We start from the raw sequence: 52,361 nt of genomic DNA, 5'->3' as shown, positions 1-52,361 counted from the left end.
TTTGTTGCCGTTGACCTGGGGATGAACCTGTTCGGGCCGCAACATCCAGACATCAACACCGGCACGGCGATAGAGTTCCAGTGGCAACGGCTGCAGAACCGGCACGGCGACAGAATCAAAGGGATTGAAGTGAGACTGAATCATGGACACCCAAGCTGGGTATTGAAACGCATTGGGAAACTGCGCAAGGCAAGAACCACTAGGAGGCTGTCCGACAATACTCAACCTACTGCGAGCCACCTGAGTTTGGTTATTTCTTGTTCTCTTTATTGTTGAATAGAACCACTATTCGCCTCAAAAGAGCTCAAAAACTAACTCAAATCGGTCTTTCCCTCGCTACGACCGGCCAAGCCCGACAGGCTGCTAGTGTAGTGTTGCACTCTTGGTGGTGCTTTAGAACGCGCTCATTTTTTCGCCAGCCAAGGCGTGAGGCAGAGTCATAGTGGGGCTACGGCGACAACGAACAACGCAGGATGGCGGAAAAAGGGGCCGTTATAAGCTTCATATAGCGTGAAACACTACACTAGCTAATCTGGTCCATACTAAGCCGGGTCGGCAGCATCTTTCCGACGCCCCCTATATTGGACAAGCCCATAAATATGGATGGTTTTTATGCAACTTAAATCAACACTGCTGCAATCAAGCCTGCTTTGTGTCGCACTGCTGGCACCACTGAGCGCCACCCTCGCGCAGGCCGAAACGCCCACCGCCTCAACCGAAGGCGCACGCGTCTATATTATTTCGCCCGCCAATGGTGACACTGTGCCCACGACCTTTACGGTGCGTTTTGGTCTCAGTGGCATGGGCGTGGCACCGGCCGGTATCGACAAGCCAGGCACGGGTCACCATCACCTGCTGATTGACCGCACCGAGATACCACCGGCCGGTATGACAATGGATGGTACTGTGCAGCATTTTGGCGGTGGCCAGACCGAAGTGGAACTCAGCCTGGAGCCCGGTGAGCACAGCCTGCAGCTGCTACTCGGTGACATGAAACACGTTCCCCATGAGCCCGCAGTGCTGTCGGAGAAGATCACCATTCAGGTGAAATGATTCCGTGCTGACACAGCTGAGTCATTACCAGCCGATCAGCATGCGGCTGTGCCGCGGCCAGAGGCGCCGCACCAGCCTGGCCACAGCGTAGCTACCCGCCGTCGCCAGCACCAGTGACAGCAGGCTCGCGGCCAGGTTAACCAGAGCTCCTGGATGCATGGCCTTGAGCCCTGGCAACAGCAGGTTATGTACCTGTGTCAGCACCATGGGGTGGATAAAAAAGAGCGCAAAACTGGCGGCAGACACCTGCAACAGCCAGGGGTTTTCCGGTCGCGTCGTCAGCCAGCTGGCAAACTCCAGCAACACTATGCACAAAAAGAGTTTTTGCCAGAACATCAGGTCGACACCGTTAAAAGTCAGCGCCGCCTTGTGATAATTGGCCAGGTGCGGGAATACCAGCGTCTGCAGAACAACAAACAGCGAGACGCCCAGCAGAGACACCGCAAAAATCAGCCGATGATGCCTGTTGAGCACAGCGAAGTGCATCGAATACAGGATACCGGCCAGGTAATAGGGCGTGAAATAAACCAGTGACTGCAGCACATTGGCATTGCCCAAAGGCCGGTGCACGAGCATTGCAATGAGCGCAAATTCCAGCAGCAAGAGCAGGCGCGCCACCAGGCTGGCGCGGATAAAGAGCATGTACAGTGGTGACAGCGCGAACAGCATCATAACAAAGGGGATGTACCAGTGCGGGTATAGAATATAGCCATCGTTGACCTGCCAGTAGATATTCTCGACAAACTTCGCCACCGTCATGCCTGGCTTGCCAAGCCAGACCTGCATCATTGGCAGTAACGCCACCAGCGAAATCACGAGAAACGGATAGAGCACGTTCTGCACTTTCTTGCGCATAAAATCGCCGTACTCAAAGCGACGATAAAATACGCTGTGAAAGAAAAAGCCCGAGATAAACACGAACACGGCCGTGCCGCCGGCGAACAGATTCTGCAGCGCAAGCGGCAGCGTTCTGTCGACATTTACGACCGCATGCCCGAGAATGATCACCAGAATGGCAATACCGCGCAGGTAGTCGAACTCCAGATAACGCTGTTTCAAGCTTGTACCTTTCCTTGCGCCCAAAACGGCGCTTAGCAACCTGTCGGACTTAGCACTGATCTACTGCGGATGATTCGAAATCCGGCTACCCGGTCACGGCTAAAATACCAGAGACGAAACTCTGGCGTGGGGGATTATCAACCCGCAAAGTACGACAGCAGACAAACGACTGCCGGGCGGGCTCAGTTCGGATAATCGTCAAACTCTGGCAGCGTTTCTGTCGATGCGTCCCAGGCGGCCCGACTGGCGCAGAAGATATGCGCTTCGGGTGGTATTCCCGGCTCATCATCCAGCGACCCCGCCGGTACCAGCACGTAGCGTCCGTCGTCACTCACATGGGGCACCGGTGCGCCACAGGTACGACAGAAACTGCGCGCAAAGCGCTCAGCCTCATTCAGCCTGAAGTGCTGCACCTGCTCAGTTCCATCCAGCCACTGCAGCTGATCCGGCTTGCAGAACAGATTGCTGGCATGGGATGAACCTGTAGCATGGCGGCAGCGGCTGCAATGACACATTAAAAAGCGCCTGAACGGGCCATCGATACGATACTGCACGGCGCCGCACAGGCAGCGCCTCTGCTTGACGAAGCTCATAATGAATCCTCGCGGAATGCGCCTGAATGCGGCCTGAAAGATCCGTTTGCATCAGACATCTGTGGCAGAAATAACAGCTACCCAGGGCAGCGCAAAATCAGTCGCAGGGCACCGTCCTGTTCTGGGCCCATTGCCGCAGCTGTGCCACGGGTTCAGCCATCAATACCGACAACGGCCGGGTCTGCGCCAGTTCCTGCAGCAACACTTGCGTGTCCAACATACCGGCCTTGGCATGGGCGGCATAATAAGCCGAGACCACGGCCTGTTCAATCTCGGCGCCCGAAAAGCCGTCACTGCGCTGTACCAGGGCATCCAGGTCGAATTCGCCGGGCTCCGCACCGTGGCGGCGCAAGTGAATACGCAGCGTTTCGGCCCGCGCCTGGTCTCCTGGCAGGTCGACAAAGAACACCTCGTCAAAACGCCCCTTGCGCACCAACTCCGGTGGCAGCGCCTTTATGTCATTGGCCGTCGCTACCAGAAAGACCGCACCACGCTGCTCCGACATCCAGGTCAGCAGAGTGCCGAGAATACGCCGCGAGGTGCCCTGATCCCCCTCCCCGGCGGCCAGACCCTTTTCGATCTCGTCGATCCAGAGTACGCAGGGCGCCATCACCTCGGCGGTGGCCAATGCCTCACGCAAATTGCGCTCCGACTCACCGATATATTTGTCGTAAAGCGCGCCGGCATCAAAGCGCAGCAAGGGCACACCCCAACTGCCTGCGACCGAGCGGGCCGCCAGGCTCTTGCCACAACCCTGTACGCCCAACAGCAATACACCGCGGGGGCGCTGTCCGCCAGGTGCACCCACCTCGCCCAGAAAAAACGACCGCCTTGTCGCCAGCCACTGTTTCAGGCGCGAAAATCCCGCCACCTGATCAGGGTGCACGCTGTCATATTCAAACTGCAATACACCGTCGCTGCCAAGCAAGCGATATTTGGCCTCGGTGACCTGGGGCAGATCAGATGCGGTGATGGCGCCGTCATCCGCCATCGCATTACGGGCCAGTCGGCGCACGTCGATACGGGGCAATCCCCTCATATTGCGTACCAGCAATGCCAGCGCCTGGGGGCTGGTTTTCACCTGAGTACCGTTTTGCTGGCTCCACAGACGCGCCTCCTGACGCACTATATCTTCCAGCTCAGCGGCGTCAGGTAACGCCAGCCGCACCCGGGCGCTGAACTTTTCCAGCTCCGCCGGCATGCTGACCTCATGACTTACCAGCACCAGGGTATGGCGCTCATCCAGGGCAATGTCCTTCAGCAGGCGTATATGCAGCGGATCATCAAGAAAGGGGTGCATATCAGCCAGCATATAGACTCCTGGCTCGCGCACCGCGCGTATATGTCCCAGCGCATCCACCGGCTGCGCATGCAGCCGCTGCGCCGGCATCTCAATATCCAGACGTGCCAGCCCCTCCGTCAGGCTCCATTTGAACAGCGGCCGACGCTCATGACGTACCAGATCGCATAGCAGCTGCTGCACCCCTTTTTCATCGTGACTGCTGATGGCAATAAACGCGATGCGCGAGCGCAGCAGCGCGGCTATGTCCTGCAGTTCAGAATGGGAATTCATAGATAGAGGGCTCCAGCGGCTTTATTCAGGCGGGCCATGTCGTGCAGGCCATGTCAGCGCGATTATTTTAAACGCGAGTTTTCTGACCAGAGCGGCGCCTTCAGTGCCGGCCCCTGATAGGCCCGCACCGGCAGGAAGCGCCGATCCGCATTCCAGTCATCAAGTGCGGCACGAATGGTTTTTTCTTCAGATGCGAACTAAAAAGCGCCAACAGCTTTACCACTCTGGAATCACTCTCATCCTCGACCACTCCTGGTGCTATTGTAACCGGGCAATTTCAGCCCGCTTATTTTAAACGAGAGTTTTCAGACCAGGGCGGCGCTTTCAATGGGGCACCCTGATAGGCCCGCACCGGCAGGAAGCGCCGATCCGCATTCCAGTCATCAAGTGCGGCACGAATAGTTTTTTCTTCAGATGCGACAAAGTTCCACCACAGTTTAACCGGCTCGGCAAAGGGCCTGCCACCCAACAGAACGCAACGCGCACCCGGTGAGAGCGACAGCGACAGACCGCTGCGCCCACCGCCGAGGAAGCAGAAGTCTCCTGCCTGCAACGGTTCCGCTGAACAGGCCTCCCCCTGTAACGTCACAGCACCCGTCAGCACACAGAGGCCATGATCGAACACAGGATCCAGCGTCTGGTCCAGTTCACCACCAGCATCACTTAAAAACTCAACCGCCAGCAGCGGCGAATAGGTGCGCGCCGGAGAAATCAGATGATCCAGAGATCCCATAATCACGCAGCCCTGCACGCCATTGCGCTCAAATCTTGGCAGGTCACTCAGATGTTCAAAAGCAGGCTCGCAACACTCGGCGCTTTGCGGCAGCGCCACCCAGAACTGTACCCCGAACAAGGGATCCTGGCTGTCCGGCGGGCTTTCCTCGGAATGGGCAATACCGGCGCCGGCGGTCATCAGATTCAGCTGGCCTGGTTCAATGCGCTGTTCATACCCCAGGCTGTCCTTGTGCAGCACCGCTCCGCTTGCCAGCCAGGTTACCGTCTGCAAGCCGATATGGGGATGGGGCCCCACGTTCAGCCCAGTGCCGGGGGCAAAGGTCACAGGCCCCACCAGATCCAGAAAACACCAGGGCCCCACCATGCGCAGCGCCCGCTGCGGCAATAAACGGTTCACCACCAGCCCGGCCCCCAGATCGCTGCTACGCCCCAGCAGTCGCGTCATCTGCGCCGGCGCCACCGCGCCGTAGGCATCCACCACCATGCTCACCTCCTGTGCAAACCCTGGCAGACATCAAGGACCGCCGGCCTGCTATGATTCATAGGGATTTAACAAACCCTAAGCATAGAAGCCGGTCGCCCTGGGCGCCCTGCCCACAGAAGGCCAATATGAAAAAGAATTCCCGACTGACCTGGTGGATACCGGCACTGCTGTACCTGGCCGGCTGCAGTTCCCAGCCGCCCTCCGATCTTGGATTGCACGATGGCCGGCTCGCGCCCTGCCCCGGTACACCCAATTGCGTGGGCAGCGAATATCCCGATAGTGCAGAGTGGATTGCACCGCTGAACTTTTCAGACCCCGCGCCCCAGGCTTGGGCGCGGCTGCAAGCGCGCGTTCAGGCACAGGGCGGGCAGATTGAAAGCGTCAGTGATATCTATATGTGGGCGACCTATCGCAGTAAGCTGCTGCGCTTTATCGATGATGTAGAGTTTCGCCTGGATGCCGAACAGCAACAGATTCAGCTGCGTTCGGCCTCGCGCCTGGGCTACTCGGATCTGGGCGTCAACCGCAAACGCATCGAGACCCTGCGAACAGCCTTCGCCACTGACTAGCCCAGGCACGGCTCACCACATCAGGTTCGGCAGCCAGAGCACGATCTGCGGCAGGGCCATCAGCAACAGGGTGAACAGCAGCATGATGCCAGCATAGGGCAAAGCGCCCCACATCACATCGGCAATTGGGCCGCTGTCCTTGCGCACGCTCTGCACCACAAACAGGTTCATGCCCACCGGCGGTGTGATCATGCCCAGCTCGCACATCAGCACCACGAAAACGCCGAACCAGACCGGATCTATGCCCAACGCCACTATTATCGGGTAGACCACCGGGATTGTTACCACCTGCATGGACAGCACATCCATGAACATGCCCAGCAGCAGATAAAACAGCATCAGAATCAGCAGCAAACTGATCTGGGACAGGCCGAAGCCACTGACCCAGTGCGTCAGGTCATCAATGACCCCGGTAATGCTGACCGTCAAATTTAGTATAAAAGCCGCCGTGATGATCAGCATGATCATGCCGGTAATTCGCGCCGTCTGCATGAAGCAGGCTTCCAGAAAAGCGCCACTCAGGCGGCCGGCACGCCAGGTGAGCAGGAGCGCGGCCACCACACCCAGCGCTGCAGACTCAGTGGCCGTGGCAATGCCGAAGTAAATGCTGCCCATGACAATGCCAAAGATAATCAGTGGCGGCACCAGGTCCACCGAGGCACTGATCTTTTGGGCCAGCGGCAGGCTGGCTTCACGCAAGCCACCCTGGTGACGATTGCTCCAGAAGATATAGGCCATGAATGCCAGGCTCAGCAGCAGCCCAGGCAGCAGACCCGCCATAAACAGCTTGCCGATGGAGTTATTGGTCATGGAGCCGTACACCAGCAGATTGACGCTCGGCGGAATCAGAATCCCCAGGGTACCTCCAGCCGCCAGACTCCCCAGCGCCTGACGCATGGGGTAACCACGATCCTGCAACGGCGGCAATGCCACTGTGCCTATAGTGGCGGCGGTCGCCACGGATGAGCCTGAGGTGGCCGAAAACAGTGCACAGCAACCAATATTCGTATGCAGCAGGCCACCGGGCAGACGCCCGAGCCAGGCGGCCATCGCCTGATACATCCTATCGGCGATGCCGCTGCGCAACATCAGTTCTCCCAGCAGAATAAACAGCGGAATGGCCGTCAGAATATTCTCGTTCTGCACACTCCAGATCACAGCACCGGCGGACTGAATAAAGGGCCAGCCGAACACCAGCGCACCGGAGATACCGCCCACCGCCACCATGCTCACAGCAATGGGCATACCTAGCAGAATCAGCCCCAGCATCAGACCAAAGGCAACGAACACCAGCATTACGGTCATAAAACCACCTCGGATACTTTTGACGCGGTTTTTGTCGAAGCGGGCTCCAGGACCTGTGAGCCGTTGCGCCGGGCCAGGTCAGCCAGCTCCTGCTGCAACTCCTCATCCAGCCCCCGGGGACTGAACTGGCAGGTGAATTCAGCCCCCCGCCCTCCCAATAGCAACCACAGCGCCCGCCCCGCCAACGTCAGGGCACAGAGCGCAAACAGCAGCAAGCCTGCAAACCAGGCTGACTGCGGATAAATCAGCGGCGTAGCCCAGGGTGTCTGGGCCCGGCTGCCATAATCCAGAGTTTCGAAAATCACGATCCAGGCCATCCAGCACAGCACCACGGCCAATGCGGCCAGCAGCAGCGCCGACAGCAGATTCAGGGCCGCACGCCCACCCGCAGGCAAGCGGCGGTGAATCAGATCAATGCGAATATGATTACGATCCAGTAACGCCAGGGTAAAGGCGATGGTCGAACCGATCGCCAGGGCATAACCACCCAGTTCATCGACACCCTGCAGCGAGGTGCTGAACAGTTTTCGCAGCAGAGTTTCCAGCGTAATCATCACCGACAACCCTACAAAGATCGCGCCGAACAGCAATGCGGCCACGCGTTCCGTGTTCTTCATCCTTCACTCTCCCAGCGATATCCGGCTGCAGCCGGGGTGGCGTTAGTGCATCAACGCCACCCCGGCTGCTAACCGCCTGCGATTAAAGCCCGACCCTGGCACCGAGCGCTGCACGCCAGTCACTGGAGCATTCAGGGTTGGACTGATCACAAATTTCAGCCCAGGTTGGATAGGAAATGGCCTTAACCGCATCCTTCACCAAAGCAATGTCCGCGGCCGTTACCGGCACTTCGACCAGATCAAACTTGTTGTTGTACAGGCAAGGCTCCTGACCGACATTGCAGCGCTTGGCATCTTCAAACAGCTCTTCGGAGTACTGCCAGATATCATCGGTAAGAGTGCTGAACGCCTGCTCCAGCGTGCCCTGCTGTTCGGCGTTGAGCTTGCTCCAGCTGTTCAGGTTGACGCCATAGCCATTGATCGCCATCTGGAAGCCCAGCGGCAAGACATGGGTTGTCACTTCAGGCCAGCCGGCTGAGTTGGCCGAACTAGGGCCCGTAATGGCGCAGTCCACGACACCCAGCGCCAGGCTCTGGTGTACCTCGCCAAAACTCAACGGCACCGGAATACCGCCTACCGAATCGATCACCGCCGCCAGGTTCTGGTCATAGACCCGCACCTTCAATCCCTTGATATCACTCAACTGAGTAATAGGTGCATTGCAGAACAGCACCTGGGGACCAAAGGGCCAGATGCCCAGCAATTTGGTATTGAAGCGCTCCTGCAAGCGCGCATCCACCACGGGGCCATACGCCTTGGTAGTGGCAAGCCCTGCTTCATAAGTCGGATTCAGACCCACCAGGTCGAGCCCGAGAATGGTCGGTTCGTCCCGCGATACCTGAGAAAATCGCAGTGAAACTATGTCAAACAAGCCGGACTTGAGCGTACGCAGCTCTTCCACATCCTTGATACCGGTGGTATCGAGGGGCTTGAAATTCACCTCCAGAGGCAGCCCGGTACTCTGGGCGAGGTTTTCAAAAAACGGCTTTTCCTTTTCCTGCTGAATCAACCCGGTTGCCCCCGGCTGTCCCAGCACCTTGAGCTCAATGGTTTCGCTCGCCCACACTGGTGTAGTAGCGAGGCCAACGGCCAAAGCCGCGCTGATAACTGTCTTTTTCATAGTCAGGTCCCCTGCATGCGTAAAAGTACTGCCATCCGTGCGACAGCAACTCTGTTGACGCAGCCCAGCTGCACCTGTGCCGGTCTGCGTGACTGCCAGGGAACAGAGCAAAGCCCATACCAATTATGAATAATGAATTACGATCAATATTAACTTATTGTTTTAAATGAATTTAATACCTTCACACACTGGCGTGATAGCAAACGAGGACTTGGAGCCCTGTTAGGGCCGCACCATGATTGTGCATTTGCAGAACACAAAGGTGCAGGTGTAGCATGCTGGCCGCTACGTCGGATCGGCGCCGCGCTCGCACAGGGAACAGGTGCCTTAACAGTGGCCGACAGATTGTCTCTGTTGCTATCTGTACCCCCTGACCTGTGATTGGCAGCCGGGTTCGATAGCCTGCAGGCGGCCGTTGCCGCACAACAATAAAAACCCTTTCAGTGGGCGAGGATCGCAATGCACTGGTTCTATCTGATAATTGCCATAGTTGCCGAGGTTATAGGTACTTCGGCGCTCAAGGCCGCCGACGGTTTCACTCGACCAGGCCCTTCGGCGCTGGTCGTCGTCGCCTACGGCATATCGTTTCTGTGCCTGTCCCTAACGCTGCGAACCCTTCCGGTAGGTATTGCCTATGCGGTCTGGTCCGGTGTGGGGGTTGTACTGGTCACCATTGTTGCCTGGTTCCTGTATCAGCAGCGCCTCGACTGGCCCGCGGTACTGGGTATAGGCCTGATTCTGTCGGGCGTGATGGTGCTGAACCTGTTTTCCAATATGTCCGGCCACTAAGCCGCTGAATAATCTGGTAATCTTGGCAGCAATCAGCATCTGACAAAGGCTGCTCAATGCCACTGACATCCAGACAACTCACCCTGTGCTGCCTGCTCGCCGCCTCGCTTCTGGCCGGCTGCAGCAGCTCGCCGCCCCGCAAACCCGATAATCTTTGTGCCATTTTTGAAGAAAAAACTGACTGGTATGCCGCCGCGCTGGATATGAACAAGCGCTGGGGCACGCCGGTGCATGTGCCCATGGCCATCATGTATCAGGAATCCGGTTTTCGACATGATGCCCGCCCCCCAATGCGCTGGTTCCTCGGCTTGATTCCCTACGGCCGGGCCAGCTCCGCCTATGGCTACAGCCAGGCCAAGACCACGACCTGGAGCGACTATCAACGGGAATCTGACAATGGCTGGTCGTCCCGGGATAATTTCGCCGATGCCATCGACTTTGTCGGCTGGTATACCCATAAGACCCAGTCACAAACCGGTGTTTCCAAGTGGGATGCACGCAACCAGTATCTGGCCTACCACGAGGGCTGGGGCGGGTACCGCAGTGGCAGCTACAACCGCAAAGCCTGGCTGATCGGCGTCGCCAACAAGGTCGACCAACGCTCAAAACGCTATGCCAGCCAGTACAGTCAATGCAAAGACAACCTCAGCACCGGCGGCTGGTTCTGGTAATCCAGACTCGGCTGCCCCAGCCCGATGTTTGTTCTTCTGCCTTCGCAGTAATCCCGTTATATACAGGGCCTGGTTAACGCCTTCCGACCGACGGCCGCTGATTACCCTTTTGTTCGCCTTCTCCCTGTTTTCCCTCTAGTTCATCTACCCGCTCTGCTCTTTCGACCCGGCTGAGCCCGTTCATGGGGCAGCCGCGTTGCTTCAACACGACAAAAATCAAAATTAATATAACGATTAATCAAAAATATTAAATTGAAGAATCTATATATGCATTTATGTTCTAAAAACCTGCATTATTTATTGCTATTTTATTTATATAAATCAATGACTTACAAATACCATTAAAAACCAATAAGACAACCTGTAAATTAATTTAAAAATCCTTTAATAACAATAACTTAAAGACATTATATCAGCGCCTTAAACTTGCGATAAATCATCTATCTATATATACTTATCACTAATCTATAAATGATTAATCAAATAGGAATTAAGAGAATGCAGGAAAGAGAGATAAAACTTCTTTTCAAGGCTGGAGTATTCGATTCCTGCCAGGCCATTCCGGTATCGATGGCACGGGGCTGGACGCTCAAATTTGTCGCCAAGGACAATGAGGTGGTGACGCTGGATCTGCAGCGCAGCAAGTCAGAGCGTGAATTCAAGAGCCTGGATGGCGCAGCGGCCGTGGCCCGGCGCATCGGTTTTGAATGGCTGAATGTGCAGATTGGGGATTTGAAGTGGCGTGAAAAGATGTAGTCAGCGGCATTGCACCGCCGACTATTGTCGCCTAAAACCTGAAAATACTGTGGAGTCGCCCTGGTTCAACGCCAACAGAGGGCCCTACAGAGCGCCAGAATCGCGCAATAGCGCCACCAGCTGGTCCGCTATAGCGGCGTAGCCCGCTGCATTGGGGTGGATCTGATCGGACTTGAGCGCAGGATCGGACAGGGCGTCAGCTATGGCGTCAGGCAGATATACCAGGCCGTATTCATCTGCCAGATCGGCGTAGAAACCCGCAGTTCTCACCAGTAATGTAGGTTTGGGCACCCCCAGCAAGACCACCTGCGTACCCTGCGCCTGGGCTAGCTCGATCATGCCGGCCAGCTGGCTACGGATAAGCTCCTCAGACTGCCCGCGCAACAGGTTGTTACCGCCATGACACAGCAACACCAGTGCCGGAGACTCTGCCTGCAGCAATGACTGCAACCGTACCAGCCCATCTTCGGCAAGCTCCCCCGGTACACCTGCGTTACGCAGATCCCAGCCCGTCGCCTCGGCCACCCGCGCAGGATAGCTTTGATCGGTCTGAGCGCCAGTACCAAAGGTCAGGCTATCGCCAAAGGCCAGCACCCGGGTGCCGGGGGCAAAGTACGGCAACTCCGGCTCCCGACTGCAGCCCGCCAGCAATACGCCAAGGCACAGCAGCCAAAAAACGCCCCGTGCCGGTCGGCGCAGCCAGCGCGCTGCACCTGATGTAGCGCGCAGCAAGGACCTCATGCGGCTGTCTCTTCCAGCCGCCCTCTGGCGATCTCTGCCTCGGTCGCGGCGCGCACAGCGACTATCTCAATTTCGAAATCCAGGGTGCGACCAGCATAAGGATGATTACTGTCGACGGTGACGCCTTCCTCGTCGATATCCACTACTGTGGCCAGCTCCAGCGTGCCTTCGTCATCTTCCAGCTGACAGCTAAAGCCGATGCCGAAATCCTCCAGCCCCTCAAAGAAGGAAGGTTCCAGGGTGCGCACCTTGTCATCGTCATAGAGACCGTAGCCCAGCTGGGGCGCGACCTTCACCCGCAGGGTCTCGCCTGCCTGGTGCCCCGCCATGGCCTGCTCCAGCCCGACAATGATGTTGGCGCGACCATGCAGATACGGCAGAGCATCGCCATCACGGGTATCCACTTCCAGCACACCCTCGTCGTCGAACAGGCGGTAATGGAAGCTGACAACGGTATTTTCGGCCACTTTCATGGGTTTATTCCTTTTCAGACAAATGCTGTGTTAACCAGGCGCCCAGCTGCTGCAGCTCGGGCAGGCAGACCTCATGGGCCATGGGGTAGTCGTGCCATTGCGGTGCCAGGCCAAGGCCCTGCAGCGCTTCACGCGCGCGCAGACCTAGCTGCAGCGGCACCACATCGTCCTGATTGCCATGACAGATCAGAATCGGCAGCTCAGCGTTAGCGGCATTCATTTCGGCCGCCATGCGGTCGGCCGTGGCCAGGTAGGTTGATAGCGCTGCCACACCGCCAAGCTTTCGCGGATAGCGCAGTGCTGTGTGATAGGCCACGGCGCCGCCCTGGGAAAATCCGAACAGGAAAATGCGCTCACTCGGCACGCCGCTGGCGATCTCACGCTCGATCAGATCCCCGATTTGCTGCGCCGAAACATCCAGCGAAGCCTGATCAATCTTGCGGTCGATTTTCATTTCCAGAATGTCGTACCAGGCCGGCATGCGCATGCCGCCATTTACCGTGACTGGGCGCACCGGTGCATTGGGAAACACGAAGCGCACGCCGGCATCGGCGGGCAATTCGAGATAGGGCACCACGGGCACAAAGTCTCCGCCATCGGCACCAAGGCCATGCAGCCAGATAACGCAGGCCCTTACCGGGCCTTCAGGTTCGCGGGTTTGACAGGGTAAATAAGTCGTCATGGTCAATCCTCAGGGCTGAAGTCGTTCGATTATCCAGGCATTGTCCTGCAAGCGGTAACGCATACGGTCATGCAGCCGGCTTTCGCGACCCTGCCAAAACTCAAAGGCCAGGGGCTGGAGGCGATAACCGCCCCACTGTGCGGGCTTGGGCACCTGCTCGTCTGCGTGCTGAGCGCGCAAGGCCTCGACCCGCTGCTCCAGCGTCGCCCGGCTGTCGACCACCGCGCTCTGCTGCGACGCCGCAGCACTGAGGCGACTGCCCAGCGGGCGCGCGGCAAAATAACTCTGGGCCGACGCATCCGGCAGGCGTTCAACCACACCACAGATACGCACCTGGCGCTCCAGCAGCGGCCAGTAGAACATCAGCTCTGCCTGCGGATTCTCGGCCAGATCCTGCCCCTTGTGGCTGCGGTAATCGCTATACCAGCAAAAACCTTCGGCATCAAAATGCTTCAGCAGCACAATGCGTGCCGCCGGCATGCCGGTGGCATCAGCCGTCGCCAGAGTCATGGAGGTTGCATCCGTGGGCATCAGCACACGAATTTCGCTCAGCCAGCGCCCAAACTGTTCCACCGGATCGGCCGCAAGATCCGCCTTATCCAGCGCCTGGGCCTGATACTCGCGCCGCAACGCCTTGTAGTCACCTGTATTGTCGGTCATGTAAATCCCCTGTGTCGCGCCCGCTTGCCGGCAGGCGCAGGCCTGATAATGACAAGCGCAGCACTATAGCGGATCAGGCTCAAGGCACAAGGGCTCAGGCCGGGCCATAGATGATGCAAAGCCGTAGCGCAAAGACCACAGCTGCCATAATTTAGTGCCATCCTGTGCAGAAGGGGCGCTGGGCAGCGCAGGGGAATCTGGCATACTGGAGCCTTTGGTGCTGTCGGGCCTATGATGCGCGACAACGTCCATCGACCTTACGGAGACACAGACCCATACCATGGAAAACATGATCGCCTGCCACGACTGCGATCTGCTGCTGATCCGGCCAGAGGTGCCGCCCGGCAGCCTGGCGCTGTGCCCGCGCTGCGGCTCCACCCTGATTTCCCGCAGTATCAACAGTATTGAACGCACCCTGGCCCTGGCTGTCGCCGGGCTGATACTGTTCGTGCCGGCCAATCTGTATCCACTGCTGACACTGGAAGCCGTGGGCATGCGCCAGAGCCAGACGGTGTTTTCCAGCGCCATGTCGCTCTACAAGGATGGCCTCTGGCTGGTGGCACTGCTGATTCTGCTGTTTGTTATGCTGGTGCCGCTGATCAAGCTGCTGCTGCTGCTCTACGTCAGCGCCTCGCTGCACGGACGCCGCTACTGGCGCGGTACAGCACTGGCACTGCGCAGCTACCAGCATCTGGACGAATGGGGCATGCTGGAGGTCTACCTGCTCGGCATTGCAGTGTCGGCGGTCAAGCTGGTTGATGTTGCCGCCATTGAACCCGGCCTTGGTCTCTACAGCCTGGTAGCACTTATTCTGGTGACACTGCTCAGCTCCACCATGCTTAACAAGGATCTGTTCTGGCATCTGATTGGCGCACGCCAGTCACACCCGCAGCTCGATTACAGCCAGCATGAGGCAACCGATGCAGCCCCCATCTGCTGTCACGACTGCAGCCTGTTGTGCCCCCCTGCGCTGGAAGGCACCCCCTGCCCGCGCTGTCACGCCAAACTGCATGCCCGTACCCCAAACTCCCTAAGCTGGACCTGGGCCTTGCTGGCATCGGCCCTGTTTCTGCTGTTACCGGCCAATCTGCTACCGATCATGACCATCCGCACCCTGGGCCGCGGCGACCCTAGCACTATTATCGAGGGTGTGATCGAGCTGACCCAGCACGGCCTGTTCTGGATCGCCCTGGTGGTACTGGTTGCCAGCGTGGTGATTCCCGTCGGCAAGCTGATCGGCATGCTCATTCTGCTGCTCAGCGTGCAGCGCGGCTGGACCACCAATCTGCGCCAGAAAATGCTCATGTTCCGTTTCGTGGAATGGGTGGGGCGCTGGTCTATGCTGGACATCTTTGTCGTCGGCATCCTGGTGGCGCTGGTGCAGCTGGGCAACCTGACCCATATCATCGGTAACCACGGTGCCACGGCCTTTGCGGCGGTGGTCATCTGCACCATGATGGCGGCGCAGAAATTTGATACCCGACTTATCTGGGATCGCCATCTGGAAAATGCAGCCCGCAATGAAAGCCCGTCCACAACCGACGTTTGCGAGCCACCGCGATCATGATACAAAGCCGACACCACACTAAGCCTGACACCGACACCCTTATTGAGGCTGTACAATGACCGACGCTACACCCCCCACGCCAGCCCTTGTTCGTCGCCACCGCGGCCCATCGGCCGTGTGGATACTGCCATTGCTGGCGGCGCTGATCGCAGGCTGGCTGGTCTACAAGAGCTACCGCGAGGCCGGCATTCAAATAGAAGTGGTGTTCGACTCGGCCGAAGGGCTCGAAATCAACAAGACCAAACTGCTGTACAAGGGTCTGCCCGGCGGCACCCTGAAATCCCTGCGCCTGAACGAAGATCTCAAGACAGTAACTGCCATGATAGAAGTCGCACCCGAGGCTGAGCAGCTGCTGCGCGAGGGTACCGAGTTCTGGCTGGTCAAACCCCAGGTTTCGCTATCCGGTGTACGCGGCCTGGAGACCCTGCTGTCAGGCTACTACATCGGCATCAAGCCAGGCGAAGGCGTGCCGACGCGCTATTTCAGCGCCCGCAGCGATCTGCCACCGCCGGACAAGAACGATGATGGCCTCTATATCACCCTGTTCGCCGACAGTGCCGAATCCATCAACCGCGGTTCCCGCGTCTACTACCGCCACATCGATGTCGGCGAGGTGGTGGACTACCGGTTATCAGGCGAGGCCGACGACATCCAGCTGGATGTCTATATAGAGCCGCGCTACACCTATCTGGTGAAGAAAAACTCCCGATTCTGGAACGCCAGCGGCATCCAGATAAAAGCGGATCTGCCCAAGGTGGATATTCGCATTGGCTCCCTGGCAGCCATCATTGCCGGCGGCATTCACTTTAGCAACGAAGACTACGAATCCCCCCAGGCCAGCAGCGGCGATCAGTTCAAACTCTATTCCGACTTTGAAGCGGCCGAGAATGGCATAGAAGTGGAGCTACTATTCCCCGGCACCACCGCCATCAGCGAAAACACCGACGTGATGAGCCAGGGCATCCGCATCGGTCGTATCCGCAGCCTGCAATTGAGCGACGATTTCAGCCAGATGCGTGTGCAGATGCTGATCGACCCCCGCGCCCGCAACCTGCTGCGCAGCGGCTCCCGCTTCTGGCTCGAGCGCCCCGAACTGACACTGGATAGCCTGGGCGACTGGCGCAAACTGGTGAAAGGCAGCTATATCAACCTGGAGCCCGGTACCGGCAGCGAGCAATTCAGATTTACCGCACTGGCTTCAGCCCCCCTGCGGGCAACAGTGCAGGGAGGCCTGGCAGTGGAGCTGACCACCGACCAGCTGGGCTCCATATCCCGAGGCTCGCCGATCCTGTTTCGCCAGCTACCGGTGGGGGAAGTGGTCGGCTATGAACTCATCGACAAAGGCCAGCAGGTGCTGATCCACGGCGTTATCCGTGAGCAGTATCGCGACCTGGTGGCGAGCCACAGCCGCTTCTGGAACAGCAGCGGCGTTCGCTTTGCCGCGGGACTAGAGGGCGTTAAAGTGCAAACTGAGTCGCTACACACCCTGATCAATGGCGGCATCAGCTTCTTTACGCCCGATGTGCGTGAAGCCCGCGCCGCCGAGACCAGTCAGCGCTTCACACTGTATAGCGATTTCGATGCCGCCTCAGGCCAGGGCAAACTGCTCTACGCCGAGCGGGCCGACAAGCTTAAGGTGAAACTGGAAGCCCAGAGCCTGGGCTCCATCGCCGTAGGGTCCCCGGTGCTGTACCGGCAGCTGACTGTCGGGCACGTCAACCACTACCGCCTATTGCCTGCAGCCGACAGCGTTGAAATCGAGCTATTGATCGACAAGCCCTACCGCGGGCTGATTACCACCGCCTCGCGCTTCTGGAACGCCAGCGGTGTGTCGGCGGACTTTAATCTGCAGCAGGGCCTGAGAGTTAAAACCGACTCCCTAGCCAGTCTGGTCACCGGCGGCATTGCCTTTGAGACGCCGGAGGGCGGCGACGCCCTTGGCGCCAGCCCGCGTTTCCAGCTGTATCCCGACCATGCGCGCAGTGTCGAGCAGGGACTGGAAATACGCATTCTGTTCCCGCCCGACCGCGAGCTGCAGGCCGGTGCTCCCATCCGCTACCGCGGTCTCCAGGTGGGGCGTATCGAACAGGTACGACTGTACGATACCCAGGGCACCATTGATGCCACCGCAGTGCTGTTCAGCGAAGGACACTTTCTGGCCCGCAAGGGCAGTCGTTTCTGGATTGAGCAGCCAGAAGTGCGTCTATCCGCCATCAGAAACCCGGCGGATATCCTCTTCGGCAACCATGTTGAAGTCAGTCCCGGCGCCACTGATGCCGACCCGAACCAGTATTTCGTCGCCTCCGCCAGCGCACCACAAGGCGCCCGCGGCTACGGGCTTAACCTGGTGCTCAATGCGGATCAGCTCGGTACCCTGGAAAAGGGTAGCCGGGTGTTCTACCGCCAGGTGCCGGTAGGGGAAGTCACCGGATTCAGACTTACCGGCGATGGTCAGTCGGTGGATATCTTCGCTCATATCCAGGCCGAGCACGCCCACCTGGTACGCCAGGGTAGCCAGTTCTGGAATATCAGCGGTTTCAGCGCCGAATTCAGTTTCACCAAAGGACTGAAGATCGACGGCGACTCACTGGAAAGCCTGGTGGGGGGCGGTATCGCCTTCCAGTCGCCACCAGAGGGTGAGCGGGCCGGCGACGGCAGTCGTTACCGGCTGCTGGAGAAAAAGCCCGGCGCAGACAAAGAACGCAAGGAACAGGAGGCAGCGGCACCGCAGTCATCCGCAACCCAGCCACCGCAGCGACATTCCCCGACCACCGCAGACCCGACTAAACTCGAGCTGGAAAACGGATAATGACACCATGAAGCGATCGCCGCCCATACTTCTGGCGCTGCTGCTGGCGCTGGGGCTCAGTGCCTGTGCTACGCCCCAGCAGGAGCGCCCATTTCAGATGCGCAATTTGGCCAAGTCGGATATTGATATGGTCACCGATGCCCATATCGCCGAGGTCAACCGGCTCAGCCGTGAGCTGATGCTCAAACTCTACCGCCGCAATCCCCGCGAACTTGCCAAAGCGCCCCCCGGCACCACCGTGGCGCAGCGCATGTATCAGCTATTCGAATTTCCCCGCAAGACCCGCTTTGACGAGCTGCACAACCGCTACGGCATCCATGCCGTACCGCTGGCCTTCGATCCCGCCTTTCAGGGTGATCGCGTACTGGCGCTGATGGTGGGCATCAGCGGCATGATCCACAGCGCCTACAACGGCCAGGACGAGTTTTTTCTGCTGGATGAAATAGACCAGCAAAAGCTCTACAACAGCGCCCGCAACCTCGAGAAAATCGCCTGGCAACTGAATAACGCCCACCAGGCCAATGGCGAGCCCTTTCTGTACAGCAACGGTTTAAGCGAGGTGGGTGTGGGTAATCTGAGCTTTGCCCGTACCTTTGGCAAACTGATTGCATTGCAGGACATGATGGCGCGCATCGTCGCCGATACCCAGAACCGCACCATCAACAAGGTGCTGCACGGCGTGACCTCGACGGTATTGCTACCCATCTGACACGGCATTAGCCTTGTCAGCCGGCTAACAGGCTCAGTCGCCGCAGTCGACCAACGGGCGGTTGATGCTGATATCGCAGATTTTGTGGTTGTCGTTCAGGTGTAGCGTGACATCGGCACGCGCGGGCATCTCATCCAGCATGGCCCTGGTCAGGCGCTCGTAATGCTGGATAAAGCGCTGAATTTCCGCCTCCCCCATAATCCGCAGATGCCCCTGCGACTCGCCGGCTTCGCGCAGAAACTGCATGCGCTCGGCCAGTTTTTTCTCCTGCAGCGAGCGCCATTCGTACACCGCCTCCATGCTCGGCACCTTTAGCATCAGCATCACGTCCACCAGCGCAAACAGCTCGGCATAGGGGCCCTTGAGTTGCTCATTGACGTAGCTGCGCCAGGTACCCTGCGGATCCTCCTGCCGCTCCAGCGCGTTGATCGGTTCCAGCAGAGCCGTATCCTGCTGGGGCCTGGCCCCCACGCACCAGCCCTCCAGCAAAACCACATCGGCACCGCCCGACCACTCGCGCCAGATGGACACCGGGCAGCGGTCATCAATTGATTTATCGAATACCGGTATGCGGGTCGCGGCGTTGTGCTCACCGCGCTTGAGCGCCTGCAGCAGTTCGATACCCAGCTGCACATCATGACTGCCCGGCACACCCCGGGTTTGCAGCAACGGATGAACCTCAGCGCCCAGACGCTCGCGCTCGGCTCTTGTCTTGTACAGGTCGTCGATGGAAAAACTCGCCACGCGCAGGCCAAAGCCTTCGTTCAGGGTGATCTCCAGCAACGTAGATAGCGTGGACTTGCCAGCGCCCTGGGCACCATTGAGCCCCACTACCAGCGGCGCGCCCTGACGCCGGTGATGACACTGGATCCAGGCGGCCAGCGGCACATAGATGGCCTCAAACATCTCTACCAGGCCGATATCCACCTTGAGCGATGCCAGGGTGGAAGCAAAGGCACGCTGCAACGCCTGCACGGCCTCCTGCCGCTGCGCCGCACTCAGGCACAACTGGTCCTCTGGCCAGCGGGTTAGAACACTCATTCAGACTCCAATTTCAGCGGGACTGGCTAAGGGTTTGAGCCTCCCAGATCTGTATCACAGATGCTGATGGGTGCGCAGCCAGGCCACCACGGCCTCAATCTGCTGGCTATCCATCAGCGACGGTGCATGACCAATACCCGGCAGACTCAGCAGCTGCATGGCAGGATTTTCTGCCCCCATCCGCGCCACCGTCTCGGTTAGCAGCACATCCGACTCCTCGCCCCAGATCAGCATCTGCGGACAGGCGATCTGCTGCCACAGCGCCCACAGATCGACATCCTCATCACAGGTCAAACGCAGGCTCTCGGCGATGGCAGGGTCATAATGCAGAGCAAGCTCGCCGTCCGCCAGTACCCGGGTGCTCGTCTGCGCCAGGCGGCGCCATTGACGGGCACTGAGATCGCCCAGCGCCGGGTAGGTCTGGCGCAGCCAGGCCTCACAGGCCTCAATACTGTCGAAGCGGCGATCTTCCAGATAGGCGGCGATGCGCTGCAGTGCCGCACTGGGCACAAAGGGACCTATGTCATTCAGCAGCAGTGAGCGAATGGGGCTGTTGGGCAATGCCGCCAGACAGATGCCAATCAGGCCCCCCATGGAGGTGCCGACCCAGTCGACCTTGTCGACATTCAGACGTGCCAGCAGGGTCACCATGTCATTCATGTACTGGGGAATCTGATAGGCCGCCGGAGGATTCAGCCAGTCGCTCTGGCCACGCCCGGCAATATCGGGGCACACCACGCGATAATCCCGCGCCAGTGCCTGCGCCAGGTCGTCAAAATCCCGGCTATTACGTGCCAGCCCATGAACACAAACCACCACGCGGTCGTTTTCGGCGCTGCCCCACTCGTGGTACACGAGCCGATGAAAACCTGTGCCGCTCAGCGCCTTGATTGATTCTGTCCGCATTGACTGCCTCTCTTCGGGATATGGTGTGTCCACCCAGGCCTTAGTTACTCAGGCCTCCATGGCCGCTCTCTTATCGCAAGTTACGTTAGCATGATCCCAATGACAGCAACATCTCACTTCATCTGAGCTTCTATATAGCTACTCAGCAGGCCCTGACTCTCGTTTGGGATACTGAGAATTTTCATGCCGATCTGAAAACGATCCTTTTCCAGACGCCGGCTGTGGATCAAACGGCAATGGCAGTGCACAGAGGCCTGCTCGAGCCCAAAATGCAGATTCAGCTCCAGTGGCACACCTGAGGCAAGGCCTGGACGTTCGCCCAGCAAGGTTTCGAGTTCAGCATTGCCTTCGACCAGCACGCCACTGAGGCTCAGGTGAATCAGCCGCACATCCATACAGTCGCCGCGAAATGGTTCCAGTTCCGCCGGCAGATCCACCCGTACCCGGGGGTGCAGCCGCATATCAACATTCATAATGTTATCCTCTGTGATCTTCCATCCCGCGTTCAGTGCTTTCATCTCCGCGGACTTTTGACCCGTCAACTATAGCGCGAACTATAGTTAGGTGTAGCAGCAACACCCGTTAGCTATAGCAACAACACCTGCAGCGAGCAGGTAAGCCAGCAGCAACATCACCCGATGTATTCAGCAAGGAGACCTGCCATGAGCCAGTTCCGTACTGAGCAAGACAGCATGGGCACACTGCAGGTGCCGGCCGACGCCCTCTACGGCGCCCAGACCCAGCGCGCTGTGGATAACTTTCCGATCAGCGGCCTGACACTGCCCGAACCCTTTATCCGCGCCCTGGGGCTGATCAAGGCCGCCGCCGCCCAGTGCAACGTCGAGCTGGGATTGCTGAACGCCGAAATCGGCTCTGCCATACGCCAGGCCGCCATGGAAATTGCCACTGGCAAGCATCTGCAGCAGTTCCCGGTGGATGTCTTCCAAACCGGCTCAGGCACCAGTTCCAACATGAATGCCAACGAGGTTATCGCCCACCTTGCGAGCAGTTATTGCGCACAACCGGTGGACCCCAACGATCACGTCAACATGGGGCAAAGCTCCAATGATGTGATCCCCACCGCCATTCATCTGAGCGCAGCCCTGGTGCTGGATGACTCCCTGCTGCCGGCCCTGCACCATTTGCAGGTTAGTATCGATAGCAAGGCACATAGCCTCAAAGGCCTGATCAAGACCGGGCGTACCCACCTGATGGACGCCATGCCGGTGCAGCTATCGCAATCGATGTCCGGCTGGTCCGGGCAGATACAGCTGGCGATTAGAAGGCTTGAGAGCAGCCGTTCGCGCCTGCATCAGCTCGCCCAGGGCGGCTCGGCCGTGGGCACCGGCATCAACGTTCACCCGGAATTCAGTGCCCGCTTTGCAATAAACATCAGCGCTCTGTCCGGGCTGACATTGCAACCGGCCGACAACCTTTTTTGCGCCCTTGCCTGCCAGGATACGGCGGTGGAGCTATCCGGCCAGCTCAAGGCGCTGGCCTGTGCACTGCTGAAAATCGCCAATGATCTGCGCTGGATGAACTCGGGCCCGCTGGCGGGCCTGGGCGAGATTGAACTCCAGGCACTGCAGCCAGGCTCCTCGATAATGCCCGGCAAGGTCAACCCTGTGATTCCAGAGGCCGTGATGATGGTGGCCGCCCAGGTCATCGGCAATGACGCCGCCATCACAGTGGGAGGCCAGCACGGCAACTTCGAGCTCAACGTCATGCTGCCCCTCATTGCCCATAACCTGCTGCAAAGCGAGACGCTGCTGGCCAGCGCCGCCCGCCAGCTGGCCGACAAGGCGATTACCACCTTCAGCGTCAACGAGAGCAACATAGGCGCTGCGCTGGCGCGCAATCCCATACTGGTGACAGCCCTGAACCCCATCATCGGCTACCAGAAGGCCGCCGCCATCGCCAAGCAGGCCTATGCCCAGGGCCGCCCCGTTGTAGACGTCGCGGCTGAAGTCACCGGCATGAGCCACGACGAACTGGCGCAGCTGCTGGATCCCGCACGCCTGACCCAGGGTGGTATTCAGGGTTCAAGCTAAAATTGCGGGCTGATGTTCAAGGATGAGTCGGGACAGGAGGGGGATCCTTCGCAGGGATCCGCAATAGTGAAAAAAGCTCTGCTGATTTTTTCGAGCCTGCATTTCGCCTTTCGGCGACATACTTTCTTTGCTCGTGCAAAGAAAGTATCCCAGACTTTTTACCTTGAAGAATACGCCCCGATGAAGCCTTTTCGCTGTGCTCTAAGATCATTCGGCGGGCTGCGCTGACAGTACATCCATGTACCTCATCGCAGGCGCATCAGTCCCTGTTGCGCCCCTTCAGGCCTGATCGCCGAATGGCCTCAGTGCTCGCCGGCTTCATAAGGGGGATCGGAGCCGTTCTGATATATAGGTGGTAATGGTGGGAAGTTCGTAGGATGAAATCCACTTCCGGCGATACAGGGCTTAATCGCCGGGGCCAGATTCGCTATAATCCCGTACCATTTTTTAAATCCATTGCCCGGCCCATTCAAGGCCGTAACAGCAGCAGGGACATTATTTGCCATGAATCGGGATCTCGACAAGCTTCAGCCCTACCCGTTCGAAAAGCTGGCCACCCTGAAGGCGCAGGTCACGCCGCCCGCAGACAAGGCCCATATAGCCCTGTCCATCGGCGAACCCAAACACCCGTCGCCGGCCTTCGTGGCCAAGGCGCTGACCGACAACATCGGCTACCTGGCGAATTACCCGACCACCGCCGGACTGCCTGAACTGCGTCAGACCATTGCCGACTGGTGCAGCCGCCGCTTCAAGCTTGCCGCTGGCAGCCTGAGCGCCGAGCGCAATGTGATCCCGGTGAACGGCACCCGCGAAGCCATCTTTGCCTTTGCCCAGGCGGCCGTTGAACGCAAGGCCGATGCCCTGGTGTTGTCGCCCAACCCGTTTTACCAGATCTACGAAGGTGCGGCTTATCTGGCCGGTGCCGAGCCGCTGTTTCTGAACTGCAATGCCGAGCGCAACTTCATTCCGGACTTTGACGCCATCTCCGCCGACGTCTGGAAGCGCTGCCAACTGCTGTTCCTGTGCTCGCCGGGCAACCCCACAGGCACTGTGATCGGTCGCGACGTGCTGACCAAGCTAATTGTCCTGTCAGACGAGTACGACTTCATCATCGCCTCGGACGAGTGCTACTCCGAGATCTATTTCGATGAAGCCGAGCCTCCGGTGGGCCTGCTGCAGGTCTGCGCCGAGCTTGGCCGGGATGACTACCGCAACTGCGTGGTTTTCCACAGTCTGTCCAAGCGCTCCAACCTGCCAGGACTGCGCTCGGGCTTTATTGCCGGCGATGCCGCCCTGATGATGCCCTTCCTCAGCTACCGCACCTACCACGGCAGTTCCATGCCGGTGCAGCATCAGCTGGCCTCCATCGCCGCCTGGAAGGACGAAGCCCATGTGCTGGAAAACCGCGACAAGTACCGCGAAAAGTTCAGCAAGGTCATCGAGATTCTCGCCCCGGTGATGGACGTGCGCATGCCGGATGCCGGCTTCTACCTCTGGGCGCCTACGCCCATCGAGGATGACCGTTTCGCCCAGGGTCTGTTCGAGCAGCAGAACGTCACAGTGCTGCCGGGACGCTACCTGTCCCGCGAAGCCGATGGCCGCCTGCCGGGCGCGGGCTTTGTGCGCATGGCACTGGTCGCCACGGTTGAGGAATGTGTTGAAGCGGCGCTGCGTATCCGTGCCTACGTTCAAAGCCTGAATGCCTGAAAAAACCGGAGCCCGCATGATCAGCCTGTATGGAATCAAGAACTGCGACACCATCAAGAAGGCCCGCAAGTGGCTTGAAAGCAACGGCATAGATTACCGCTTTCACGATTACCGCAGCGACGGTCTGGAGCCTGCCCAGCTGGAAGGCTGGGCGCAAGAGCTGGGCTGGGAGGCGCTATTGAACAAGCGCGGCACCACCTGGCGCGCCCTGCCGGATACGGTCAAGGACAACATTGATGCCGCCAGCGCCATCAGCCTGATGCTGGAGCAGCCGGCCATGATCAAGCGGCCGTTGCTGGATACCGGCACGGCACGGCATCTGGGTTTCAAGGACACCGATTACGCGGCCTGGCTGCAGGGCTGATCCCGCGCCCCATACGATTATTCAAACGATTACGGAGTAACAGCATGACAAATTTTGCATTCGGCCTGGGTATCGGCACCAAATCCGCCAGCGGTGAATGGCTTGAGGTGTACTACAACGCCCCTCTGCTCAACGCCTCGGCCGAGCTGATCAACGCCATTAGCAGCACCGCAGGCTATACCGGCGGCAACCAGACGCTGGAAATCGAACAGTCCCAGCTCAAGGCACTGGAAGCAGCCTTCCTGTCGGTCGATGCTGAAGATCAGGCAGAAATCGTCGAGATTCTCGAAGGCACGCGCCAGCCGCTGGTCCTCTGCATTCTGGAAACCGACGCAGAGCCCGCCACCACCGCTGAGGTTTACCTCAAGCTGAGCCTGCTGTCCCACCGCCTGGTCAAGCCCCACGGCCTGAATCTGGCCGGCATGTTCGGCAAGCTGCCCAACGTCGCCTGGACCACCGAGGGCGCCATCGCTCTGGACGAGCTGCCCAAGCGCCAGCTGGCCGCCCGCGCCCAGGGTCGCGTGCTGGATGTGCACTCCGTCGACAAATTCCCCAAGATGACCAACTACGTAGTGCCGGCCGGAATCCGTGTGGGCGACGCCGCGCGCATTCGCCTGGGCGCCCATGTGGGCGAAGGCACTACCGTGATGCACGAAGGCTTTATCAACTTCAACGCCGGCACCCTGGGTGTCTCCATGGTTGAAGGCCGCATCTCGGCCGGCGTTGTGGTTGGCAATGGTTCGGACCTGGGCGGCGGCTGCTCCACCATGGGTACGCTGTCAGGCGGCAACAACGTGGTGATTTCCGTGGGCGAAAACTGCCTGCTGGGCGCCAATGCCGGCCTCGGCCTGCCATTGGGCGACCGTTGCACCATCGAAGCGGGCCTCTACCTGACCGGCAGCTCCAAGGTCGCCCTGCTGGACGACCAGAACAACGAAGTCGCCGTACTCAAGGCATCCGAGCTGGCCGGCAAGCCGGACATGCTGTTCCGTCGCAACTCGCTTACCGGCCGCATTGAGGCCAAGACCAACAAGAGCGCCATCGAGCTGAACGCCGAGCTGCACAAGCACAACTAAGGCCCGCGTTACACGCCAGCCCCGGTGGTCAGACTCTGCCCACCGGGGCTGTGCACCGGCGCCAGACCTGATGCAATTCCCCTTCGATTTCGGACCCAGACTGCCATGACCCCATTGTCACCGACTCTCCAGCTCGCCAGCGACCTTATCAGCCGCGCCTCAGTGACCCCCGAGGACGCGGGCTGTCAGGAACTGATGATTGCCCGTCTTGAAGCCATAGGGTTCAAAATCGAGCGACTGCATTTTGAAGATACCCTGAATTTCTGGGCGCGCCGTGGCGACACGGGCCCCGTACTCTGCTTTGCCGGCCATACCGATGTGGTACCCACAGGCCCGGTAGAGCAGTGGCAGTTTCCGCCGTTTGAGCCCCAGATCAGCGAAGGCATGCTGTGCGGTCGTGGCGCGGCAGACATGAAAGGCAGCCTGGCCGCCTTTGTCACCGCGCTGGAGCGCTTCGTGCACAACCACCCGGATCACAAGGGCTCCATAGCCCTGCTGATCACCAGCGACGAGGAAGGCCCCTTCATTAACGGCACCACTCGGGTAATCGATCACCTGGAAGCCCGTAATGAAAAAATTACCTGGTGCATCGTTGGCGAACCCTCCAGCACCCACAAGGTTGGCGATGTCATCAAGAATGGCCGTCGCGGCTCTCTGAGTGGCAGCCTCAAGGTGCAGGGTGTACAGGGCCATGTGGCCTACCCGCATCTGGTGAAAAACCCCATCCACCTGGCAGCGCCTGCGCTGGCGGAACTGGCGGCTGAAGTCTGGGATCAGGGCAACGAGTTTTTCCCGCCCACCAGCTTTCAGATTTCCAATATCAATTCGGGTACTGGTGCCACCAACGTGGTCCCCGGACATATGGACGTGGCCTTCAACTTCCGCTTCTCCACCGAAGTCACCAGCGACGAGCTCAAGGTACGGGTACGGGATATCCTCGACAAGCACCAGCTTGAGTGGGATATCGACTGGATTCTGTCCGGCAATCCCTTTCTGACCGCCGCCGGCGATCTGGTGGAAGCCTGCCAGCGGGCCATCCAGGCCATCACCGGGCTGGAAACAGAGCTGTCGACATCCGGCGGCACCTCCGATGGCCGCTTTATCGCCCCCACAGGCGCTCAGGTAGTGGAACTGGGCCCCTGTAACGCCACCATCCACAAACTGAACGAACGTGTCAGTGCCAAGGACCTGGATACGCTGTCGGACCTGTACGAAAACATCCTGGCACGACTGCTGGCCCAATGATGCAACTCGTCTGCCCGCTGTGCCGCGAGCCGCTCGAAGAACAGCCACGCCAGCTACGCTGCAGCAATGGCCACAGCTACGATCAGGCCCGCCAGAGCTACTGGAACCTGCTGCTGGTTCAGCGCAAGCGCTCGCTGGATCCCGGCGACAATGCCGCCATGGTGCAGGCCAGACGTGCCTTTCTGGATCAGGGCCACTATGCGCCGCTGTCCGACCGGATCAACGGCCTGCTGAGCCAGGCGCTTGCAGGGCAGAGCACGGCTGTCGAACTGCTGGATCTGGGCTGTGGCGAAGGCTACTACAGCGCCCGCATGGAACAGGCGCTGCAATCCACCGGGGTTGATATAGCCCTGACCGGGCTGGACATCTCCAAGCACGCGGTACGCGCCGCCTGCCAGCGCAGCCGCACGGCACGCTGGCTGGTGGCATCCGGCGCTGACATGCCGCTGCCGCCGGCCTCACTGGACGCCATCACGCTGCTGTTCAGCCGCCTGATGCCCGAATCCATGGCAAAGGTGCTCAAGCCCGGCGGCCTGCTGTTGCTGGCCTGGCCCGGCGAGCAGCACCTGATTGAACTGCGCCGGCATATCTATGCCGACATCCGCCCCTCGGACTACGACCCGCTAAGCCAGTTGAGCGAATATTTCAGTCTGGAGCAACAACAGGCGGTGCAGTATGGCTTCAGTCTGAATGACAGCGACAGCATCCAGACACTGCTCGGCATGACACCCCACAGTCAGCGCCTGGCGGCGCAGCCGCGGGCAGACCTGGCGGCACTGGCACAGCTGGATTTGACGCTGGATGTCAATCTCGCCGTCCTCAAGCGCCTGTGACAGCTTCAGCCGTCAAACGCTGGCTGCTGCGCCGCGCGGACCAGCCACAACAAAACCTGCTACTTTTACTGCTCGGGTTCGGCCTTTTCGCCCCCGGCATTGGCCTGATTGTACTGGCCGAATTCCTGCTCGCCGCATCCTGGCAACAGGAGCTGCTGGCGCTGCTCGGGTTGATCCTCAGCGTTGCGGGCAGCATACTGGCAGCCATTGGCTATATCAGCCTGAGCCTGCTGCGCCTTTACCGATTCCTCAACGACGATCGAAACCATGACTGATCCACGCCACCCCGATATCGAGATCTACGTCAAAAATTGCTCCCTCGAGCAACTGGAAGACTGGATTAAATCCCACAGCTCCAGCCTCGAAAGACGCTCCAATCAAGGCCTCATCTATGAGTACAGCTGCACCATGGACAGCGCTGTGGTAGAGGTGATGATCCACCAGAAGGTGGTCGGCAAGACCTGGACCAGCGTCTGGTTCAAAACAGACCGCACCCCCTGGAGCAAGGACCTGGACTGCGCGCTCGATGCTTTCGCCGCACTTGAAACCGAAGTTCGCTGCATCGCCGCCGGCTGGAGCAATGGCCAGGATCCCGATGAATGGTGGGAAATAACCACCGGCCAACCCGAGAAAATTCAATGGCGTACCGAATAGCACCCAGCACCCGAACCCTGCTCTGTGCGGCCCTGCTGACACTGGCTGGCTGTGCCGCATTGCCCCTGCCTGTCGGCACCCTGCCGGCAGACCCAGTGCGGGCCGAGCAACAGTACCGTGAAGGCCTGAACTTCACCCAGGGCGTCGGCGTCAGCCAGGACTACGCCCGAGGCATGAATGCCTTCAAACAGGCAGCACGCCTGGGCTCGGCCGATGCCGCCTATATGGCGGGCATGGGCTATCTCACCGGCAGAGGCGTGGCGCCAGATGATGCCAGCGCCGCCCGCTGGCTCGAGATTGCCAACCGCGCCGGCCACACGCCAGCCACCTTTCAGTTGGGCAAGCTCTACCTCAACGGCAAGGGCGTTGAACAGGACAGAGCCTGGGGCGCTCTGTTGTTGGGTTTGGCCGCCATCAACGGACATTCTCAGGCCATGCTGGAGCTGGCCGTCTGCTATCGCGCCGGCATTGGTGTGCCGACAGATGCGGGTCTTGCCTGGTACTGGGCCGACCAGGCCGGGCGCAATGACAGCAACCCGCTGATACAAACCGTTACGGCAAGACTCTATCAGGACAGCAGCCTGGCCCAGCGCCAGAACGCCAGCTCCCGCGCAGCCTCCGCCCAGAAACGCCCGCTAGGCCTGGCCAGTGCAACCTACACCCAGCAGCTGTTGAAACAGCAGGGGTACAATCCTGGCCCCGCCGATGGTCTCTGGGGGCCCGCTAGCAGCCGGGCGCTGGATGCATTTCGCAGTGCCCACTCCCTGCCCCCAGGCGGCCCAGCTAACAATGCGGACCTGCTACGTCTGCGCGCCCTTTCCAACTGAGTGGCGGCTCAGAACAAAAGGTCATGGCAGTAGTACTCCAGAACGAAAACAGCGCCCGAGGGCGCTGTTTTTACGACTGTTTTTACCGCCGTTACTTTCCGGCAAAAAATCCAACAATTTAAGGCTGTACCGCAACCTGCTCTTCGGCGATGCCTAACAGGGATTGCAGTTCGGCAATGACTTCATCGGGGATGTCTTCCACACTGTCATACTTGTTAGCCGCCGCCGCCAGAGATTCAGCTTCGGTCACGGCCGCCGCTTCAAGCTCGTCTATAGCAGTCATCTTTTCGTCTTCCAGTGTCGCGATCTCACCCTCAAGTGCCGTGGCCTGAGTCTCGACCGCGGCATTCGCTGTATTGATCGCTTCCAGATCAGCGGTCAACTCGCCCAGCGTTACTGTTTTATCAGCTATTTCCTGCTCGTCAGCGACCGGGTCCAGCGATGCGATGTCATCTTCCAGGGCCTGAATATCAGCTTCCAGGGTCGTGGTATCGATGTGCTCAAGCTCAGCCAGATCAGCCCGCAAATCTGCCAGTTCGACATCAAGATCCGCAATTTCTGCACTCAACTCACGTCCTGCCAGTACCGCCTGCTCATACTGCGCAATCAGACCGACGCGGGAATTAGGGTTGGCATTAAGACGCGCATTAGGTGATGCATGGGCCGCGTTCAGGCTGCCCAAAGCGCTGGCGATGGCACCATGGTTGTTACCCAGGGATTTGTGCTCGCTCTTTGAGCCCTTATCAGACTTAGCAGACTTGTCGGATTTAGCCGAGCGGGATGAAGCCTGACTCTTGTCATTGCCACCGTTGTTGCCGTTGTTGCCGGAGGAACTGCTGCTGTCGGAGCTGCTACTGTTGCTGTTGCCGCCGCCATTACCACCGCCATTGCCCCCACCGTTACCACCGTTACCACCACCATTGCCGCCACCTTCACCATTTTTGGCAAAGGCGCTGGAAGCACCACCAAGGCCCATCAACGAATCCAGCACTGGAGGCATCACCAACAGGGCTGCTGCCAATGCCACGCCATTGAGGCTCAAAATATTCTTGGTCAGTTTCATTATTATGTTTCCCCTTTTCACTGCGGCCCAGTGAAACAGCTTTCACGGGCTTAAGCCAGTGTCTCAAATCAGCGGCAAAGGCCGCACAGTGCCCCATTCGGGCTGTCAGCTACAACCGACCACTACTACGACCTCCTTGCCAACCATGGATCAAAGCGAAAACCATCCACGCCTGTAGCCTGCATCGCACACCCAACTGTAGTCTTAATGGTTATTTAATCAACATAAAAGACGCGATCATGTTCCCATATGACGACAAAATCTGCAGCCTGCCCGGCGACGCCTCAAGCACGCCGGAACTGTTGCAAAATCACACCACCCATAATCAGTCCCAAGCCTGGGTAGACCGAAGGATGAATCGACTCACCCAGCACCTGGGCAATAAAGATCAGAGACAGAAACGGCGACAGGAAAATCAGGTTACCAATACGACTGGCATGGGTTGCTGTTTTTAGCGCCGACAGCCAAAGCATAAAGGTAATGCCCATCTCAAACAGACCCACATAGACCGCCGCTCCCACACCGCTCCAGCCTGCCGGCACGCCATCGCTAAACCAGGCCGTAACCAGCACCCAGGGCAACCCGGTCAAAAAGCACAACAGCAAACCCACCACGGGGGCATCGTCACTGCGTGCGTTATAAATCCAGTACAGCGCCCAGAGCACGGTGCTGCCCAGCGCGAGCGCGACCCCCAGCGGGCTGTCGAACTGCAGCGACAGAATATCGCCGCGGGTAGCGATCACCAGTACCCCGACATAGCCCAGCAGCATGGCCAGATAATCACGCCCATACAGGCGCTGCCCCAACAACGGCACCGCCAGCAGCGAAAGGGTCAGCGCCCAGGTGTAGTTAAGCGGCTGCGCCTGTTGTGCGGGCAAAAGGTCATACGCCTTGAACAACACCAGGTAATAGAAGAACGGATTCAGGAACCCAAGGCCCAGGTACCGCCAGCGGTTGTGCCGCCAGGCAAGCGCCAGCTCGCCCCAGCGCCGCTGAATGCTGACCGCCGCCGCCAGCACCAGGGTCGACACGACCGAGGCTACCGCCAGCAACTGCAAAGGTGTGAGGTGCGCCAGCGCCAGCTTGAACGCCGTGGCCACCGTGGACCATAACAATACAGCGCCAAGCCCCAGTACCAGTGCCCGCCCCTGTGACTTTGTACTCATGCGTGTCTCACTCCCTTGATTCGGGCTAGCTGCCAGGGCGGGCAGTCTAAACGGGATCCACGCAGAATAGAATTCAACAGACGCAGGACAGGACTCAGGCGGACAACTGCACACGGGATCCGACGATCTGATCCAGCATCAGGCGGCCGCTGGACATCAGTGCCACCTGCTCAAACTGATCCTGCGCCTGGCGTGCCTGGCCCGGTGTGCGACCAGCGGTATCCAGGTAACTGCGCAGCATCGCAAAGTCTCCGGTCTGATGTTCGCTGACCGCCTGGTTCAGCTGCCCGGTAAGCTCAGGCGTATACAGAGCATTCGGGTCGGGAAAACCTGGCTGCGCCGACACAGGCGCCTCAAGCAAAGACTGGGCCGGTAACGCGCGGTACTGCAGTTGATTGACTGAAATCAGGCTGAGCAGCAGCGAAAACTCGGCGCCATTGCCCGACTGCACCGCCGGCGTAAGGCCAGAGGTGTAGGTTTCGATACGGTTCTGAATCGGGTCGGTATACATGGGGCATCAAGCTGCTGTTGTTAACCTCTGTATCGGCCGTCAGGCCGAAGGCTTTAGCTGCAAGTCGCAGTGGCACCAATCGATATAGCCGCGTGGCCCTTCCGGTCGACAGCACGCTGCCCTATAAAGTGAGACTTTTAAGTCCAAAATACAAAAAATAGCGGTTACCGGGAATAAGTCAGAGCCTGGTGACGCCCTAAGATAAAACCTGTTACAGATCTATGCTCAGGCGCAGGAAAGACGATGGATCACGCCCGCCAAAAACAGCAATTTCAATCCCTGACGCGCCCCTGGCGCGATCGGCTGTTTAGTGTCGCCCGCCGCCAGACCCGTAGCCAGGAGATTGCCGAAGACTGGACTCAGGAAACCCTGCTGCGCGCCTGGCGTGACTTCGGCCAACTCACCGACACTATGGCGGTCTACGCCTGGTTACTGCGTATTCTCAACCACGTGGTCGCCGATGACAGCCGGCGCGAGGCGCGCAGGCATCGTCTGGCCCCCATGCTGATGATCGCCGATGATGACTTTCTGCAGGATCACCCCTGCGCAGCCCCAGGCCCCTTCGAGCAAATCATGCAGAGTCGTAGCGATGAACAGGTCATCGCCGCGATCCAGGCACTGCCGGACAACTTCCGCCAGGTGGTCATGCTCAGGGATATCGAGGGGCTGAGCTACCAGGAAGTTGGCCAGGCACTGAGCCTGCCGGGCGGTACAGTAATGAGCCGACTATCCCGTGGTCGGCGTCTGCTCGCCGGCCTGCTGATAAAGACTGCCGCCGCCCAGGCTCTGGCCACTAACGCCACTGGAAACAAGGAGCCTGGTCATGAAAAAAACTGATGGTAGCCACGACAACATGACCGATCACCTGTCCGAGCTGCATCTGCAGCTGCAGGACTGGCTGTCGGGCTACGCAGATGGCGAGCTTGACGCCCAGCAAACACTTATTTTCGAAGCACACCTGGCCGGTTGTGACGCCTGCCGCACAGAGATCGAGCGCCAGCAGAGCCTGAGCCGCCGACTGCAACAGGTAGCCGTCAACCGCATGCCCGGCGCGCTACACCAGCGGCTCGACACTATGCTCGACGAGGCTCAGCACTCCCCTGCACAGAATGCCATGCCTCGACCCTGGTTGCGCCGGCTCGCCTGGGCACGCCAGCCCGCCGCGATAGGCGGCTTTATTGGCGTCACAGGCTGGGCACTGGCCGCCCTGCTTATGGCAGTGCTGCTATTGCCCGGCACCGTGACTTCGATGACACCGGGGTCGATCCCCATGATGAGCGACGTGCTGCAGGAGTACCAGAATCTGTCTCGCACCAACCTGGTCCAGCAGGAGACGCCCCCCAGCAAGACAGAGCTGCCAGCCCGGCTGGCCGGGTGCAAACTGGTCGCCCGCTGGAAAACCCGTGTGGGTGGCGAGCCTGCTGAAGCTTTCGCTCTGCAGCGTGGCAATCATTTGATTATCGAGTACCGCATCACCGAAAACGTCTTCTACCGCAATCCGAATGTGCGCCAGGCGATCACAGACTACGGCGATTATCGTATCCGCGAGCAGCAATTGGAGGTACTGGCACTGCCGCTCAAGGGGGCCGGCCTGCTGATCGTAGGGCCCGCCGGCGCCATGCCGCACCGTCGGGAATTTATTCTTTAGAGCAGCAACCCGTTGCTAACCCGCCAATCGAATACAGCGTATTGATGCGGACTTCCACAGTGAGATCCGTTTCGACAATGAGACCAACAACAAAGGAATAAGCCATGTCGACATTCAAGAAAAGCTCCACCAACGCTGCAGCGGCTGTCAGCCTGAGCCGGCGTAATCTGCTGGTCGGCAGCACCGGCGCCATAGCCTCGGTCGGCCTGATGGGCCTAGCTCCGCTGTCCATAGCCGCAGAAGAACCCAAGTCTGCTCTGCCGGAGTACGCCAGCTGGAAAGATGAAAACGCCGTTATAGTACATAGCGCAAACACCCTCGAAACCCGCCGCGACGCTATTGCCAGCGGTGTGGTAACACCCAGCAATCATCTCTATGTACGTAACAACCTGCCCGCGCCTGGCAACGAAATTGTTGCCGACCCTGATGCCTGGGAAGTGCGTATCGAAGGCGTTAACAACCCGACAACACTGACGCTTGGCGAGCTGAAAAAAATCGGTATCGAGTCTGTGACTGCGGTACTGCAGTGCTCCGGCAACGGCCGGCAGTTTTTCACCCATGGCCCGGGCGGTACCCAGTGGGGTGCAGGCGCAGCTGGTTGCGTCGTTTGGACCGGCGTACCGCTGCGTGAGGTGGTAGCTAAACTGGGCGGCGTCAAGGAAGGTATGGAGTACATCACCGGCACCGGCGGCGAAACGCTGCCTGCGGGCCTGGACCCCAAGACCATCATGGTTGAGCGCTCCATTCCGACCCGCGCCCTGGATCAGGCCATTCTGGCCTGGGAGCTCAACGACGAAGCCCTGCCCCTGACCCATGGCGGCCCGCTGCGCCTGGTAATACCGGGTTACTACGGCGTGAATAACGTCAAATACCTCAAGCAGGTTGCTTTTACCGAGACCCAGACCGACGCCAAGATTCAGGCCTCCGGTTACCGTATCCGCGACGTCGGCGTAAAAGGCGCACCGGATCAGCCGTCCATGTGGGAAATGCCGGTTAAATCCTGGGTGACCACACCGCTGGAAAAAGCAGGCAGTGGGCGCAGCATGATCCACGGCGTTGCCTTCGGTGGCAACAACCCGCTCGACAAGGTTGAAGTTTCCATTGACGGCGGCAGCAACTGGCTCGAGGCGCGCCTGCTCGGACCGGATATGGGCCGCTTTGCATGGCGCCCCTTCGTGCTTGCCGTCGACCTGGCACCAGGTGAATACCGCATTGTTAGCCGAGCCACTGATTCTGAGGGTAATGCCCAGCCACAGGAGCGGACCGAGAACGAACGCGGCTACGGCAACGCCAGCTGGAGCGATCATGGTGTAAGCGTTACTGTCAGCTAAAAAACCGCCGCCGCAGAGTCCCTCTGGAACACTGCGGCCATTCCAACAGCAATATGAGTACCCTAAAGATGCGCATGATTTTCACCCTCGTGGCCTGTGTTAGCCTGATGTCCGGCCCCATCCTGGCGGATGAGCTGTTCGACCAGGGCAAGGACGTCTTTCAGCAACTGGCGCAGCCATCCTGCACTATTTGCCACACCCTGAATGATGCCGGTTCCAGTGGCGAAATTGGCCCCAAGCTGGACGACCTGAAACCCACCGTCGAGCAAGTCGCCAATGCGGTGAGTGGGGGCGTGGGAATCATGCCTGCGTTTGAAGAGATTTTGTCCGCCGAACAGATCAAGGCTGTAGCGCACTACGTTTCCACCGCCAGCCGCCAGTAACAGCGGCAATACACCCTCCCTGCGACCGGGCTTCGACTGTCGAGCCCTGCGTCGCCCGAATCCTCCTGCGGTTACAATTCCAGTGGAGGCAGCATCAGGCTACAATTCGTGGCTTACTTGCCAGCTTGAACCTGAGGATCAGTCGTGAAAATAGCCGTAACTGCAGCATGAGCCGATGGCGCCCAGCCCAGCCCCGCAGCGCCTCGTACATCACCGCCGAAGGCTATCAGAAGCTTAACGAAGAGCTGAAATACCTGTGGCGCGTCAAGCGACCGGCCATTACTGAATCGGTGCGCGAAGCCGCCGCCCAGGGCGATCGCTCCGAAAATGCCGAATACATCTACGGCAAGAAGCAACTGCGCGAAATTGACCGCCGCGTGCGCTACCTGTCCAAGCGCCTGGACGACATGACCGTGGTTGACCGCATTCCGGAGGATCAGAGCTGCATTTTCTTCGGCGCCTGGGTGACCCTGGCCGATGAGGACGACCAGCCCCATCGCTATCGTATTGTCGGTGCCGACGAAATTGATGCTGCCCAGGGCTACATCAGCGTCGACTCGCCACTGGCACGCCTGCTACTGAAGAAATCTGTCGGCGACGAAGTATCACTGCAAAAACCGGACGGCAGTGAAGTCTGGTACGAAGTTATGCAGGTGGAATACCAGCGCTACGACACCGGCCTCTGAGGCCGACCAGGCATAAACCGCCTGCTAACGTGCCGTTGACAGATAGCGACCACAGCCAAGATATTCCTGACCATCAAGCTGCAGCCTCACCCTGGCTTCAAAAGCCGCTCCGCTCATACTGTCCTGGCAGGCTCTGGGCTCGATATTCAGCTCTACATCGTGCGTCTTTGTCCGGATCGAGTAACGTACAATGCCGCCCTCAAAACGCGGCGCAGGGGCCGGCAGATAAAGGCTGCGCTCGCCGTAATCCGTCACCAGGCGCAGATCCTTGCCCTCGTCGACTTCCAGTAGCCAGCCAGGTTCATTGCCCAGGGCCCGGAAATCGACACCGCGATAAGCCGCATCCGCCCAGGGTGCCTTTGCCGCATTGCTGCGACAGCCCCCGTAGCGCTGCCCATCAATTTCCAGCAATGCCGCTTCGCCCTGAGTCCAGAACAGCCGCCCCTCGCCCTCATAACGCACACCAGAGGCGCTGGGAACCTGCTCAAGCCGGCTTTCCGACCCCTGAGCCAACAGGGTTAGCCGGCCAGGCTCGGTATGCACGACGGCGTCAAGCTCGCCACATTCATAGACATAGGTTCGCGCGGCTTCGACATTGACCGCCGCAGGCTGTTGCGCTGCGACCTCTAGCGCCGCCGACTGCAACACCAGCGTCAGCCCCTGCCTCGGCTGATTGCTACCCAGAATTCCGTGAAAGCCCGTAGTGACCCAGAGCAACTGTCCATCTGCGGCACGGATTTCTGCCCGCAGCGCGTAGCGATGCCGCGGTTCAATGACCTCAGGATCATAACTGAGGCGAAACGGAATAGGCACATTCGTTGCCGACTCGATTGTTTGCTCGGCCAGCAACACAGACGGTGCATCAGCCTTGCTCACATCCTCCAGCAAGACCCGAGTGCGGGTGCCAGGGGGCAACGCCATGCGCTCTCTATAGGTCACTTCACCACTTATCTGCGATGCACTCCCATTTTTAATCCACTGACCACACCCCTGCAGCAGCCAGGTGAGCAATATCACCCCCAAAACAGGTACCGCATTTCCCTTCCCCAAAGCCATCCCCTTAACCCATTATCCGCAGATTTGATAAAGCCTGACCCACGTCAAGTGAACAGGTGCCGGCCCAGACAAGCAGAAAAAAGCAACAAATAAAAAATGGATGCAACGCAGAAAAGACCCAATTAAGAGTCGTCACTACAAAATATCAAGACAGGATATTACAGAATTTGTGAACCTTCCCTCAGAAAGAGGAAAAGTGGTGGGTCGTATAGGGCTCGAACCTATGACCAATTGATTAAGAGTCAACTGCTCTACCAACTGAGCTAACGACCCATAAAGGGCAAAACTGGTGGGTCGTATAGGATTCGAACCTATGACCAATTGGTTAAAAGCCAACTGCTCTACCAACTGAGCTAACGACCCAAAAGCGGTAAAACTATAACACGATAAAACTGGTGGGTCGTATAGGATTCGAACCTATGACCAATTGGTTAAAAGCCAACTGCTCTACCAACTGAGCTAACGACCCACATATGGCTCCCCGAGCTGGACTCGAACCAGCGACCAATAGATTAACAGTCTACTGCTCTACCAACTGAGCTATCAGGGAACGACAGCAATACTCCTTCAATGGCGGAGGGACTGGGATTCGAACCCAGGGAGCCTCTCGACTCGCCGGTTTTCAAGACCGGTGCTTTCGGCCACTCAGCCATCCCTCCGAAGGAGTGGCGCGTATATTACCCGAATGAATTTCACTGTCAACAGCCTAAGAGGCTGTTTCTTATAAATATTTAGCTTTTGTTAAAATACCGCTCAATATTGCTCCCAAGACCAGGCCGCAAAGCTCTCACAGACCCGGGCATGGCCGCGTCATGCGCAGGTACCTGCGGCCTACTTTTGGTAGAGTCCTCGAAAGGCATCACTTTTGCGATATTCACCCGGCGTCATTCCAGTCCATTTTTTGAAGGAGCGAAAGAACGCCGATGGCTCGTCAAACCCCATCAACGCCGCCACATCGTTAATCGCCAGCTGCGGCGAGTTCATATAGTTCATGGCGGCAGCCTTGCGACAATCATCCTTTATCTTCTGATAGGACGTACCTTCCTCAAGCAGGCGCCGACGCAGAGTCGACACCGACATGTTCACCGCCTTGGCAACCTCCTCCGAACCTGGCAGCTCACGGCTGAAATCCTTGCCTATCATCGCTACCACCTGCGCCTTGAGGCTCTGGTCATCATCCACCATCACGATTAGCTGATAGGGCGCCGTTTTCAGAAAACCCCGCAGCGTTTCTTCCGTCTGCACCACGGGATAATCCAGAAAGCGCTGCGGGAAAATAATGGCATTCTCGTGCTGACTGAACTTCACTTCAGACTGAAACAGCGTGCGGTAATGATCCACGACCTCGGGTCGGTCAAACATGAAGTAAGCCGCTTTCAACTCCAGCCGGTTGCCGATCAGCCAGCTGATAAAGTGGTGCCACATCGACAACGAGGTACGCACCTTTTCCGCCGGCTGCTCCTGCAGCAGGCCATTGAAACTCTCCAGGTCGACATGATCAACCGGCGACAGCGACAACTTGGCATAGCGCCCCTTGCGCACCAGCACTGGCTTGGCCAGGGTGCCACGGCAAATATCCAGAAAGTCGCCACAGCGCCAGATGGCACGCTCCAGCGACCGACAGTGAATGATGCAATGACACATCAGACGAAAGGTGCCATTGGGCACCTTGCCGGAACTGAGCATGCCAAAGAACTCATCCTGGGCACTCTGCATAAATTGCTGATAGAGCGCGCCGAACTTAACGGCAGAAAGCGCCCCGTCCTGCTCAATTTCCTCAGCATCAAGGCCCACCTGCTGCAGCAATCCCGTCACATCCAGGCCCTGGGCACGCGCCTGTGACAAAAGATGACGCGCATAGCCAGCGGGAACTGTCATCTTGCGATCCATAAATACACCTCTAGAATGCAACTTATCTACTAATTACAGTCGCATACAGTAATCACTAGCCACGGAGGGCAAGAGCTCGCGTTCATTTGTCAGTTAATCTGATGTTTAATGTCATTGTTCAACGACACTAAATTCGTCAAAACTGGGGACTCTAATCAACAGCTACAGTTTAGCTGACCGATTATAAGTAACCGTTTTTATAGAAAGAACAGAAACTGTGGCTTCTAAAAGCGCAGTTACCGAACAACAATAAGAAGCCAAGGTGAACGAAATGGCAATAAATAATGGGGTTAGTACAGTGGCGAACCTGAAAGCCCCGGCCTTCATGCTCCACCCCCTCGCCTGTGCCCTGCTGCTGGCCGGCGCCGCGGCACCGGCCGCTGCAGTTGAATTCCAGCTTGGCGAAATCGAAGGCCGCTTCGACTCGCAAATATCGGTCGGCGCCAGCTGGCGTCTTAACGATGCCAAGCAGAGCCTGATTTCCCAGCCCAACGGTGGCACCAGTAAAGGTTCCGGCAGCTACGATGATGGCAATCAGAATTTCAAGCAGGGCGAAACCTTCTCCAAGACCGTAAAGGGCATACACGACCTGGAGCTGCGTTACGGTGATATGGGGTTCTTTGCCAGGGGCAAGTACTGGTTCGACGCCGAGCTTGAGAACGGCAGCCGAGACCACGGCCATGCGCCTAACGGCTATGAGCCGGGCGCCGAGCTGAACGACTCCAACTTCGATGACTTTTCCAAATTTTCCGGCATCGAACTACTCGATGCTTACTGGTACGGCGAATATGATATCGACGGCAAACCGGTCGACCTGAGACTCGGTCGCCAGGTCGTCAACTGGGGCGAAAGCAGCTTCATCCAGGGCGGCATTAATGTCATCAATCCCTTCGATGTTAGCGCCTTCCGCCGCGCCGGCGCCGAGGTTAAAGAAGGCCTGCTGCCGGTTAATATGGCATTCGGCTCCGTCGGCCTGACCGACAACCTTAGCCTTGAAGGCTTCTATCAGTTCAAGTGGGAAGCCACCTCCATTGATGGCTGCGGCACCTACTTCTCCAACAATGACTTTGGTGCCGAAGGCTGTGATGGTATCCGCATCAACAGCGGTTCGCTGAACTTCCTCAATGATGAGGCCTACTTCAACTCTGCCTTGCCGCTGGTAGTGAAGCGCAATGCCGATGGCCACCGCGACGCCGACGATGACGGTCAGTTCGGTTTTGCCCTGCGTTACTTCGCAGAAGAGCTCAACAGCACCGAATTTGGCCTCTACGCAGCCCAGTACCACAGCCGCCTGCCGATCAGCAGCGGCGTGAAGAAATTCAATCCGGCACTCTCAGGTTTCGGCCTGCCAGCAACCCTGGCGTCCGAATATTTCGTCGAGTACCCGGAAGACATACGCCTGCTGGGCCTGAGCTTCAATACCAGCCTGGGTGATCTGGCCTGGTCCGGTGAAATCAGCCACAAGCGCGACCTGCCAATTCAGATCAACGGGCCACAGCTGGTCGCCGGCATACTCACCAACGGTGGCACCGGCAACAGCGGCATCGATCAGCACACCGGCTCCTCGGTTCCCTTTGGCTCGGAAATAGACGGTTACACAGCATTTGATGTGACCCAAGTGCAAACAACCTTCGTAAAGCTCTATGACCGTGTACTGGGAGCCAGCCGCCTTACCCTGGTGGGCGAACTGGCCTGGACGCACATTCACAACTTTGATGAAAGCGCCGACGAGCTCAAATACGGCCGCAATGGCGCCTTTGGTTACACGGCTGGTGACAACGATGGCTTTGTAACGGCCGACTCCTTTGGCTATGTCGCCAGGGGTTCGCTGGAATACCCTAACGCCTTCGCAGGCATAAGCCTGACACCCGAAGTGAGCTTCAAGCACGGCGTTAAAGGTTACGGGCCTCAGCCTGGTGCCGCATTCAGTGAGGATCAGAAAGCACTCAGCCTGAGCCTCACCGGTGAATACCTGAACCAGTACTCGGTACAGCTGGCCTACACCAACTTCTTTGGCGGCGATTACAACGAACTGGAAGACCGGGATTTTGTATCGCTCAGTGCCTCGGTGGCGTTCTGAATTCTGACTGCAAGCGGAGACACAGCATAATGATAAAAATGATTCCCCTTCTCACGGCCACGGCCCTGACCAGCTTTCTGAGTAGCGGCCTATATGCTGCTATCTCGGAGCAGCAGCAGGCGCGCCTGGGCACTGATCTGACTCCGGTCGGGGCAGAGAAAGCCGGTAATGCCGCGGGTACCATCCCGGCATGGGACGGCGGCATGCCAGCCTCCAGCGGCGATCGTTACAGCGATCCTTATGCCGGTGAAACGCCACTTCTGACCATTACCGCAGCCAATGTCGACAGCCATGCCGACCAGCTGTCACCCGGGCAGCTGGCGATGTTCAAACGCTACCCCGACAGCTACAAAATGAATGTGTACCCCACTCACCGCACCGCGGCCTACCCGGACTCAGTCTATGCTGCGATCCGCCAGAATGCGCTCTCAGCAAGCCTGACGGACAACGGTTACGGCGTGCGTAACCTGCAGGAAGGCAGCGCCTTCCCGATACCGGAAACGGGCCTGGAAGTGATATGGAACCACATGACCCGCTACCGTGGCGGAGCTATGGAACGTACCTTCGTGCAGGTACCCGTACAGAGCAATGGCAACTTTACGCCGGTGAAGATCAACGAAAAAATGACCTGGCCGACCTACCTGGAAGGCGGCGCCGACAAGGCCAAGGATGACAACATCCTGTTCTATTTCGTACAGGAAGTGGAGGCGCCCGCTCGCCTGACCGGCAACATCCTGCTGGTGCATGAAACTCTGGATCAGGTCAGCCAGCCACGCCAGGCCTGGACCTACAACGCCGGTCAGCGCCGCGTTCGCCGTGCACCTGAAGTGGCCTATGATGCACCGGGTACAGCAACCGATGGCCAGCGCACCACCGACAACCTAGACCTGTTTAATGGCGCCCCCGACCGCTACGACTGGAAGCTGATCGGCAAGCAGGAACTTTATATACCTTATAACAGCTTCAAGCTGGCCGACCGCGGACTCAAATACGAGGAAATCCTGCAGCCTGGCCACATCAACCCAGAACTGACCCGCTATGAGCTGCACCGGGTCTGGAAGGTTGAAGCCACGCTCAAGAGCGGCGAGCGGCATATCTACGCCAAACGCGTCTTCTACATAGACGAGGACAGCTGGCAGGCCAGCATCGTGGATCATTACGATGGTCGCGGAGAACTCTGGCGTGTCGCTGAAGCACACCAGTTCCAGTACCGCGATGTACAGGTGCCCTGGCTGGTAGCCGAAGCCCTCTACGATCTGCAGTCCGGCCGCTACCTGGTCGGCAGCCTGACCAACGAAGAAGGCATCGGCTTTGACTTTAGCCAGCGTTTCTCCCACAGCGACTTTACGCCCCAGGCGGTACGTCGCATGGGTAAACGCTAGCAGCCTGCTAGCCTAATCGACTCAATAGCCCCCTACCGCGCCATCTTGCGGAATACAGGGCATCGTGGCGCCACAAGCGCCGCGATGCCCTTTTTTTTATTTTGCGCCCCTGCTCAAAATTACCCGGTCAAGAACAGAACAGAAGATAGACGATGCCGAGTCCTGCAGGCCGCTGACTTTTTTCAGGGTAAAAAAAAGCGGCCACTGGGGCCGCTGAAACTTGGAAACTCTGCTGGAGAACTTCTCGCTTGCATGGGGTATGACACAAGGCTCAGGCGTATGGTTCCCGTCATTTGCGAATAAATTAAACAATTGTTCGGATCATTTAGCTGTATCTTCAGTGTGCAGACAAGGCTTCCCTGTCACCGCAGGCAAGGTACAATTGGCCGCTGAAAATTTCACCTCGTCAGGAAAACCCATGTCCTCGATGCTCGAATACTTTGCCGCCACCGATTCGGACGAATCGCATCGGGCCATCCGCAACTCCCTGCCTGGTCAGGAACTCTACCGTGCTTACGACGAATGGGGCCCGGTCTGCGTGCTTGAAGACGGGCCACGACGCTACCTGTCCTTTGGTGATGGCGGCGAACAAAGCTGTATCGATATGACAAACCCGGCACTGCCGGTGTTTGAATATGTGCAGGCCATGTTACTGGCCCTCCTCTATATGCCGAATCCGGCCCATGTATCTCTGTTTGGCCTGGGCGGCGGCAACCTCAGCAACTGCCTGCAGGCCTACGATGCACAGATGCAACTGACCGTTGTCGAGCTGCGCCAGCAGGTGGTGGATATAGCCCGCAACTGGCTTTCCCTGACCGAAACCGACCGTTTTGAGCTGCTGATCGACGATGCCGAAGCCTTTGCCGCCCGCGGCACAACCAAGACCGACATCATTTTCAGCGACCTTTACCTGGATGATGGCATGCAGCTGATTCAGCTGGAACAGGATTTTCAGTCCGACTGCTACAATCTGCTGAATGATCAGGGCATGCTGGTACTGAACCTGTGGGATCAGGGCCAGGCCCGCAATCGCTCGGCGCTGACCCGCATGAAAGACCTGTTCGACGGCCAGTGCCTGCTGTGCCCGGTTAATGGTGGCAACCTCATCGTACTCGCCTTCAAGGGAGGCCTGCCGCAGAGCAACCCAAGGCGCTTGCAGCAACATGCCAAGCAACTGGGCAAGACTCTGGGTATCCCACTGCAGCGCCTGCTCAACCAACTGAAACCAATCTAAGCTATAGCTTCCAACCAAGCTGCTGCACATCCCGCAGACACCTGGTGTCTGCGGTAGTATTGCCTGCGCAGGGCTGGGATAATGGGCGTATTCGGTACCCCATCGACACGTTTTTAGAGGACACAAGATGCCACTGCTCGACAGCTTTACCGTAGACCACACCCGCATGGCGGCGCCGGCAGTACGTGTCGCCAAGTCCATGACCACGCCTGGCGGCGATACCATTACCGTATTCGACCTGCGCTTTTGCGTGCCCAACGAGGAAATCCTCAGCGAACGCGGCATTCACACCCTGGAGCATCTGTTCGCAGGCTTCATGCGCGATCACCTCAATGGTCAGGGCGTCGAGATCATCGATATCTCTCCCATGGGCTGTCGCACCGGCTTCTACATGAGCCTGATCGGCCAGCCCGATGAAGCCCGTGTTGGCGCCGCCTGGCTTGCTGCCATGGATGACGTGCTCGCCGTGCAGGATCAGAGCAAGATCCCCGAGCTGAACGTTTACCAGTGCGGTACCTACGCAATGCACTCGCTGGATGAGGCCAAGCAGATCGCTGAAAACATTCGCAGCCGCGGCGTGGGTGTCAACAGCAACCAGCAACTCAAGCTGGACGAAGAGTTTCTGGCCAAGCACTCCTGAGCGAGCGCACTCCCCGCCCCATCAATGAAAGGACAGCCCCATGGTCGCAACCGGCCGCTACAACACCCTCAGCGTCATCAAGCAGAAAGAATTCGGTGTTTACCTTGATGGCGAGAACCTCGGCGAGATTCTGCTGCCTGCACGCCACGTGCCCGACGACTGCAAGGTCGGCGATACGCTGGAGGTTTTCGTCTACCTGGACTCAGAAGATTTTCTGATCGCCACGACGGACAAGCCGCTGGCCCAGGTGGGGGACTTTGTACTGCTGCGTTGCGCCGATGTAACTCCGGTCGGCGCCTTCCTCGACTGGGGGCTGCCCAAGCAGCTACTGGTACCCTTTTCCGAGCAACCCGTGCGGATGCAGAAGGACAAGAGCTATCTGGTATACATTTACCTGGATAACATCACCAACCGCATCGTTGCCACCACCAAGCTGGATCGTTTTCTGGACAGGGTCCCGGCCGAGTACAAGGAGGGCGAAAGCGTAGAACTGACCATCGCCAACCGCACGGACCTGGGCATCAAGGCTGTGGTAAATGGCACCCATTGGGGTCTGATTCACCAGTCTGACCTGTTTCGCCGGCTGCATTTCGGGCAGAACCTGCAAGGTTACATCAAGCAGATTCGTCCCGACGGCAAGCTCGACCTGTGCCTCGACAAACCGGGCTACGGCAAGGTTAGCGGTCTGGCAGGCCAGGTGCTGGAACGCCTCAAGGCCGAAGGCGGCTACATGGCCGTGAACGACAAGACCGACCCACAGGTCATCACCCGCCTGTTCGGCAGCAGCAAGAAAGCCTTCAAAATGGCCATAGGCACGCTCTACAAGCAGCGCCTGATCGAGATCAGTCCCGACGGCATCCGCCTGGTCGAGGACGCCTGATCGCGTCAGCCTTGCCCGCAAAGCAATGCCTCTGACCCGCCGATTCAATACAAGCAGATCAGAGGCATTTTCTCTTCACTGCGCATGCCCCCGTACCTTGTTACTCCTCTATTTTGGTCGTCATCACGCTCAGGTCAAATGGCGTGATCTGGTAGACGTAATAGTTCAGCCAGTTGGCAAACACCAGATTACCGTGGCTGCGCCACCGGTTCTGCGGCGCCTGCTCAACATCATCGTCAGGAAAGTAATTCTGCGGGGCTGTCGGATCCAGGCCTGCCAGCAGATCACGCTGATACTCCTGGGCCAGCGTCAGGGCGTCGTACTCCGGATGGCCGGTCAGATACACCTGACGTCTATCCGGGCTGGCCATCAGGTAACTGCCGGCCGTCTCGGAGCTGGCCAGAATTCGCAGATCGGTATGCTCGCGAATAAAGTCCACCGGGAAGTCGGCATTGCGCGAATGCGGCGCCCAGAAGGCGTCATCAAAGCCACGCACCAGGGGGTCACTGGGCAACAATGTATGGTGTTCGTACACGCCTGAGAGTTTCTCATCCCGCGTACGCTTTGGCAGGTCGTACAGCACTTTCAAACCCGCCTGTGCGGCCCAGCACAGAAACAGTGTCGAGCTGACATGCTGGCGCGACCAGTGGATGATTTCCTCTACCTGGTCCCAGTAGAGTACGTCCTCAAAAGACACCAGCCCCAGAGGCGCACCCGTAATGATCAAGCCATCGTAGTTGTTATCGCGCACCTCATCGAAACTGCGATAAAAGCTGTCCAGATGCTCGGCGGGCGTATGCCGGCTTTCACGGTTATCCACCCGCAGGAATTCGATCCCCACCTGCAGCGGCGTATTGGACAAGAGCCGCACCAGCTGATTTTCGGTTTCGATCTTTTTGGGCATCAGATTGAGAATCAGCACTTTGAGCGGACGCACATCCTGATGCATCGCACGGCTTTCACTCATTACGAAGATATTCTCGCTTCGCAACAGATCGGCGGCAGGCAACTGGTCAGGAATCTTGATGGGCATTTCTGGGGGCTCTCCTCTTATTATCACGGCAATAACGATGACCGGAACAGAATAGCGAGATGCCTGGCGCGAAACAATAATTCCATAACGGTGCTACTGCAGCGGTAACGCCTCTCCAGGCGTCCGACTTGCTGTACTGCCATGGTCATCACCTGCACTGCTTGGCTGATGCGCGGTAAAAACCTCAGCGGAACGCCTGGATAGCACGTCGTCAAGCCCGTTCTTTTCCACGGAATCTGTGGATAACTCTATGGAAAAGATATACACAACTCCAATACACAGCGCCTAGCCCAGTAATGACGGGGCCTGCGGCTGGCTGGTGAATCTTCGTCCAACCCGCCTGCACAGGAAAAAATATAGTGTTTGACTTAGGCGGCAAGAGCCCGAAAGACGCGGCTTTCACCGCTACCTGCAAGTGCAAATAAATTTTAAATAGCTGTGCTGTCAATATTGACAGCACATTGATGCCTCAAAAATTTCAAATAATGGAACCTGGCCAGCGCTCACTTATACACAGAAGTGGCCTCGATAGATCGCCAGGCGCGGAAAAGCCCGCAGGCGCGGGCTTCTATCAGGGCAATCCTGAGTACGTTAAATAGGCGCTTTAGCACTGTGCTGGCACAGCCCCCTCGACTACGGGGAAGACGCGGTCATATGCCAGGTTGTAGAGATAGGCGAACACCAGGTAAAAGAGCACCATCCCGATATCCATCGCCAGCGCTTGCCACAGGCTGACCTGCAGCCACCAGGCAATAACCGGCAGGGTGACCAGTAACAGGCCGCCCTCAAACAGCAGCGCATGGACAACTCTATCCCGCTGACGCTTGATACTGGTACCCCGACGGCGCAGCAGCCACTGGTCGAACAGGCGGTTATAGTAGTAGTTCCACAACATGGCCAGTAACGAAAACACCACTGCCAACGCCCCGAAATGCTGCATGTCGAAGCCCAGCAGGAAGCTGCCAAAGCCTGTCAGCAACACTAGTCCAATCAGTTCAAACCCCACCGTATGACGAATCCGGTCTGCCCTGCTTCTCATCGCTCCCCACTCCATGTCTGCCGTTTCTTTAAGTGACACCATAGTATCGACAAACAACGAGGTAACTAAGTCAGCTTCTATCTATAAAAGCGATAGGTTAAAAATAAATGCAGCGACTGCCAGGCCAAAAAACGAAACCCCCGCGACGCAGGGCGCCCGGGGGTTCTTGCAGCGACTGACTTTACCGGGTCAATCAGGCGTTGGCCGCCAACCACTGCTCCAGTTCATCTGCCGTACCCACATGCTGACCATCGATGTAGATTTGCGGCGTTGTACCGCGGCCAGAAATTGCCGTCAGGCTGGAGTAGCTGACGCCTCCCTGTCCCAGCACGATTTCTTCATAGCGGAACTCACGTTCACTCAGGGCCTTCTTGGCACGGGTGCAGTGTGGGCAGCCTGGCTTGGTAATAATGGTGACGCGCTTGGGTTGCTGAGCCTGCGGGTTGATGTAGTTCAGCATAGTGTCGGCATCAGACACTTCAAACGGGTCGCCAGGCAAGTCGGGCTCGATAAACATCTTGTCGATGACACCATCTTTCACCAGCATGGAATAGCGCCAGCTACGTTTGCCAAAACCGAGGTCCGCCTTGTCCACCAGCATGCCCATGCCATCGCTGAATTCGCCATTGCCATCGGGCAGTACCTGAATGTGTTCCAGTTTCTGATCTTCAGCCCAGGCATTCATGACGAAGGCATCGTTAACCGACAGGCAGATAATGCTGTCGACACCGTTGGCCTGGAAGACCGGTGCCAGCTCGTTGTAGCGCGGCAGGTGGGTAGTCGAACAGGTCGGCGTGAAAGCGCCTGGCAGGGCAAACAGTATGACGTTCTTGCCAGCAAAGATCTGGTCACTGGTCAGGTCCTGCCAGTCATTGCCCACACGAGTACGAAAGGTAACCTGGGGTACGCGCTGTCCTTCTTTGTGCTGCATCTGTATAGCTCCTGTTGCTGAATTCTTAATGGCTTGCAGGCTCACCTGCTTAAGGAATGCAGCCAGAATACCCAAGGTCTGCCTAACAATGAAATTAATTAACACAATTCCTTCGATAGATTTTACATATAAACCTGCGCCGTTCATCCCGCCCTGCACCCGCTCGGCCGGGAACACGCCAGTACCCTTCGGCAGGCCTGCGAATATTGATTCTATTTCAGCCCAAAGAGTGCGATAAAGATCCCTTAATTTGCTAAGTGCATCGCGCCCCTCGACACAGGTTATTGAACACCTTGGACAACACTACCCTCACACTGCTACTGGATATAGCTCCCTTTCAATGGTCCGGCATTCTGGCCAGCGTGCTGGCTGGCAGTATTGTCGGTACCGAGCGGCAGCTACTGGGCAAACCCTGCGGTATAAGAACCAGCTCACTGATCGTGCTCGGTACCTATCTGTTTATCGCCCTCGCCGGCGCGCACTTTGATGGTGGCGATGGCTCCAGGGTACTGGGCCAGATAGTCACGGGGATTGGCTTTCTGGGTGCCGGCGTGATTCTCGCCAAAGACGGTATTGTACTGGGTGTCACCTCGGCGGCAGCTATCTGGTCACTGGCGGCCATCGGCGCCACCATTGGCGAGGGCCACCACCTGACAGGCGTTAAACTCGCGGTGCTGGTTGTGATAGTACTGGTGGGTGTGGATCTGCTGGAGCACAGTTTCTCCGTTATGCGTCGTGGCGTACATGCCCAGTTTGGGCGTCTGCGTCGCAAATAACGGCGGCAGAGGGAGCCCAATACCCTGCCCGCAAGTCCTGACGTTCAGGCTTGTTTCAGTTGTTTGACGTAAGCTCGCCCGAATAACAGGAGCCTGCTTCCTCGCCCTTACACCCGCCGTTAAATCCGGAGCCCCCATGGATTACAGCCTTTCGATTCTGGTCGCCGCACTGGCACTGATCTCCCTGGGACTGTCCCGGCCTGCGCGTTCGGTCAATGCCTTTTTTCGCGGCCAGTCCGAAAACGCCGAACCACCTGGACTCCTAACGCTGACCTTCTCCCAGGTTACGACCTGGATTTTTGCCCGCTCCCTTATGAATGCAGCCATCCTCGGCTTTTTTTACGGTGTCTGGGGGACTCTCGCCTATGCCGCCTACTACCTTTCGTTCTGGATTGGCGGGCGCATTATCGACAAGTTGCGCTTTGAACAGGGCTTTGAGAGCGTGCAGGCCTTCCTGCAAAACCGCTTCGGTAGCTGGGGCACTCGCTGTTACAACCTGGTCATCGGCATCCGGCTGATCAGTGAAGTTTTTGCCAACCTGCTGGTGATCGGCATTTTGTTCGGCGCCACTGGCAGCAATGCCTATACCCTGGCCATAGTCGCGTTTTCCGGCATTACGCTGCTGTACTCGATTCTCGGCGGTCTGCATGCATCCCTGCGCACCGACCTCTTCCAGATGCTGCTGTTCCTGCTGGTGCTGGTAGTGCTTGTATTTGTGGCGTTTGGAGCCCCAGATGTGAATCTCGATATGCTGCTGTTCAAACCGTTCGAGATAGATCAGCCTGGCCCCATACTGCTGTTGGTGGCACTGCTGCAGGTGTGGAGCTATCCCATGCATGACCCGGTCATGATGGATCGCGGCTTTCTGGCTGACCGTGAAACCACCCGCCGCAGCTTTTTTCACGCCGGCTGGATCAGCATTATCTGCATCACCGCCTTTGGCAGCCTTGGCGTACTCGCAGGTGCTCAGGCAGCCGCCGGCGAAGCCATGAACACAGTGCTGGCCCGAATACTGGGCGAAACCCCGCTGCTGCTGTTCAATGCCGCCCTGGTGATCTCCGCCATGTCGACGCTGGACAGCACCCTGTCGAGCTCCGCCAAGTTGGTGGCGCTGGATATGAAAGCGGTACCGACCACGGTGCAAAACGGGCGCCTGGTAATGGTTGTCTTTATGCTGCTGGGGCTGTGCTGCGTCTTCCTCGGTAACAAGGATCTGTTCAGTGCGGTGGCCGTCAGCGGCACCGCCTCCATGTACCTTGCTCCCGTGGTGCTTATTTCCCTCTGGGGCGGACGCACCGATGTGCCGCTGTGGAGCTATCTTGCCAGTTTCGTGCTCGCGATCTGCGGTGCCGTGCTCTATTTTACCGAATCATCCGGTTACAGCGCCGTACTGGGTGATGCCCATAAATACACCAAGCTGCTGTGGATTTCGGCCACTCTGCTGACCAGTGGCCTGCTGCTGTTCTGGCTCGGTTGCCTCAGTGCCGGCACCCCAAAATTGCAACAGGCAGAGCACGCCGGATGAATGCACAAACAGACATAAAGAATCTCGGCGCCCTGCCCGGTCCCTTAATGATATTTGGTGGCCCCTACAGCAATCTGCAGGCTACCCAGGCACTGCTGGAGACGGCGAACAAACTGGGACTATCTGCCAATCAGCTCATCTGTACCGGCGATGCCGTGGCCTATTGCGCCGATACCGAGGCCACAGTCCAGCTGCTGCGCGATGCAGGCGTGCACTGGATTCAGGGTAACTGCGAGGAATCTCTGGGCAATCGTATTGATGATTGTGGCTGTGGCTTTGAGGAGGGTAGCAGCTGCGCGATTCTGTCCGACAGCTGGTATCGCTACGCCGACAGAACCATCAGTGAGGACAGCCGATCCTGGTTGCGTACTCTCCCTGCCCAGCTGCGCTTTACCCTTAACGGGCGACGTATTCAGGTGGTACATGGCGCTGCTGATCAGACAAACCGCTTCGTGTTTGAATCTACATCACAGGGCGAAAAACAGCAGCAGCTGAATCTCGTTCAGGCCGATGTGCTAATCGGCGGCCACTGTGGCCTGCCTTTCGGCCAGGCCTGGGGCTCAGGCGCCTGGCTCAATGCGGGTGTGATCGGCATGCCGGCCAATGATGGCACCACTGACGGCTGGTACATGCTGCTGACACCGGACGCTGAACGTATCAAGGTCAGCTGGCACCGGCTCAGATATCGGGCGACCGAAGCGGCAGACGCCATGCGCGCGGCAGGCCTGCCAGCGGCATATCGGGATGCATTGCTCTGTGGGCTCTGGCCCAATATTGATATTCTGCCCGCCACGGAACAAAGCCGACGGGGCCAGCCACTCCAGCCGGCGCCGCTGCTGGTTTAGCACACTTTCACGAAACACCAATCTGTCGATCGAGGTTGTTTGAGTGCTGCCACTGAAACGTCAGAGCGGCTCTTGTTTCCCCTTATGAAGCCGGCGAGCACTGAGGTTATTATGCGATCAGGCCTGAAAGGTTGATACAGGGACTGTATCGACGCCGATTAGCACATGGAGGTGCGTTAGCGGCGCCCGCAGAATGACTTCAGAGCGCAGCGCAAAGGCTTCATTGGGGCTTTGTTTGGTTACTTTCTTTGCACGAGCAAAGAAAGTAACGCGTCATCAAACCGCTCCGATACCCCATCCTGCACCTCCAACACGGTCACCTTAATCTCGTCTCAACGACCGCAATGAGTCGATGAAAGATGGAAGTGCTCTAGGAGGCTGTCCGAGAATGCTGGCCGTAGCGAGAGCCGACTGATTTGAGCGGGTTTTTGCGGTGTTTTAAGGCGAATAGTGGTTCTATTTAACGCAAAACAGCACAAAAAACAGCCAAACTCAGGTGGCTCGCAGTAGGTTGAGTATTGTCGGACAGCCTCCTAGGAGGCTGTCCGAGAATGCTGGCCGTAGCGAGAGCCGACTGATTTGAGCGGGTTTTT

At 58.2% G+C, this 52,361-nt stretch carries 52 protein-coding genes and 5 tRNA genes; 30 read left to right on the top strand and 27 right to left on the bottom strand.

The genetic code is table 11. The annotated features are described in order from the left end of the window. Positions 1-612: 612 nt before the first annotated feature. A complete protein-coding gene (locus tag MPRO_RS21415; RefSeq protein ID WP_173645535.1) occupies positions 613-1,053 on the top strand; it encodes a DUF4399 domain-containing protein in 441 nt (146 codons plus the stop codon). Between the two features lie 24 nt (positions 1,054-1,077). Here the strand turns inward: MPRO_RS21415 and MPRO_RS21410 are convergent, their stop codons facing one another. From MPRO_RS21410 to MPRO_RS21395, 4 genes are all read right to left on the bottom strand, one after another. Then, positions 1,078-2,112, bottom strand: coding sequence for an acyltransferase family protein (locus MPRO_RS21410; protein WP_067298169.1), 1,035 nt, complete (start codon positions 2,110-2,112; stop codon positions 1,078-1,080). A 182-nt stretch (positions 2,113-2,294) separates the two neighbouring features. Next, on the bottom strand, positions 2,295-2,705 hold the full coding sequence (locus tag MPRO_RS21405) for a GFA family protein (RefSeq protein ID WP_067298167.1): 411 nt from the start codon (positions 2,703-2,705) through the stop codon (positions 2,295-2,297). Positions 2,706-2,802: 97 nt separating this feature from the next. After that, the gene (locus MPRO_RS21400) at positions 2,803-4,278 is read right to left on the bottom strand and encodes an AAA family ATPase (protein ID WP_067298164.1); all 1,476 of its coding nucleotides are present in this window, start codon (positions 4,276-4,278) and stop codon (positions 2,803-2,805) included. A 286-nt stretch (positions 4,279-4,564) separates the two neighbouring features. Further along, positions 4,565-5,497, bottom strand: coding sequence for a pirin family protein (locus MPRO_RS21395; RefSeq protein ID WP_067298162.1), 933 nt, complete (start codon positions 5,495-5,497; stop codon positions 4,565-4,567). Positions 5,498-5,622: 125 nt separating this feature from the next. Between MPRO_RS21395 and MPRO_RS21390 the strand changes: the two genes are divergently transcribed. Next, on the top strand, positions 5,623-6,066 hold the full coding sequence (locus tag MPRO_RS21390) for a DUF1499 domain-containing protein (protein ID WP_067298158.1): 444 nt from the start codon (positions 5,623-5,625) through the stop codon (positions 6,064-6,066). A gap of 12 nt (positions 6,067-6,078) precedes the next feature. Here the strand turns inward: MPRO_RS21390 and MPRO_RS21385 are convergent, their stop codons facing one another. The 3 genes from MPRO_RS21385 to MPRO_RS21375 form a co-directional block, all read right to left on the bottom strand. Next, entirely contained in the window at positions 6,079-7,371 is a 1,293-nt protein-coding gene (locus tag MPRO_RS21385) for a TRAP transporter large permease (RefSeq protein ID WP_067298155.1), read from the bottom strand. Continuing rightward, complete coding sequence (locus MPRO_RS21380; RefSeq protein WP_082709035.1) at positions 7,368-7,988, bottom strand: TRAP transporter small permease subunit; 621 nt, start codon at positions 7,986-7,988, stop codon at positions 7,368-7,370. The genes MPRO_RS21385 and MPRO_RS21380 overlap by 4 nt, the downstream gene beginning before the upstream one ends. A gap of 82 nt (positions 7,989-8,070) precedes the next feature. Further along, positions 8,071-9,108, bottom strand: a complete 1,038-nt coding sequence (locus MPRO_RS21375) for a TRAP transporter substrate-binding protein (RefSeq protein WP_067298153.1) — start codon at positions 9,106-9,108, stop codon at positions 8,071-8,073. Positions 9,109-9,567: 459 nt separating this feature from the next. Here MPRO_RS21375 and MPRO_RS21370 point away from each other — a divergent pair, with 459 nt between their 5' ends. From MPRO_RS21370 to MPRO_RS21360, 3 genes are all read left to right on the top strand, one after another. Then, positions 9,568-9,897: a DMT family transporter gene (locus MPRO_RS21370; protein ID WP_067298148.1), complete on the top strand. Its 330-nt coding sequence runs from the start codon at positions 9,568-9,570 to the stop codon at positions 9,895-9,897. Between the two features lie 56 nt (positions 9,898-9,953). Then, complete coding sequence (locus tag MPRO_RS21365) at positions 9,954-10,568, top strand: transglycosylase SLT domain-containing protein (protein ID WP_067298144.1); 615 nt, start codon at positions 9,954-9,956, stop codon at positions 10,566-10,568. 498 nt (positions 10,569-11,066) lie between these two features. Next, the gene (locus MPRO_RS21360) at positions 11,067-11,324 is read left to right on the top strand and encodes a hypothetical protein (protein WP_067298141.1); all 258 of its coding nucleotides are present in this window, start codon (positions 11,067-11,069) and stop codon (positions 11,322-11,324) included. An 84-nt stretch (positions 11,325-11,408) separates the two neighbouring features. Here MPRO_RS21360 and MPRO_RS21355 read toward each other — a convergent pair whose 3' ends face one another. The 4 genes from MPRO_RS21355 to pdxH are packed head-to-tail and all read right to left on the bottom strand — an operon-like array spanning position 11,409 to position 13,880. Then, positions 11,409-12,065 (bottom strand): GDSL-type esterase/lipase family protein, encoded by a 657-nt coding sequence (locus MPRO_RS21355; RefSeq protein WP_067298133.1) that lies wholly within the window; start codon positions 12,063-12,065, stop codon positions 11,409-11,411. Next, positions 12,062-12,538 carry an FKBP-type peptidyl-prolyl cis-trans isomerase gene (locus MPRO_RS21350; protein ID WP_067298129.1) on the bottom strand — a complete coding sequence of 159 codons (477 nt, stop codon included), beginning with the start codon at positions 12,536-12,538 and terminating at the stop codon, positions 12,062-12,064. The genes MPRO_RS21355 and MPRO_RS21350 overlap by 4 nt, the downstream gene beginning before the upstream one ends. A gap of 4 nt (positions 12,539-12,542) precedes the next feature. Next, positions 12,543-13,220: an alpha/beta hydrolase gene (locus tag MPRO_RS21345; protein WP_067298125.1), complete on the bottom strand. Its 678-nt coding sequence runs from the start codon at positions 13,218-13,220 to the stop codon at positions 12,543-12,545. 9 nt (positions 13,221-13,229) lie between these two features. After that, the gene (pdxH, locus tag MPRO_RS21340; protein WP_067298121.1) at positions 13,230-13,880 is read right to left on the bottom strand and encodes a pyridoxamine 5'-phosphate oxidase; all 651 of its coding nucleotides are present in this window, start codon (positions 13,878-13,880) and stop codon (positions 13,230-13,232) included. A 280-nt stretch (positions 13,881-14,160) separates the two neighbouring features. Between pdxH and MPRO_RS21335 the strand changes: the two genes are divergently transcribed. From MPRO_RS21335 to MPRO_RS21325, 3 genes are read left to right on the top strand one after another with little or no spacing between them, the layout of a single operon-like run. After that, positions 14,161-15,447, top strand: coding sequence for a PqiA/YebS family transporter subunit (locus tag MPRO_RS21335; RefSeq protein ID WP_067298118.1), 1,287 nt, complete (start codon positions 14,161-14,163; stop codon positions 15,445-15,447). A 55-nt stretch (positions 15,448-15,502) separates the two neighbouring features. After that, on the top strand, positions 15,503-18,256 hold the full coding sequence (locus MPRO_RS21330; RefSeq protein WP_082709033.1) for an MlaD family protein: 2,754 nt from the start codon (positions 15,503-15,505) through the stop codon (positions 18,254-18,256). 7 nt (positions 18,257-18,263) lie between these two features. Then, a complete protein-coding gene (locus MPRO_RS21325) occupies positions 18,264-18,965 on the top strand; it encodes a hypothetical protein (protein WP_067298111.1) in 702 nt (233 codons plus the stop codon). Positions 18,966-18,998: 33 nt separating this feature from the next. Here MPRO_RS21325 and MPRO_RS21320 read toward each other — a convergent pair whose 3' ends face one another. The 3 genes from MPRO_RS21320 to MPRO_RS21310 form a co-directional block, all read right to left on the bottom strand. Further along, positions 18,999-20,006: a hypothetical protein gene (locus tag MPRO_RS21320; RefSeq protein ID WP_067298108.1), complete on the bottom strand. Its 1,008-nt coding sequence runs from the start codon at positions 20,004-20,006 to the stop codon at positions 18,999-19,001. A gap of 54 nt (positions 20,007-20,060) precedes the next feature. Beyond that, a complete protein-coding gene (locus MPRO_RS21315) occupies positions 20,061-20,912 on the bottom strand; it encodes an alpha/beta fold hydrolase (protein ID WP_067298105.1) in 852 nt (283 codons plus the stop codon). 113 nt (positions 20,913-21,025) lie between these two features. After that, positions 21,026-21,385, bottom strand: coding sequence for a PilZ domain-containing protein (locus MPRO_RS21310; RefSeq protein ID WP_067298101.1), 360 nt, complete (start codon positions 21,383-21,385; stop codon positions 21,026-21,028). A 189-nt stretch (positions 21,386-21,574) separates the two neighbouring features. On the opposite strand from MPRO_RS21310, the gene MPRO_RS21305 reads away from it, so the two are divergent. The 9 genes from MPRO_RS21305 (at position 21,575) to MPRO_RS21265 (ending at position 29,669) form a co-directional block, all read left to right on the top strand. Beyond that, a complete protein-coding gene (locus MPRO_RS21305; RefSeq protein WP_067298098.1) occupies positions 21,575-22,963 on the top strand; it encodes a class II fumarate hydratase in 1,389 nt (462 codons plus the stop codon). A 504-nt stretch (positions 22,964-23,467) separates the two neighbouring features. After that, a complete protein-coding gene (gene dapC / locus MPRO_RS21300; RefSeq protein WP_067298095.1) occupies positions 23,468-24,670 on the top strand; it encodes a succinyldiaminopimelate transaminase in 1,203 nt (400 codons plus the stop codon). Positions 24,671-24,686: 16 nt separating this feature from the next. After that, positions 24,687-25,034 (top strand): ArsC family reductase, encoded by a 348-nt coding sequence (locus MPRO_RS21295; RefSeq protein WP_067298091.1) that lies wholly within the window; start codon positions 24,687-24,689, stop codon positions 25,032-25,034. Positions 25,035-25,078: 44 nt separating this feature from the next. After that, the gene (gene dapD, locus MPRO_RS21290) at positions 25,079-26,110 is read left to right on the top strand and encodes a 2,3,4,5-tetrahydropyridine-2,6-dicarboxylate N-succinyltransferase (RefSeq protein WP_067298088.1); all 1,032 of its coding nucleotides are present in this window, start codon (positions 25,079-25,081) and stop codon (positions 26,108-26,110) included. A gap of 105 nt (positions 26,111-26,215) precedes the next feature. Further along, positions 26,216-27,355 (top strand): succinyl-diaminopimelate desuccinylase, encoded by a 1,140-nt coding sequence (gene dapE, locus MPRO_RS21285; protein WP_067298085.1) that lies wholly within the window; start codon positions 26,216-26,218, stop codon positions 27,353-27,355. Beyond that, positions 27,352-28,188, top strand: coding sequence for a putative RNA methyltransferase (locus MPRO_RS21280; RefSeq protein ID WP_067298081.1), 837 nt, complete (start codon positions 27,352-27,354; stop codon positions 28,186-28,188). Before dapE ends, MPRO_RS21280 begins: the two co-directional genes overlap by 4 nt. Then, complete coding sequence (locus tag MPRO_RS21275) at positions 28,185-28,463, top strand: hypothetical protein (protein ID WP_067298078.1); 279 nt, start codon at positions 28,185-28,187, stop codon at positions 28,461-28,463. Before MPRO_RS21280 ends, MPRO_RS21275 begins: the two co-directional genes overlap by 4 nt. Then, positions 28,456-28,842, top strand: coding sequence for a hypothetical protein (locus tag MPRO_RS21270; RefSeq protein ID WP_067298075.1), 387 nt, complete (start codon positions 28,456-28,458; stop codon positions 28,840-28,842). The genes MPRO_RS21275 and MPRO_RS21270 overlap by 8 nt, the downstream gene beginning before the upstream one ends. Beyond that, on the top strand, positions 28,827-29,669 hold the full coding sequence (locus tag MPRO_RS21265; protein ID WP_067298071.1) for an SEL1-like repeat protein: 843 nt from the start codon (positions 28,827-28,829) through the stop codon (positions 29,667-29,669). Before MPRO_RS21270 ends, MPRO_RS21265 begins: the two co-directional genes overlap by 16 nt. Positions 29,670-29,787: 118 nt before the next feature. Here MPRO_RS21265 and MPRO_RS25550 read toward each other — a convergent pair whose 3' ends face one another. From MPRO_RS25550 to MPRO_RS21250, 3 genes are all read right to left on the bottom strand, one after another. Continuing rightward, positions 29,788-30,732 carry a hypothetical protein gene (locus MPRO_RS25550; RefSeq protein WP_067298068.1) on the bottom strand — a complete coding sequence of 315 codons (945 nt, stop codon included), beginning with the start codon at positions 30,730-30,732 and terminating at the stop codon, positions 29,788-29,790. 284 nt (positions 30,733-31,016) lie between these two features. Beyond that, positions 31,017-31,898, bottom strand: a complete 882-nt coding sequence (locus MPRO_RS21255) for a DMT family transporter (protein WP_067298065.1) — start codon at positions 31,896-31,898, stop codon at positions 31,017-31,019. Between the two features lie 94 nt (positions 31,899-31,992). After that, positions 31,993-32,409, bottom strand: a complete 417-nt coding sequence (locus tag MPRO_RS21250; protein WP_067298062.1) for a hypothetical protein — start codon at positions 32,407-32,409, stop codon at positions 31,993-31,995. Between the two features lie 243 nt (positions 32,410-32,652). On the opposite strand from MPRO_RS21250, the gene MPRO_RS21245 reads away from it, so the two are divergent. The 5 genes from MPRO_RS21245 (at position 32,653) to greB (ending at position 36,457) form a co-directional block, all read left to right on the top strand. Next, complete coding sequence (locus tag MPRO_RS21245; RefSeq protein WP_067298059.1) at positions 32,653-33,246, top strand: RNA polymerase sigma factor; 594 nt, start codon at positions 32,653-32,655, stop codon at positions 33,244-33,246. Further along, positions 33,233-34,057: an anti-sigma factor family protein gene (locus tag MPRO_RS21240; RefSeq protein WP_067298055.1), complete on the top strand. Its 825-nt coding sequence runs from the start codon at positions 33,233-33,235 to the stop codon at positions 34,055-34,057. The genes MPRO_RS21245 and MPRO_RS21240 overlap by 14 nt, the downstream gene beginning before the upstream one ends. Before the next feature lie 104 nt (positions 34,058-34,161). Continuing rightward, positions 34,162-35,388 (top strand): SorT family sulfite dehydrogenase catalytic subunit, encoded by a 1,227-nt coding sequence (gene sorT, locus MPRO_RS21235; protein WP_067298052.1) that lies wholly within the window; start codon positions 34,162-34,164, stop codon positions 35,386-35,388. Between the two features lie 53 nt (positions 35,389-35,441). After that, positions 35,442-35,771, top strand: coding sequence for a SorU family sulfite dehydrogenase c-type cytochrome subunit (gene sorU / locus MPRO_RS21230; RefSeq protein WP_245635172.1), 330 nt, complete (start codon positions 35,442-35,444; stop codon positions 35,769-35,771). Positions 35,772-35,938: 167 nt separating this feature from the next. Continuing rightward, positions 35,939-36,457, top strand: coding sequence for a transcription elongation factor GreB (gene greB, locus MPRO_RS21225; RefSeq protein ID WP_067298049.1), 519 nt, complete (start codon positions 35,939-35,941; stop codon positions 36,455-36,457). A gap of 24 nt (positions 36,458-36,481) precedes the next feature. On the opposite strand, the gene MPRO_RS25545 is transcribed toward greB, so the two are convergent. The 7 genes from MPRO_RS25545 to MPRO_RS21190 form a co-directional block, all read right to left on the bottom strand. Beyond that, positions 36,482-37,513, bottom strand: coding sequence for a YbaY family lipoprotein (locus MPRO_RS25545; RefSeq protein WP_102136348.1), 1,032 nt, complete (start codon positions 37,511-37,513; stop codon positions 36,482-36,484). Between the two features lie 197 nt (positions 37,514-37,710). Continuing rightward, positions 37,711-37,786, bottom strand: a tRNA-Lys gene (locus tag MPRO_RS21215). Between the two features lie 14 nt (positions 37,787-37,800). Then, positions 37,801-37,876, bottom strand: a tRNA-Lys gene (locus MPRO_RS21210). A 30-nt stretch (positions 37,877-37,906) separates the two neighbouring features. After that, positions 37,907-37,982, bottom strand: a tRNA-Lys gene (locus MPRO_RS21205). A 5-nt stretch (positions 37,983-37,987) separates the two neighbouring features. After that, a tRNA-Asn gene (locus tag MPRO_RS21200) sits at positions 37,988-38,063 on the bottom strand. A 21-nt stretch (positions 38,064-38,084) separates the two neighbouring features. Continuing rightward, positions 38,085-38,172 (bottom strand) — tRNA-Ser (locus MPRO_RS21195). A gap of 172 nt (positions 38,173-38,344) precedes the next feature. After that, positions 38,345-39,391, bottom strand: coding sequence for an AraC family transcriptional regulator (locus tag MPRO_RS21190; RefSeq protein WP_245635171.1), 1,047 nt, complete (start codon positions 39,389-39,391; stop codon positions 38,345-38,347). A 283-nt stretch (positions 39,392-39,674) separates the two neighbouring features. Here MPRO_RS21190 and MPRO_RS21185 point away from each other — a divergent pair, with 283 nt between their 5' ends. From MPRO_RS21185 to MPRO_RS21165, 5 genes are all read left to right on the top strand, one after another. Continuing rightward, positions 39,675-41,483, top strand: a complete 1,809-nt coding sequence (locus MPRO_RS21185; protein WP_067298039.1) for a DUF1302 domain-containing protein — start codon at positions 39,675-39,677, stop codon at positions 41,481-41,483. A gap of 29 nt (positions 41,484-41,512) precedes the next feature. After that, positions 41,513-42,865 (top strand): DUF1329 domain-containing protein, encoded by a 1,353-nt coding sequence (locus MPRO_RS21180; protein ID WP_067298036.1) that lies wholly within the window; start codon positions 41,513-41,515, stop codon positions 42,863-42,865. 418 nt (positions 42,866-43,283) lie between these two features. Next, complete coding sequence (locus tag MPRO_RS21175) at positions 43,284-44,099, top strand: spermine/spermidine synthase domain-containing protein (protein ID WP_067298033.1); 816 nt, start codon at positions 43,284-43,286, stop codon at positions 44,097-44,099. A gap of 127 nt (positions 44,100-44,226) precedes the next feature. Next, positions 44,227-44,739, top strand: a complete 513-nt coding sequence (luxS, locus tag MPRO_RS21170; RefSeq protein WP_067298029.1) for an S-ribosylhomocysteine lyase — start codon at positions 44,227-44,229, stop codon at positions 44,737-44,739. Between the two features lie 40 nt (positions 44,740-44,779). Beyond that, on the top strand, positions 44,780-45,619 hold the full coding sequence (locus MPRO_RS21165) for a CvfB family protein (protein WP_067298025.1): 840 nt from the start codon (positions 44,780-44,782) through the stop codon (positions 45,617-45,619). 100 nt (positions 45,620-45,719) lie between these two features. Here the strand turns inward: MPRO_RS21165 and metA are convergent, their stop codons facing one another. The 3 genes from metA to MPRO_RS21150 form a co-directional block, all read right to left on the bottom strand. After that, positions 45,720-46,652 carry a homoserine O-acetyltransferase MetA gene (metA, locus tag MPRO_RS21160; RefSeq protein ID WP_067298022.1) on the bottom strand — a complete coding sequence of 311 codons (933 nt, stop codon included), beginning with the start codon at positions 46,650-46,652 and terminating at the stop codon, positions 45,720-45,722. A gap of 604 nt (positions 46,653-47,256) precedes the next feature. Then, the gene (locus MPRO_RS21155) at positions 47,257-47,691 is read right to left on the bottom strand and encodes a PACE efflux transporter (protein WP_067298019.1); all 435 of its coding nucleotides are present in this window, start codon (positions 47,689-47,691) and stop codon (positions 47,257-47,259) included. Positions 47,692-47,884: 193 nt separating this feature from the next. Then, positions 47,885-48,622 (bottom strand): glutathione peroxidase, encoded by a 738-nt coding sequence (locus MPRO_RS21150; protein WP_067298017.1) that lies wholly within the window; start codon positions 48,620-48,622, stop codon positions 47,885-47,887. A gap of 293 nt (positions 48,623-48,915) precedes the next feature. On the opposite strand from MPRO_RS21150, the gene MPRO_RS21145 reads away from it, so the two are divergent. The 3 genes from MPRO_RS21145 (at position 48,916) to MPRO_RS21135 (ending at position 51,768) form a co-directional block, all read left to right on the top strand. Then, on the top strand, positions 48,916-49,398 hold the full coding sequence (locus MPRO_RS21145; RefSeq protein WP_245635170.1) for an MgtC/SapB family protein: 483 nt from the start codon (positions 48,916-48,918) through the stop codon (positions 49,396-49,398). A gap of 136 nt (positions 49,399-49,534) precedes the next feature. Further along, on the top strand, positions 49,535-50,923 hold the full coding sequence (locus MPRO_RS21140; RefSeq protein WP_067298014.1) for an SLC5/6 family protein: 1,389 nt from the start codon (positions 49,535-49,537) through the stop codon (positions 50,921-50,923). Then, positions 50,920-51,768, top strand: a complete 849-nt coding sequence (locus tag MPRO_RS21135) for a metallophosphoesterase family protein (protein WP_067298011.1) — start codon at positions 50,920-50,922, stop codon at positions 51,766-51,768. Before MPRO_RS21140 ends, MPRO_RS21135 begins: the two co-directional genes overlap by 4 nt. Positions 51,769-52,361: the final 593 nt, after the last annotated feature.

The organism is Marinobacterium profundum, assembly GCF_001528745.1.
GTDB lineage: Bacteria > Pseudomonadota > Gammaproteobacteria > Pseudomonadales > Balneatricaceae > Marinobacterium_A > Marinobacterium_A profundum.
This window is presented reverse-complemented; position numbering and strand designations above follow the sequence as displayed.

Coding starts and splice junctions, on each gene's coding strand:
- MPRO_RS21415 (WP_173645535.1), top strand. CDS start 613: ATGCAACTTAAATCAACACTGCTGCAATCAAGCCTGCTTTGTGTCGCA.
- MPRO_RS21405 (WP_067298167.1), bottom strand. CDS start 2,705: ATGAGCTTCGTCAAGCAGAGGCGCTGCCTGTGCGGCGCCGTGCAGTAT.
- MPRO_RS21400 (WP_067298164.1), bottom strand. CDS start 4,278: ATGAATTCCCATTCTGAACTGCAGGACATAGCCGCGCTGCTGCGCTCG.
- MPRO_RS21395 (WP_067298162.1), bottom strand. CDS start 5,497: ATGGTGGTGGATGCCTACGGCGCGGTGGCGCCGGCGCAGATGACGCGA.
- MPRO_RS21390 (WP_067298158.1), top strand. CDS start 5,623: ATGAAAAAGAATTCCCGACTGACCTGGTGGATACCGGCACTGCTGTAC.
- MPRO_RS21385 (WP_067298155.1), bottom strand. CDS start 7,371: ATGACCGTAATGCTGGTGTTCGTTGCCTTTGGTCTGATGCTGGGGCTG.
- MPRO_RS21380 (WP_082709035.1), bottom strand. CDS start 7,988: ATGAAGAACACGGAACGCGTGGCCGCATTGCTGTTCGGCGCGATCTTT.
- MPRO_RS21375 (WP_067298153.1), bottom strand. CDS start 9,108: ATGAAAAAGACAGTTATCAGCGCGGCTTTGGCCGTTGGCCTCGCTACT.
- MPRO_RS21370 (WP_067298148.1), top strand. CDS start 9,568: ATGCACTGGTTCTATCTGATAATTGCCATAGTTGCCGAGGTTATAGGT.
- MPRO_RS21365 (WP_067298144.1), top strand. CDS start 9,954: ATGCCACTGACATCCAGACAACTCACCCTGTGCTGCCTGCTCGCCGCC.
- MPRO_RS21360 (WP_067298141.1), top strand. CDS start 11,067: ATGCAGGAAAGAGAGATAAAACTTCTTTTCAAGGCTGGAGTATTCGAT.
- MPRO_RS21355 (WP_067298133.1), bottom strand. CDS start 12,065: ATGAGGTCCTTGCTGCGCGCTACATCAGGTGCAGCGCGCTGGCTGCGC.
- MPRO_RS21350 (WP_067298129.1), bottom strand. CDS start 12,538: ATGAAAGTGGCCGAAAATACCGTTGTCAGCTTCCATTACCGCCTGTTC.
- MPRO_RS21345 (WP_067298125.1), bottom strand. CDS start 13,220: ATGACGACTTATTTACCCTGTCAAACCCGCGAACCTGAAGGCCCGGTA.
- pdxH (WP_067298121.1), bottom strand. CDS start 13,880: ATGACCGACAATACAGGTGACTACAAGGCGTTGCGGCGCGAGTATCAG.
- MPRO_RS21335 (WP_067298118.1), top strand. CDS start 14,161: ATGGAAAACATGATCGCCTGCCACGACTGCGATCTGCTGCTGATCCGG.
- MPRO_RS21330 (WP_082709033.1), top strand. CDS start 15,503: ATGACCGACGCTACACCCCCCACGCCAGCCCTTGTTCGTCGCCACCGC.
- MPRO_RS21325 (WP_067298111.1), top strand. CDS start 18,264: ATGAAGCGATCGCCGCCCATACTTCTGGCGCTGCTGCTGGCGCTGGGG.
- MPRO_RS21320 (WP_067298108.1), bottom strand. CDS start 20,006: ATGAGTGTTCTAACCCGCTGGCCAGAGGACCAGTTGTGCCTGAGTGCG.
- MPRO_RS21315 (WP_067298105.1), bottom strand. CDS start 20,912: ATGCGGACAGAATCAATCAAGGCGCTGAGCGGCACAGGTTTTCATCGG.
- MPRO_RS21310 (WP_067298101.1), bottom strand. CDS start 21,385: ATGAATGTTGATATGCGGCTGCACCCCCGGGTACGGGTGGATCTGCCG.
- MPRO_RS21305 (WP_067298098.1), top strand. CDS start 21,575: ATGAGCCAGTTCCGTACTGAGCAAGACAGCATGGGCACACTGCAGGTG.
- dapC (WP_067298095.1), top strand. CDS start 23,468: ATGAATCGGGATCTCGACAAGCTTCAGCCCTACCCGTTCGAAAAGCTG.
- MPRO_RS21295 (WP_067298091.1), top strand. CDS start 24,687: ATGATCAGCCTGTATGGAATCAAGAACTGCGACACCATCAAGAAGGCC.
- dapD (WP_067298088.1), top strand. CDS start 25,079: ATGACAAATTTTGCATTCGGCCTGGGTATCGGCACCAAATCCGCCAGC.
- dapE (WP_067298085.1), top strand. CDS start 26,216: ATGACCCCATTGTCACCGACTCTCCAGCTCGCCAGCGACCTTATCAGC.
- MPRO_RS21280 (WP_067298081.1), top strand. CDS start 27,352: ATGATGCAACTCGTCTGCCCGCTGTGCCGCGAGCCGCTCGAAGAACAG.
- MPRO_RS21270 (WP_067298075.1), top strand. CDS start 28,456: ATGACTGATCCACGCCACCCCGATATCGAGATCTACGTCAAAAATTGC.
- MPRO_RS21265 (WP_067298071.1), top strand. CDS start 28,827: ATGGCGTACCGAATAGCACCCAGCACCCGAACCCTGCTCTGTGCGGCC.
- MPRO_RS25550 (WP_067298068.1), bottom strand. CDS start 30,732: ATGAAACTGACCAAGAATATTTTGAGCCTCAATGGCGTGGCATTGGCA.
- MPRO_RS21255 (WP_067298065.1), bottom strand. CDS start 31,898: ATGAGTACAAAGTCACAGGGGCGGGCACTGGTACTGGGGCTTGGCGCT.
- MPRO_RS21250 (WP_067298062.1), bottom strand. CDS start 32,409: ATGTATACCGACCCGATTCAGAACCGTATCGAAACCTACACCTCTGGC.
- MPRO_RS21245 (WP_067298059.1), top strand. CDS start 32,653: ATGGATCACGCCCGCCAAAAACAGCAATTTCAATCCCTGACGCGCCCC.
- MPRO_RS21240 (WP_067298055.1), top strand. CDS start 33,233: ATGAAAAAAACTGATGGTAGCCACGACAACATGACCGATCACCTGTCC.
- sorT (WP_067298052.1), top strand. CDS start 34,162: ATGTCGACATTCAAGAAAAGCTCCACCAACGCTGCAGCGGCTGTCAGC.
- sorU (WP_245635172.1), top strand. CDS start 35,442: ATGAGTACCCTAAAGATGCGCATGATTTTCACCCTCGTGGCCTGTGTT.
- greB (WP_067298049.1), top strand. CDS start 35,939: ATGAGCCGATGGCGCCCAGCCCAGCCCCGCAGCGCCTCGTACATCACC.
- MPRO_RS25545 (WP_102136348.1), bottom strand. CDS start 37,513: ATGGCTTTGGGGAAGGGAAATGCGGTACCTGTTTTGGGGGTGATATTG.
- MPRO_RS21190 (WP_245635171.1), bottom strand. CDS start 39,391: ATGACAGTTCCCGCTGGCTATGCGCGTCATCTTTTGTCACAGGCGCGT.
- MPRO_RS21185 (WP_067298039.1), top strand. CDS start 39,675: ATGGCAATAAATAATGGGGTTAGTACAGTGGCGAACCTGAAAGCCCCG.
- MPRO_RS21180 (WP_067298036.1), top strand. CDS start 41,513: ATGATAAAAATGATTCCCCTTCTCACGGCCACGGCCCTGACCAGCTTT.
- MPRO_RS21175 (WP_067298033.1), top strand. CDS start 43,284: ATGTCCTCGATGCTCGAATACTTTGCCGCCACCGATTCGGACGAATCG.
- luxS (WP_067298029.1), top strand. CDS start 44,227: ATGCCACTGCTCGACAGCTTTACCGTAGACCACACCCGCATGGCGGCG.
- MPRO_RS21165 (WP_067298025.1), top strand. CDS start 44,780: ATGGTCGCAACCGGCCGCTACAACACCCTCAGCGTCATCAAGCAGAAA.
- metA (WP_067298022.1), bottom strand. CDS start 46,652: ATGCCCATCAAGATTCCTGACCAGTTGCCTGCCGCCGATCTGTTGCGA.
- MPRO_RS21155 (WP_067298019.1), bottom strand. CDS start 47,691: ATGAGAAGCAGGGCAGACCGGATTCGTCATACGGTGGGGTTTGAACTG.
- MPRO_RS21150 (WP_067298017.1), bottom strand. CDS start 48,622: ATGCAGCACAAAGAAGGACAGCGCGTACCCCAGGTTACCTTTCGTACT.
- MPRO_RS21140 (WP_067298014.1), top strand. CDS start 49,535: ATGGATTACAGCCTTTCGATTCTGGTCGCCGCACTGGCACTGATCTCC.
- MPRO_RS21135 (WP_067298011.1), top strand. CDS start 50,920: ATGAATGCACAAACAGACATAAAGAATCTCGGCGCCCTGCCCGGTCCC.